General features: G+C 71.9%; 49 protein-coding genes (1 of these 49 cut by a window edge). 25 read left to right on the top strand and 24 right to left on the bottom strand.

Going from position 1 to position 57,069, the window contains the following annotated elements:
- Positions 1-1,529 carry the 5' portion of a tetratricopeptide repeat protein gene (locus Vgi01_RS06810; RefSeq protein ID WP_204290478.1) on the bottom strand. The gene continues 139 nt to the left of window position 1, outside the view, so the window shows 1,529 of its 1,668 coding nt (coding positions 1-1,529); its start codon is at positions 1,527-1,529; its stop codon lies off the left edge, out of view.
- Positions 1,530-1,722: 193 nt separating this feature from the next.
- Between Vgi01_RS06810 and Vgi01_RS06805 the strand changes: the two genes are divergently transcribed.
- Together Vgi01_RS06805 and Vgi01_RS06800 are read left to right on the top strand one after the other, a co-directional pair.
- Positions 1,723-2,754, top strand: a complete 1,032-nt coding sequence (locus Vgi01_RS06805) for an SIS domain-containing protein (protein WP_204290524.1) — start codon at positions 1,723-1,725, stop codon at positions 2,752-2,754.
- Positions 2,755-2,779: 25 nt separating this feature from the next.
- Complete coding sequence (locus Vgi01_RS06800) at positions 2,780-4,318, top strand: sensor histidine kinase (RefSeq protein ID WP_102660711.1); 1,539 nt, start codon at positions 2,780-2,782, stop codon at positions 4,316-4,318.
- Here the strand turns inward: Vgi01_RS06800 and Vgi01_RS06795 are convergent.
- On the bottom strand, positions 4,308-5,702 hold the full coding sequence (locus Vgi01_RS06795; RefSeq protein WP_204290523.1) for a glycosyltransferase family 39 protein: 1,395 nt from the start codon (positions 5,700-5,702) through the stop codon (positions 4,308-4,310). The two genes, Vgi01_RS06800 and Vgi01_RS06795, sit on opposite strands and share 11 nt — an antisense overlap.
- A 443-nt stretch (positions 5,703-6,145) precedes the next feature.
- Between Vgi01_RS06795 and Vgi01_RS06790 the strand changes: the two genes are divergently transcribed.
- From Vgi01_RS06790 to Vgi01_RS06775, 4 genes are read left to right on the top strand one after another with little or no spacing between them, the layout of a single operon-like run.
- Positions 6,146-7,858 carry a nitrite/sulfite reductase gene (locus tag Vgi01_RS06790; protein ID WP_102660710.1) on the top strand — a complete coding sequence of 571 codons (1,713 nt, stop codon included), beginning with the start codon at positions 6,146-6,148 and terminating at the stop codon, positions 7,856-7,858.
- Between the two features lie 13 nt (positions 7,859-7,871).
- Positions 7,872-8,033 carry a hypothetical protein gene (locus Vgi01_RS06785; protein WP_199180354.1) on the top strand — a complete coding sequence of 54 codons (162 nt, stop codon included), beginning with the start codon at positions 7,872-7,874 and terminating at the stop codon, positions 8,031-8,033.
- On the top strand, positions 8,030-8,791 hold the full coding sequence (locus tag Vgi01_RS06780; RefSeq protein WP_204290477.1) for a phosphoadenylyl-sulfate reductase: 762 nt from the start codon (positions 8,030-8,032) through the stop codon (positions 8,789-8,791). Before Vgi01_RS06785 ends, Vgi01_RS06780 begins: the two co-directional genes overlap by 4 nt.
- Positions 8,792-8,844: 53 nt before the next feature.
- On the top strand, positions 8,845-9,618 hold the full coding sequence (locus tag Vgi01_RS06775; protein ID WP_233197071.1) for a sirohydrochlorin chelatase: 774 nt from the start codon (positions 8,845-8,847) through the stop codon (positions 9,616-9,618).
- 104 nt (positions 9,619-9,722) lie between these two features.
- Here the strand turns inward: Vgi01_RS06775 and Vgi01_RS06770 are convergent, their stop codons facing one another.
- Complete coding sequence (locus tag Vgi01_RS06770; protein WP_007072794.1) at positions 9,723-9,980, bottom strand: WhiB family transcriptional regulator; 258 nt, start codon at positions 9,978-9,980, stop codon at positions 9,723-9,725.
- Positions 9,981-10,426: 446 nt separating this feature from the next.
- The gene (locus Vgi01_RS06765) at positions 10,427-11,371 is read right to left on the bottom strand and encodes a diacylglycerol/lipid kinase family protein (protein ID WP_102660708.1); all 945 of its coding nucleotides are present in this window, start codon (positions 11,369-11,371) and stop codon (positions 10,427-10,429) included.
- Between the two features lie 42 nt (positions 11,372-11,413).
- On the opposite strand from Vgi01_RS06765, the gene Vgi01_RS06760 reads away from it, so the two are divergent.
- Positions 11,414-11,803, top strand: coding sequence for a hypothetical protein (locus Vgi01_RS06760; protein ID WP_102660707.1), 390 nt, complete (start codon positions 11,414-11,416; stop codon positions 11,801-11,803).
- A gap of 8 nt (positions 11,804-11,811) precedes the next feature.
- On the opposite strand, the gene Vgi01_RS06755 is transcribed toward Vgi01_RS06760, so the two are convergent.
- Together Vgi01_RS06755 and sodN are read right to left on the bottom strand one after the other, a co-directional pair.
- A complete protein-coding gene (locus Vgi01_RS06755) occupies positions 11,812-12,219 on the bottom strand; it encodes an ATP-binding protein (protein WP_204290476.1) in 408 nt (135 codons plus the stop codon).
- 297 nt (positions 12,220-12,516) lie between these two features.
- Positions 12,517-12,921, bottom strand: a complete 405-nt coding sequence (gene sodN, locus Vgi01_RS06750) for a superoxide dismutase, Ni (RefSeq protein WP_013735721.1) — start codon at positions 12,919-12,921, stop codon at positions 12,517-12,519.
- 75 nt (positions 12,922-12,996) lie between these two features.
- Here sodN and Vgi01_RS06745 point away from each other — a divergent pair, with 75 nt between their 5' ends.
- The 3 genes from Vgi01_RS06745 (at position 12,997) to Vgi01_RS06735 (ending at position 15,694) form a co-directional block, all read left to right on the top strand.
- Entirely contained in the window at positions 12,997-13,338 is a 342-nt protein-coding gene (locus tag Vgi01_RS06745) for a S24/S26 family peptidase (protein WP_239088826.1), read from the top strand.
- Between the two features lie 138 nt (positions 13,339-13,476).
- On the top strand, positions 13,477-14,655 hold the full coding sequence (locus Vgi01_RS06740) for an NAD(P)-dependent malic enzyme (RefSeq protein WP_102660705.1): 1,179 nt from the start codon (positions 13,477-13,479) through the stop codon (positions 14,653-14,655).
- A 76-nt stretch (positions 14,656-14,731) separates the two neighbouring features.
- The gene (locus Vgi01_RS06735; protein ID WP_204290475.1) at positions 14,732-15,694 is read left to right on the top strand and encodes a zinc-binding dehydrogenase; all 963 of its coding nucleotides are present in this window, start codon (positions 14,732-14,734) and stop codon (positions 15,692-15,694) included.
- A gap of 154 nt (positions 15,695-15,848) precedes the next feature.
- On the opposite strand, the gene Vgi01_RS06730 is transcribed toward Vgi01_RS06735, so the two are convergent.
- Together Vgi01_RS06730 and Vgi01_RS06725 are read right to left on the bottom strand one after the other, a co-directional pair.
- Positions 15,849-16,847, bottom strand: coding sequence for an alpha/beta hydrolase family protein (locus Vgi01_RS06730; RefSeq protein ID WP_102660703.1), 999 nt, complete (start codon positions 16,845-16,847; stop codon positions 15,849-15,851).
- Between the two features lie 252 nt (positions 16,848-17,099).
- A complete protein-coding gene (locus tag Vgi01_RS06725; RefSeq protein WP_204290522.1) occupies positions 17,100-17,996 on the bottom strand; it encodes an alpha/beta hydrolase family protein in 897 nt (298 codons plus the stop codon).
- A 124-nt stretch (positions 17,997-18,120) separates the two neighbouring features.
- Between Vgi01_RS06725 and Vgi01_RS06720 the strand changes: the two genes are divergently transcribed.
- The gene (locus Vgi01_RS06720) at positions 18,121-18,291 is read left to right on the top strand and encodes a hypothetical protein (protein WP_199180311.1); all 171 of its coding nucleotides are present in this window, start codon (positions 18,121-18,123) and stop codon (positions 18,289-18,291) included.
- A 60-nt stretch (positions 18,292-18,351) separates the two neighbouring features.
- On the opposite strand, the gene Vgi01_RS06715 is transcribed toward Vgi01_RS06720, so the two are convergent.
- The 7 genes from Vgi01_RS06715 to Vgi01_RS06685 all read right to left on the bottom strand — a co-directional run bounded on the left by Vgi01_RS06715 (position 18,352) and on the right by Vgi01_RS06685 (position 28,510).
- The gene (locus Vgi01_RS06715; RefSeq protein ID WP_204290474.1) at positions 18,352-19,467 is read right to left on the bottom strand and encodes an acetate/propionate family kinase; all 1,116 of its coding nucleotides are present in this window, start codon (positions 19,465-19,467) and stop codon (positions 18,352-18,354) included.
- Complete coding sequence (gene pta / locus Vgi01_RS06710; protein WP_102659971.1) at positions 19,464-21,554, bottom strand: phosphate acetyltransferase; 2,091 nt, start codon at positions 21,552-21,554, stop codon at positions 19,464-19,466. The genes Vgi01_RS06715 and pta overlap by 4 nt, the downstream gene beginning before the upstream one ends.
- Before the next feature lie 67 nt (positions 21,555-21,621).
- Positions 21,622-21,801: a DUF6104 family protein gene (locus tag Vgi01_RS06705; RefSeq protein WP_013735712.1), complete on the bottom strand. Its 180-nt coding sequence runs from the start codon at positions 21,799-21,801 to the stop codon at positions 21,622-21,624.
- A gap of 96 nt (positions 21,802-21,897) precedes the next feature.
- Complete coding sequence (locus Vgi01_RS06700; protein WP_102659970.1) at positions 21,898-25,686, bottom strand: multifunctional oxoglutarate decarboxylase/oxoglutarate dehydrogenase thiamine pyrophosphate-binding subunit/dihydrolipoyllysine-residue succinyltransferase subunit; 3,789 nt, start codon at positions 25,684-25,686, stop codon at positions 21,898-21,900.
- A gap of 282 nt (positions 25,687-25,968) precedes the next feature.
- The gene (locus Vgi01_RS06695) at positions 25,969-26,784 is read right to left on the bottom strand and encodes an ABC transporter permease (RefSeq protein ID WP_102659969.1); all 816 of its coding nucleotides are present in this window, start codon (positions 26,782-26,784) and stop codon (positions 25,969-25,971) included.
- A complete protein-coding gene (locus tag Vgi01_RS06690) occupies positions 26,781-27,716 on the bottom strand; it encodes an ABC transporter ATP-binding protein (protein WP_102659975.1) in 936 nt (311 codons plus the stop codon). The genes Vgi01_RS06695 and Vgi01_RS06690 overlap by 4 nt, the downstream gene beginning before the upstream one ends.
- A gap of 143 nt (positions 27,717-27,859) precedes the next feature.
- The gene (locus Vgi01_RS06685; protein ID WP_102659968.1) at positions 27,860-28,510 is read right to left on the bottom strand and encodes a hotdog fold domain-containing protein; all 651 of its coding nucleotides are present in this window, start codon (positions 28,508-28,510) and stop codon (positions 27,860-27,862) included.
- 185 nt (positions 28,511-28,695) lie between these two features.
- Here Vgi01_RS06685 and Vgi01_RS06680 point away from each other — a divergent pair, with 185 nt between their 5' ends.
- From Vgi01_RS06680 to Vgi01_RS06660, 5 genes are all read left to right on the top strand, one after another.
- Positions 28,696-29,397 carry a response regulator transcription factor gene (locus tag Vgi01_RS06680; protein ID WP_102659974.1) on the top strand — a complete coding sequence of 234 codons (702 nt, stop codon included), beginning with the start codon at positions 28,696-28,698 and terminating at the stop codon, positions 29,395-29,397.
- Positions 29,394-30,947, top strand: coding sequence for a HAMP domain-containing sensor histidine kinase (locus Vgi01_RS06675; RefSeq protein ID WP_102659967.1), 1,554 nt, complete (start codon positions 29,394-29,396; stop codon positions 30,945-30,947). The genes Vgi01_RS06680 and Vgi01_RS06675 overlap by 4 nt, the downstream gene beginning before the upstream one ends.
- A 62-nt stretch (positions 30,948-31,009) precedes the next feature.
- On the top strand, positions 31,010-32,662 hold the full coding sequence (locus Vgi01_RS06670) for a trypsin-like peptidase domain-containing protein (protein ID WP_204290473.1): 1,653 nt from the start codon (positions 31,010-31,012) through the stop codon (positions 32,660-32,662).
- A gap of 180 nt (positions 32,663-32,842) precedes the next feature.
- A complete protein-coding gene (locus Vgi01_RS06665; protein ID WP_102659965.1) occupies positions 32,843-33,517 on the top strand; it encodes a BON domain-containing protein in 675 nt (224 codons plus the stop codon).
- Between the two features lie 112 nt (positions 33,518-33,629).
- Complete coding sequence (locus tag Vgi01_RS06660; protein WP_373306885.1) at positions 33,630-34,736, top strand: glycosyltransferase family 4 protein; 1,107 nt, start codon at positions 33,630-33,632, stop codon at positions 34,734-34,736.
- 9 nt (positions 34,737-34,745) lie between these two features.
- Here the strand turns inward: Vgi01_RS06660 and Vgi01_RS06655 are convergent, their stop codons facing one another.
- Complete coding sequence (locus tag Vgi01_RS06655) at positions 34,746-36,383, bottom strand: serine/threonine-protein kinase (RefSeq protein ID WP_204290472.1); 1,638 nt, start codon at positions 36,381-36,383, stop codon at positions 34,746-34,748.
- A 135-nt stretch (positions 36,384-36,518) separates the two neighbouring features.
- Here Vgi01_RS06655 and Vgi01_RS06650 point away from each other — a divergent pair, with 135 nt between their 5' ends.
- The 4 genes from Vgi01_RS06650 to Vgi01_RS06635 are packed head-to-tail and all read left to right on the top strand — an operon-like array spanning position 36,519 to position 42,318.
- Positions 36,519-37,349, top strand: a complete 831-nt coding sequence (locus tag Vgi01_RS06650; RefSeq protein ID WP_204290471.1) for a patatin-like phospholipase family protein — start codon at positions 36,519-36,521, stop codon at positions 37,347-37,349.
- Positions 37,349-38,365 (top strand): 1-acyl-sn-glycerol-3-phosphate acyltransferase, encoded by a 1,017-nt coding sequence (locus Vgi01_RS06645; protein WP_102659962.1) that lies wholly within the window; start codon positions 37,349-37,351, stop codon positions 38,363-38,365. Before Vgi01_RS06650 ends, Vgi01_RS06645 begins: the two co-directional genes overlap by 1 nt.
- Before the next feature lie 9 nt (positions 38,366-38,374).
- Positions 38,375-38,695 (top strand): divalent-cation tolerance protein CutA, encoded by a 321-nt coding sequence (cutA, locus tag Vgi01_RS06640; RefSeq protein WP_102659961.1) that lies wholly within the window; start codon positions 38,375-38,377, stop codon positions 38,693-38,695.
- A 47-nt stretch (positions 38,696-38,742) separates the two neighbouring features.
- Positions 38,743-42,318: an SCO7613 C-terminal domain-containing membrane protein gene (locus tag Vgi01_RS06635; protein WP_204290470.1), complete on the top strand. Its 3,576-nt coding sequence runs from the start codon at positions 38,743-38,745 to the stop codon at positions 42,316-42,318.
- 65 nt (positions 42,319-42,383) lie between these two features.
- Here Vgi01_RS06635 and Vgi01_RS06630 read toward each other — a convergent pair whose 3' ends face one another.
- Entirely contained in the window at positions 42,384-43,154 is a 771-nt protein-coding gene (locus Vgi01_RS06630; RefSeq protein ID WP_204290469.1) for a hypothetical protein, read from the bottom strand.
- A gap of 116 nt (positions 43,155-43,270) precedes the next feature.
- On the opposite strand from Vgi01_RS06630, the gene Vgi01_RS06625 reads away from it, so the two are divergent.
- Together Vgi01_RS06625 and Vgi01_RS06620 are read left to right on the top strand one after the other, a co-directional pair.
- A complete protein-coding gene (locus Vgi01_RS06625) occupies positions 43,271-43,567 on the top strand; it encodes a 4a-hydroxytetrahydrobiopterin dehydratase (protein ID WP_204290468.1) in 297 nt (98 codons plus the stop codon).
- Positions 43,564-44,712: an FHA domain-containing protein gene (locus Vgi01_RS06620; RefSeq protein ID WP_102659957.1), complete on the top strand. Its 1,149-nt coding sequence runs from the start codon at positions 43,564-43,566 to the stop codon at positions 44,710-44,712. Before Vgi01_RS06625 ends, Vgi01_RS06620 begins: the two co-directional genes overlap by 4 nt.
- A gap of 58 nt (positions 44,713-44,770) precedes the next feature.
- Here Vgi01_RS06620 and rocD read toward each other — a convergent pair whose 3' ends face one another.
- The 4 genes from rocD to Vgi01_RS06600 form a co-directional block, all read right to left on the bottom strand.
- Positions 44,771-45,985 (bottom strand): ornithine--oxo-acid transaminase, encoded by a 1,215-nt coding sequence (gene rocD, locus Vgi01_RS06615; RefSeq protein ID WP_204290467.1) that lies wholly within the window; start codon positions 45,983-45,985, stop codon positions 44,771-44,773.
- On the bottom strand, positions 45,982-46,797 hold the full coding sequence (gene ddaH / locus Vgi01_RS06610) for a dimethylargininase (RefSeq protein WP_204290521.1): 816 nt from the start codon (positions 46,795-46,797) through the stop codon (positions 45,982-45,984). Before ddaH ends, rocD begins: the two co-directional genes overlap by 4 nt.
- A gap of 423 nt (positions 46,798-47,220) precedes the next feature.
- On the bottom strand, positions 47,221-48,255 hold the full coding sequence (locus Vgi01_RS30495) for a DMT family transporter (RefSeq protein ID WP_239088825.1): 1,035 nt from the start codon (positions 48,253-48,255) through the stop codon (positions 47,221-47,223).
- A 207-nt stretch (positions 48,256-48,462) separates the two neighbouring features.
- Positions 48,463-49,155, bottom strand: a complete 693-nt coding sequence (locus Vgi01_RS06600) for an SDR family NAD(P)-dependent oxidoreductase (RefSeq protein WP_102660997.1) — start codon at positions 49,153-49,155, stop codon at positions 48,463-48,465.
- Between the two features lie 232 nt (positions 49,156-49,387).
- On the opposite strand from Vgi01_RS06600, the gene Vgi01_RS06595 reads away from it, so the two are divergent.
- A complete protein-coding gene (locus Vgi01_RS06595; protein ID WP_204290466.1) occupies positions 49,388-50,194 on the top strand; it encodes an Fpg/Nei family DNA glycosylase in 807 nt (268 codons plus the stop codon).
- 53 nt (positions 50,195-50,247) lie between these two features.
- On the opposite strand, the gene Vgi01_RS06590 is transcribed toward Vgi01_RS06595, so the two are convergent.
- From Vgi01_RS06590 to Vgi01_RS06580, 3 genes are all read right to left on the bottom strand, one after another.
- Positions 50,248-51,117, bottom strand: coding sequence for an aminoglycoside phosphotransferase family protein (locus tag Vgi01_RS06590; protein WP_233197106.1), 870 nt, complete (start codon positions 51,115-51,117; stop codon positions 50,248-50,250).
- A gap of 91 nt (positions 51,118-51,208) precedes the next feature.
- Positions 51,209-52,579 (bottom strand): FAD-dependent oxidoreductase, encoded by a 1,371-nt coding sequence (locus tag Vgi01_RS06585; RefSeq protein WP_204290465.1) that lies wholly within the window; start codon positions 52,577-52,579, stop codon positions 51,209-51,211.
- Positions 52,580-52,592: 13 nt separating this feature from the next.
- Entirely contained in the window at positions 52,593-53,741 is a 1,149-nt protein-coding gene (locus Vgi01_RS06580; protein WP_102660998.1) for a carboxylate-amine ligase, read from the bottom strand.
- A gap of 222 nt (positions 53,742-53,963) precedes the next feature.
- On the opposite strand from Vgi01_RS06580, the gene Vgi01_RS06575 reads away from it, so the two are divergent.
- Both Vgi01_RS06575 and Vgi01_RS06570 read left to right on the top strand, forming a co-directional pair.
- Positions 53,964-55,388, top strand: a complete 1,425-nt coding sequence (locus tag Vgi01_RS06575; protein ID WP_204290464.1) for a carbohydrate-binding protein — start codon at positions 53,964-53,966, stop codon at positions 55,386-55,388.
- 152 nt (positions 55,389-55,540) lie between these two features.
- Complete coding sequence (locus Vgi01_RS06570; protein ID WP_204290463.1) at positions 55,541-56,959, top strand: chitinase; 1,419 nt, start codon at positions 55,541-55,543, stop codon at positions 56,957-56,959.
- Positions 56,960-57,069 lie beyond the last annotated feature (110 nt).

Genomic DNA, 57,069 nt, shown 5'->3' with positions numbered 1-57,069 from the left:
GGGGTGGCCAGCGCCAGGTGGGCCAGGGAGACGGTCACCGGTAACGGTCCTGCCCGGTCACTTGCCGCAGCCGCGAGACGTTCGGTGACCACCTGGGCCACGTCGGGTCGGATCGACGGGTCGACCCAGGCGGCCGTCACCAGGGCGAACAGGGCCGCTTCGGCGATCTCCGAGGCCTGGGCCAACTCCACCAGCACCTGCCGGCGGGTCGAGGAGGGCCAGGGCTCGTCGGTGCGATGGTGCAGCAGACCGAGGCAGGTCCACACCTGCACGCACCGTACCCACAGCGCGGGGTCCTGGCCGGAGAGCACCCGTCCGAGCGCGTTCTCCGGGGTCTCGGGCGGATGGGCCAGCAGTCCGAGCAGGTCGGTCAGGTCGAGGGTGGCCAGGGCCACCGCCGTGTCGTACGCGGCCGGTGGGTGCGGCCAGGCCAGGTGCGCCAGTTGGCGCAGCCGACGGGTCGCTTCCGCCGAGGGGGGCGGGGTGCCCGGACGTCCCGTCGACGGTTCGGCGCTGGTGAGGGGCAGGGGTTGGGGGCGTACCGTCGGCGGGGTCAGCTGCCCCAGCCACGGGCGGCCACGGCAGCACTCGGCCAGATCGGCGTGCTCGTGCGAGTCGTCCGGGTTGTCGCGGATGTAGTCGGCCAGCGCGACCAGGTGACGGACGTCGCCGTCGCGCTGGAACCGCAGCCGGTGGGCGGTGTGCACCGCGCAGTCGAAGGACGGGTTGCGCGCCAGGGCCCGCTCGATCCAGCTCAGCGCCTCGTCCAGTCGGCCGTGATCGGCCAACGTGCCGGCGATGTCGGCGTACACCGCCAGGTCGTCCGGGTCGTGGTCGACGGCGCGGCGGAGCGCGGCGAGGCCCTCACGGGTGCGGCCGGCGCTGCGCAGCGCGTACCCGAGCCAGACCTCGCCCATCTTGGACGGTGCCGCGCGTACTCCCCGGCCGGCCCAGCGCACCGCGAGCGGCACCTCGCCCGCGCGCCGGGCCAGCGCGGACGCCGTGCCCAGCAGCAGGGCGTGCTCGGGGTGAATGGTGATCGCGTTGCGGGCGAGCGTCAGGTACGGCGTCAGGGCGGCCCGGTCGGACCGGGGTACCGGGTCCGGGGCGGCGGCGCAGACCTGCATCAGCACCCGAGCCACCTGGTCCGGGCCGATCCGCTCGGCCAACTCGGGGGAGGTGACCCAGGGCACGCCCGCCCAGTCCGTTCCGGGGGCGTGCGCGGCGGCGGCGACCAGCAGGTCGAGCCCTTCGGCCGGGTGGCCGGCCGCAGCCAGCAGGTGTGCCCGGGCGACCACCGCCCCGACGAAGGTGTGATGGTGCAGCGGGAAGAGGTCCAGACCGCCGGAACCGCCGGCCGTGGCCAACCGGGCGAGTGTCTCGTGCACCTCGGGCAGGGTCGGCGCCCGGGCGAGCGCGTTCGCGACATGGTCAGCGGCACGCGTCAGGTCACCGGCTTGCAGGGCCTCTCGGGCCAGTGCCAGTTCCTCCGTCGCCGGCAACGCCCGATCGTCCGTTCCCTCGGCCACGTCGTCCTCTCACTTGTCGGTACCGGTTGGCGGTGCGGCCGGGTCAGCGTAGGTGACGGCATCGACTTTTGGTGATTGGCTGCGCGATCCTGCTCATAAAATTGCATCTGGACGCCTAAAGGTGCAAGACTGAGCAGAAAGCGCGCGGGTATCGCGCAGGGGAGGAGTTTTCGTGACACGCCCAGGAATCGGCATGGCCGCCGACATCGACGAGCAGCCGGCGGGTTACGAGCGACTGCTCTCCGCCGAGTACGCCGCACCCATCGCCCGCGTGGCGGCAGCCATCGCCGAGCGCCGGCCCCGGCACGTGGTCTTCACCGCGCGGGGCACCTCGGACCACGCCGCGCTGTACGGCGCCTACCTGGCCGAGATCCGGCTCGGCCTGCCGGCCGGTCTCGCCTCCCCGAGCGCGATCACCCTCTTCGGCGCCCGGCCGGACCTGTCCGACGCGCTTGTCGTCGGAGTCAGCCAGAGCGGCGGCTCGCCCGACCTGACCGAGGTGCTGCGGGTCGCCCGGGAGGCGGGCGCGCTCACCCTCGCGGTGACCAACGCGCCGGACTCGCCGCTGGCGGCGACCGCCGAACTCGGCGTGGACATCGCGGCCGGGCACGAGCGGGCGGTGGCGGCCACCAAGACGTACACCGCCGAACTGCTCGCCCTGCTGCTGCTGATCGAGGGCATCCGGGCCGGCGACGGCGTGCTGCCCGAGGAGGAGCGCCGGGCCGTGGCCGAGCTGCCCGAGTTGGCCGCCCGCACGCTGGCCGACCCGACTGCCAGCCAGCTCGCGCCGCGCTACCGCTTCGCCGGGCAACTGGTCACCACCGGCCGGGGGTACGCGTACCCCACCGCGCGGGAGGCCGCGCTGAAGCTGATGGAGACCTCCTACCTGCCGGCCCTGGCATTCTCGGGTGCCGACCTGCTGCACGGCCCGCTCGCCATGACCGACCCGGACGTGCCGGTGCTGGCCGTGGTCGGCTCGGGCCCCGGTGGTCAGTCGATGGGCGAGGTGCTGCCCCGACTGGGCGAGCGGCGGGCCGACGTGGTCGTGGTCGGCTCCGCCGAGGTCGCCGGCGCCACCCGGATCGCGGTGCCCGACGTCGACGAGCGGTACGCCCCGTTGCTGGACATCCTGCCGCTGCAACGGTTGGCCCTGGCCCTGGCGCTGGCCCGGGGTGAGGATCCGGACGCGCCACGAGGGTTGAAGAAGGTCACCGCGACGATGTGACCGCTCGCATGGCACGCTGGTCGGCGTGTCCACGCTGCGCGACCTCGCCGAAGAGCACACCCGTCTGCGCCCGGCCGACATCGACCACCTGCACCGGATAGCGGGTGACTGGCAACTGCTGTCCGACCTCTCCTTCGCCGACCTGCTGCTCTGGGTGCCGGTGGACGGGGAGGGCACCTTCCTCTGCGTCGCCCAGGTCCGCCCGACGACCGCACCCACCGCCTATCAGGACGACCAGGTGGGGCGGATCGTCGGCGGGCCGGAGGTGGCGCACCTGGAGGTCGCCTACGGGCAGGGGCGGATCTGGCGGGAGGGCGACCCGGTCTGGTACGGCGACGTGCCCGCCCGGCACGAGGCGATCCCGGTCCGGCTGCGGGCCGCCGACGGTGAGTCCGGCGAGGTGATCGCCGTGGTGGGCCGCGACACCAACCTCTCCACCGCGCGTACCCCCAGCCAGCTGGAGCTGAACTACCTGACCACCGCCGACGACCTGGCTCAGATGATCGCCGACGGCACCTTCCCGCCGCCCCGGCATCCCGGCGAGACCACCTCGGCGCCACGGGTCGGCGACGGACTGGTCCGGCTGGACGCCGGCGGCAAGGTCACCTACGCCAGCCCGAACGCGCAGTCGGCGTACCGGCGGTTGGGCTACGCCTCCCACCTGGTGGGCGAGGATCTCGCGGCGCTGAACCGCCGGCTGGCAAGCGATCCGCTGGAGGGCACGGAGGCGGCCAACGGCATCCTCGCCGCGCTGCGCGGCGAGGCACCACCCCGGCGGGAGATCGACGCCCGCGGCGCGACCATGCTGACCCGGGCCCTGCCGCTGATGCCCGCGGGAGTGCCGATCGGCGCGCTGGTCCTGGTCCGCGACATCACCGAGGTACGCCGCCGCGACCGGGCGTTGATCACCAAGGACGCGACCATCCGGGAGATCCATCACCGGGTGAAGAACAACCTGCAGACCGTCGCGGCCCTGCTGCGCCTGCAGGCCCGTCGGGTCGGCATGCCCGAGGCCAGGGTCGCGCTCGAGGAGTCGGTACGCCGGGTGGCGTCGATCGCCCTGGTGCACGAGACCCTCTCCATGTCCAGCGACGAGGCGGTCGAGTTCGACGGGATCGTGGACCGGGTGGCCAGCGCGGCGACCGAGGTGGCGGCGACCGAGGTGTCGGTCGGCATGCGGCGCGAGGGCAGTTTCGGCGTACTCCCCGCCGAGATCGCCACGTCACTGGTGATGGTCCTCAACGAACTGCTGCTCAACGCCGTCGAGCACGGTTTTCCGTCGGCCGACGAGGGTGGGCCGGAGCCGGTGCCGCAGGAACCACTGGCGCCGCCGCAGGTCGTGGTCACCGCGCACCGGCTGCGCAAGACGCTGCACGTCACGGTCGCCGACAACGGTCGGGGACTGCCGGCCGGGTTCGACTCCGAGGGGGGCGCCAAGCTCGGACTGCAGATCGTCCGGGCGCTTGTCACCGGCGAACTCCGCGGCAGCATCGAGTTGCGTCCCGGTGCCGAGGGCGGCACCGAGGCCGTCCTCACGCTCCCCCTGGCCCGGGCTAGCGGGTGAGCAACGCGACGGTGAGGCCGGGGCGGGGCCAGATCCGCTCGACGCTGTAGGCGGCGCGCAGCGCGTCGCCCTTGGCACCGGGGACGGTGTCCAGCGGTCCGTCGCCCCGGCCGGCGACGACCAGCCAGACCCGGCGTACGTCGGCCAGGCAGTCGGCGGGGCGGTCGCACTCGGCGGCCCACAGGTCGCCCCGGTGCTGCTGCCCCTCGGCCAGCAGCGCGTCGCGAGGTGTCTGTTCGTGCAGGTGGTAGCGCACGCCGAGGTCGAGGAAGAGCCAACTGTCGCGGGGGTGGTAGACCACCGCGTCGCCGGCACGCTGGCCGGCGGCGATGATCTGTGCCGCGCCGTGGTAGTCGACGGTGGCGGTACGCGGCCACTCGTGCGTACGGCGTAGCGCGACGTGGTCCGGCAGGCCGAGCAGGCCGGCCAGGCTCACCACGACGAGCGCGACCCGCAGCCGCGCCGAGGCCAACGCGGCACCGGCCAGCAGACAGCCGAACGGCACCACGAAGATCAGGTAGCGGGGCACCCACAGCGGGACGACAAGTCCGGCGGCGAACAGCAGCAGCACCGGCAGCAGCAGGCAGGCCACCGGGAGCGACGCGCGTCGACCGAGTCGTCCGGCACCGAGTACCGCGAGCGCCACCAACAGGCCGCCCACCGCCGCGGTCTGCGCCAGCCCGCCGGGAAGCGCGGCCAGGTCGCCGAGCCGGGCGGTGTCGACCCAGTCGAGTTGCCGTTCCCGCTGTTCCCGGGCGCGCAGGGCCAGCGGCGTGACCAGCACCGCCGTCGGCACCAGTGCGAGCAGGAAGGGCCCGAGCGGCCCGAGCCGGCCCACCAGCCCCTGACCGGAGCGGCGCGACTCCGGCCGGTGGGTGAAGACCACGACGGCGTGCGCGACGACAAGCGTCAACGCGATCAGGTGGGTCAGCCCGAGGGCGGCCGTCGCGACGGCGTACGCCACCCACCGACCCCGGCCGGGTCGGCGCAGGGCGTCGACCAGCAGCAGCGTGCTCAACACGGCGAGGGCGGAGGCCAGGGCGTACGGTCGGGCCTCCTGCCCGTACCGGGCGGTGGCGGGCAGCACCGCGAAGAGCAGACCGGAGAGGATGCCGACGCGGGTGTTCCACAGCCGTTTACCGAGTACGGCGGTCAGGCCGGCGGCCGCCGTCATCGCCAACGCGGACGGCAGCCGTAGCGCGGCCACCGTGTCGCCCGCGACCAGCAGCCAGTAGTGCATGAACAGGTAGTACGGCCCGGTCGCGGCGTCGATGGTGCCGGCGAGGCGGAGCAGGCCGGCCACTCCGCGGGTGGCGGCGCTCCAGGTCGCCAGCTCGTCCCGCCACGGCTGGGCGGCGTCCAGCCCGACCAGTGTGACGATCATGGTGAGGGCCGACGGCACCAGCCACACCGGCAGCGCACGCAGCCGCCACCCGGTGAGCCGTACGCCCGTCCCGGCGGTCGGAATCGACCTACCGGACAAATCACCCATGACGTGAGCCTGCCACACGGTCGAGCCCGCCGATGGCGGCAGCGATCGCCCGTGATGTGGGATCTCGCACGCACTCATTGGCTGGCCTGTCGGCGGTGTGGCAGCATGAGCCTCATGACTGCCGCCGTGGTACGCCGTCTCGTGGCTCGCCGCCACGTTGACTACGGCCGCGTGCGCAGCGCCATCTGTCCGGCCCACTGACGACGCCCGACCATTCTGCCTCGGGTACGCAGCGCGCCGGCCGCCCAAGACACCGTTGTCCACGGCCCCACCGGGAGCCGGTCGCTACGTCCGCGTACCCAGACGAGGCACCGCAGACAACGGAGGACGCCGCGATGGCGGTCAGCGACATTCCGGCCCGCACGGGGAATCTATCGGCGCGCCCGCCCCGGGCACCGCGCCGTGCCCGCGGTGAGGGTCAGTGGGCACTCGGGCACCGCGAGCCGCTCAACCCCAACGAGCGGATCAAGAAGGACGACGACCCGCTGAACGTGCGGGACCGCATCGAGAACATCTACGCCCATCGTGGCTTCGCCTCCATCGACCCGCAGGATCTGCGTGGCCGCTTCCGCTGGTGGGGTCTCTACACTCAGCGTAAGGCAGGAATCGACGGTGGTCGTACCGCCGTGTTGGAACCGCACGAGCTGGAAGACGAATACTTCATGCTCAGGGTGCGGGTCGACGGCGGCCAACTCGACCTGGCGCAGCTGCGGACGATCGCCGAGATCTCCCGGGAGTTCGCCCGGGACACCGCCGACATCACCGACCGGCAGAACATCCAGTACCACTGGATCCGGGTCGAGGACATGCCGGAGATCTGGCGGCGGTTGGAGTCGGTAGGCCTCCAGACCACCGAGGCGTGCGGTGACTGCCCCCGCATCGTGCTCGGCAGCCCGGTCGCCGGGGTGGCCGAGACGGAACTGGTCGACCCGACCCCCGCGATCGACGAGATCGTCGCGCGGTACGTGGGCGACAAGCAGTACTCCAACCTGCCGCGCAAGTTCAAGTCGTCGATCTCCTGGCTGGTGGACACCCCGTACGAGGCCAACGACATCGCCTTCCTCGGCGTCGATCACCCCGAGCACGGCCCCGGCTTCGACGTGTGGGTCGGCGGTGGGCTGTCCACCAACCCGATGCTGGCCCAACGGCTCGGCGTGTGGGTGCCGCTGGGCGAGGTGCCGGACGTCTGGGCCGGCGTGGTCGGCATCTTCCGCGACTACGGCTACCGCCGGCTGCGCCACCGTGCCCGGCTGAAGTTCCTCGTCGCCGACTGGGGCGTGACGAAGTTCCGCGAGGTGCTGGAGAAGGAGTACCTGGGCCGGACGCTGCTCGACGGGCCCGCCCCCGAACTGCCGGACAAGCCGGTCGACCACATCGGTGTGCACCGGCAGCGGGACGGCCGCAACTACGTCGGTGCCGCCCCGGTGGTCGGTCGGGTCTCCGGTACCCAGCTCGCCCAACTGGCCGACGTGGTGCAGGCGCACGGCAGTGACCGGGTGCGGCTGACGCCGTACCAGAAGCTGCTGGTGCTCGACGTGCCGCCGGAGCGGACGGAGTCCCTGGTCGCGGGCCTGCGGGAGATCGGGCTGGAGGCCCGACCCTCGGCCTGGCGGCGCGGCACCATGGCCTGCACCGGCATCGAGTACTGCAAGCTGGCCATCGTCGAGACCAAGGCGCGCGGCGAGGAGCTGGTGGCCCGGCTGGAGCAGCAGCTGCGCGACTTCGACGCGGACATCTCCATCCACATCAACGGCTGCCCGAACGCCTGCGCCCGCACCCAGGTCGCCGACATCGGCCTCAAGGGGCAGCTGGTCACCGGGCCGGACGGCCGCCAGGTCGAGGGCTTCCAGGTGCACCTGGGCGGCGGGCTGGGCATGGCCGAGGGACAGACCGCCGGCTTCGGCCGCAAGCTGCGCGGATTGAAGACGACCGCCGACGAGCTTCCCGAGTACGTCGAGCGGCTGGCCCGGCGCTATCTGGCGGGCCGCACCGAGGGCGAGACCTTCGCCAACTGGGTGATCAGGGTCGACGAGGAGCAACTGCGATGAGCGAGGTGACGCGATGAGCAGCGAGACCCGTGCCGCACCGTTGTACTGCCCGTACTGCGGTGAGGAGGACCTGCGACCGAGCGAGACCGGGCACGGCGCCTGGGAGTGCCACGCCTGCGCCCGGGTCTTCACCGTCCGGTTCACCGGCCTGCTCTCCCGGGCGGTGCAGCGATGAGCGCGTTGGTTTCCGCCGCCGGCCTGGGGCTGGTCGGCACCGCACCCACTGCGACCGGCGCGGGGCAACGCAGCCCCGAGCAACTGCGGGAGTTGGCCGAACGCGCCGGACGGGAGTTGGAGGGCGCGCCCGCGCTGGAGATCGCCCGGTGGGCCGCGGAGACCTTCGGCGACCGGTTCTGCGTGACCAGTTCGATGGCCGACGCGGTGCTGGCCCACCTGGTGTCCCGGGTGGCACCGGGGGTGGACGTGGTCTTCCTGGACACCGGTCTGCACTTCCCGGAGACCCTCGCCGTCCGGGACGCGGTCGCCCGCAAGCTGCCGGTCAACGTCCGCTCCATCCGGCCCCGGCTCACCGTCGGCCAGCAGGACGGCGAGTACGGGCCACGACTGTTCAACAAGTCGCCGGACGAGTGCTGCCAGCTGCGCAAGGTGGAACCGCTGGAGCGGGCGCTGGCCGGGTACGACGCCTGGGCCGCCGGGCTGCGGCGGGACGAGTCGCCGACCCGGGCCAACACGCCGGTGGTGACCTTCGACGCCCGTCGGGGCAAGGTCAAGGTCAACCCGATCGCAGCCTGGAGCCAGGCGGACGTCGACGCGTACATCGCCCGGTGGAACGTGCCGGTCAACGAGCTGTTCCGGCGCGGCTACGGCTCCATCGGCTGCTGGCCGTGCACCCGGCGGACGAAGGCCGGCGAGGATGCGCGTGCCGGCCGCTGGGCGATGTTCGAGAAGACCGAGTGCGGGCTGCACCTCTGACCGACGAGGCACCATCCGCCGATCCGGCCCGGTCCGGCGACCGGGCCGGTGGCGTGGCCGCGTCCGACCACCGGACCGACGAGCCGGTGGTCCTGGTCGCGCACGGCAGTCGTGATCCTCGGGCGGCCGAGGCGATCAGGGGCCTGGCCCGGGCGGTCGCGGTCGCCCGGCCGGGCCAGCAGGTGCTCGCGAGCTGGCTCGACCACACCGAGCCCGATCCGACCACGGTCCTGCGTGATCTGGCTGCCGCCGGGCACTCCCGGGTGATCCTGGTGCCGCTGCTGCTCACCGCCGCGTACCACAGGCGGGTGGACATCCCGGCTGCGGTGGCCGCCGCGCACGAGTCCGGTACGCCGATCCGGGTGGGCATCACCGAGGTGCTCGGCCCGGTGGGTGACGAGGTGGACCCGGCACTGCTGGCCGCGTTGCGACACCGGCTGGCCGAGGCGGATCCGGGCCGGTTCGACGCGCTGGTGCTGGCTGCGGCCGGCACCAGGGATCCGGCGGCGCGGGCATCCGTGGGTCGGGTGGCCCGGGCCCTCGGCGCGATGCTCGGCATGCCGACCCGTGTCTCGTACGCCTCTGCGGCACCCCCGGCGGTCGACGTGGCGGTGCGGCGGCTGCGGGCCGCAGGCGCGCGAAGGGTGGCCGTGGCCGCGTACTTCCTGGCCCCCGGGCTGTTTCACGACGCCGTGACGACCGCCGCCCGAGCCGCCGGTGCCGTCGCGGTGGCGGCCCCTCTGAGCACCGCCCCGGACCTGGTGAACCTCATCCTGCACCGTCTCTCCCACGCCTTTGTTGATCGTGAGATTGGTGGCAGTCGCTGATCTGTGAGCTGCCGCTGAACCTGGGCATGGGGTGGGGGAGAGCAGGGAACAGCAGGACGCCCCGGCGGGCTTGGGGCCGGCCGGGGCGTCCTGGGTGTGGTCGGTCAGGCGGAGTGAGCGCGCAGCACCCGGAGGCCACCGCGCCGCTTGACAGCGCGCCGCTCCTCCTCGCTCATCCCGCCCCAGACGCCAGCGTCCTGACCGGACTCCAGCGCCCACTGCAGGCACTGGTCGGTCACGGAGCAGCGCCGGCAGACGGCCTTGGCCTGCTCGACCTGCAGGAGAGCCGGACCGGACGTCCCGATCGGGAAGAACAGCTCCGGGTCCTCGTCGCGGCAGACAGCATGGTGACGCCAGTCCATGGCGGCAACACTCCTCATTCTGGGTGGGTGGCAGATGTTGCTGTTGGTGCTTTTCTTATATGCATCCGCAATGTCGATGGTGACGGTTTGCAACCATCAATTCGGCAATGCGTGAGCAGGCTTGCTAGCTCCGGGACCTGCTGGAACGACTCAACTTGTTGAGTGTGTCCAAGGCGCGTCCCGGTAACTCAAGTTCGCTTGTGAATACTTTCACGAACTTACGCAATGTCAAGGGTGGCGCTCGGAAAAACTCCGCGCGGTGAGCAAGCCCACAACCCTTTTGTCCGGGTAATGGATCACTCCAGGCACCCGGGTTTACCACAGTCGAGAATCAATATAGTACAGTCCGCCGGACAATGCTGACATTTCCGGCATCATCCGGGGTGTCGCGGTCGTCACGCGCTGGGGGGCGCCGCGGCCAACTTGTACCCGGTGGGACCGGAGACCTAACAGATTACTCTGAGTGCGGCGGGAACGGAGGTGAATCTGACTTTTTCCCGCTCGCCAAGATAGTCCCCGTCGAGCTGGAACGCCTGCGGACGGCTCGCGACCAGCGTGAACTCCGCTACGTCATGGCGTCGTACAACTTGGCGACCGTGCGGATTGGGCGTGGCGGAGAGGAATTGCCTCACGGTGCGTGTTGTGCTGGCGACGCCAAGCTGACGAAGGGCCAGCACGTCCAACCCGAGATCGAACGACGCCTCCGGGTTCGGGTTGGCCTCCCGATCCCCGACGAACGTCCAGGGGGCGGTGTTCTGCACGATGATGCTCGCCAGGTCACCCTCTGTCGTCTCACCCGGCTGCTCCAGCCGGATCGCCGGGTGTCGCCGTTCGGCACCGAGCAGGAACTGTGCGGTGAAGGCGCGGAAGTAGAGCCCCGGCGAGGGGACGCGGCCACGGCGACGGGCCTCCTCCACGCGGTGGATGACCGCAGCGTCAAGCCCGAGCCCCGCGCAGAACGTGAAGTAGCGGTCGTCGGCGCGGCCGAGGCCGATCGTGCGACGTCGACCCAGCCGCAGCCCTTCCATGATCATGCTGGCGCCCTCGGCCCACTCCTTGGGTAGGCCCAGCGCCCGGGCGAAGACGTTCGTCGAGCCGCCCGGCACGGTCGCCAGCGCGGGCAGCCGCTCGGCGGTGGGTGGCTGCCCGGCGACGCTGGTCGCCGTCATCAGCCCGTTGACCACCTCGTTGACCGTCCCGTCGCCACCGAGTGTGACCACGACGTCGACGCCCTCCACCGCGGCCTCTCTGGCCAGATTGGTGGCATGGCCACGCCGGCGGGTGTACCGCACGGAGAGGTCGACTTCGCTGCGCAGCGCCCGGACCAGTACGTCCCGCGCGCGCTCGCTGGTGGTGGTGGCCTTCGGATTGACCAGCAGGACGGCCCGCATGGGCCGCACTGTACCGCGCGACGGCACGGGTATCGTGACCGCGTGACCATCGACTCCAACCCGACCCCCGTCACGCTCCGTTGGGCGGTCCGGCTGCTACGTGTCGAGGCGGTCGCCGTCGGGCTGGTCGCCGCGTGGCTGATCGTGGCTGACCTCACGGCCAGTACCACCGACCTGACGTCGGCGCTGTTGGTCACGGCCTTCGCCATCGGTGCCGCGGTCGCGCTCTGGGCGTTGGGAAACGCGCTGGTGCGCCATCGGGCCGGCGCCCGTGCTCCCGCCATCGTGCTTCAGCTGATGCTGCTGCCGATCGGCTGGTTCATGATCCAAGGTGGGCTGGGCTGGCTCGGGGTGCCGCTGATCGCGCTCGGGCTCGGCGTCACCTGGCTGCTGGTGAGCCCGCCCACGACCCGTGCCCTCGGATTCGAGTGAACCGGCCGTCACCAGCCTGACGCACGGCGGGTGAGCAACGAGATGGTGGCGCGGCCGTCGGTCGCGGTCGCCGACGCCGACGTGGTGAGCGCGGTGAGCACCTTCCACGCGAACGAGGACTCGGCCGGGAGCCGGGCCTCCCGCACGGTGGGCACGGTCACCTCGACGGTCAGCGCGTCCTCGGTGACCGCGAAGCGGCAGTCGAGTTCGGCCCCCCGGGGCGCGATCGCCAGCAGCATGGCGCACGCCTCGTCGACGGCGATGCGCAGATCCTCGATCTCGTCGAGCGCGAAGTGCAGGCGGGCCGCGAGGCCGGCGGTGGCGGTGCGGAGCACGCCGAGGTACCCGCCGTCGGCGGGCACGGTGAGGTGCACGATGTCGTCGTCGGTCGTCGGTTGGCCGGTCAGTTGAGTCACCACTCATCCCCCCGGTCGGGGACTCTACCCGCTGAGTCGGTCATCCGGTCGACTCGCATCGCTGTTGCCGACCGGCGGGCACCGAAATCAGCGGTCACGCACCTGGTCGCGGCGGCCGCACGCGCCGTCAACGGCGGCATACACCTGGTGCCGAAACGACGGAACCGGGCGACACGGCAACGCACTCCCGGTGCCGGAGCGACGGAATCCGGGCGGCGCGGCGGGGTGTGCCCTGCGCCGGGACGACGACGGCCGGCCCGCCCCGGAAGGGGTGGACCGGCCGTCGAGGGCGGGCACTCAGGCCTGCTTGGTCTCCCAGAAGATCTTGGAGATCTCGTCGATCTTCTGGAGCAGTTCGTCGGCCTTGGCCGGGTCGGTGGCACCCTTGGCGCCGGCGGCCCCGGCCAGCTTGGTGGCCTCGTTGAACAGCTGGTGCAGGTGAGGGTACTTCTCGAAGTGCGGCGGCTTGAAGTAGTCGGTCCACAGCACCCAGAGGTGGTGCTTGACCAGGTCAGCCCGCTGCTCCTTGATCAGGATGGCGCGGGTCCGGAACTCCGGGTCGGTGTTGGCCTGGTACTTCTCACAGATCATTTTCACCGACTCGGCCTCGATCCGAGCCTGGGCGGGGTCATAGACACCGCAGGGCAGGTCGCAGTGCGCGCTGGCGGTCAAGCGAGGCGCGAGGATGCGGGCAAGTCGCATCAGGATCCTCCATAGGACGTTTGCGATGATCCAAGACGACATTACTCCTGGACGAGGTCCCCGAGAGCGGTGGAGGTGAAACCGGTGTCCGTGCTGCGGTTGCGATGGCCACTGTCGCCCGTACTCGTGACCGGTCCCTCCATGTCGCCGACGCTGCGTCACGGCGACGCGGTGCTGGTCCGCCGCGGTGGTCGGGAGATCCGCCCCGGCGACGTGGTGATCGCCGTCTTCCGCAGCCGACCTGACCTGCTGGTGGTCAAGCGCGCGGTCCGTCCGACCGACGGCGGATGGTGGTTGCACGGCGACAACGACCTGGTCACCGACGACTCCCGGGCGTACGGGGTCGCCGACGTGCTCGGCCGGGTGGTGGCCCGGTACTGGCCCCGCCCCGGGCGGGTACCGCCTCGACCGTTATGACCCTGCCCACATACTGGGCCACTCGACCCCACTATGCTCGGAAGCGCCCGGGTGACCCCCCGCACCACGTGCCGCCGCTCGTCGCCTCACCGTGTGCCCCGACCGGCTGGCCTCTGCTCGACAGACCCTGGAGTCACCATGCCTACGTCCACCGTGGACCCTGCTGATCCCGTCTTCCAACTGCACCGGGGCGGCAAGATGGCCGTCGTCTCGACCGTCCCGCTGACCAGCCGTGACGACCTCTCCCTCGCGTACACCCCGGGCGTGGCCCGGGTCTGTGAGGCCATCGCCGCGGAACCGGCGCTCGCCCACGACTACACCTGGGCGTCGAACACCGTCGCGGTCGTCACCGACGGCACGGCCGTACTCGGCCTCGGCGACATCGGCCCGCGCGCCGCGCTGCCGGTGATGGAGGGCAAGGCCGTGCTGTTCAAGCAGTTCGGCGGGGTCGACGCGGTACCGGTCTGCCTGGACACGCAGGACGTCGACGAGATCGTGGCGGTGGTCAAGGCGCTCGCGCCCTCGTTCGGCGGGATCAACCTGGAGGACATCAGCGCCCCCCGCTGCTTCGAGGTGGAACGCCGACTCGACGAGGCGCTGGACATCCCCGTCTTCCACGACGACCAGCACGGCACCGCGATCGTCGTGCTGGCCGCGCTGCGTAACGCGGCCACGCTGCTCGACCGCAAGCTCGGCGACCTGCGGGTGGCGGTCAGTGGGGCCGGCGCGGCCGGGGTGGCGGTGACCAAGATGCTGGTGGCCGGGGGAGTGGACCCCGACCAGGTGGTGGTCTGCGACTCCAAGGGGATCATCTCCGCGTACCGCACCGGGCTGACCGGCACCAAGGCGGAGTTGGCCGAGCTGACGAACGCCGACGGGCGGCAGGGCGACATCGCCGAGGCGCTGCGCGACGCCGACGTGCTGATCGGCGTCTCCGGCGGGCAGATCCCCGAGCACGCGGTGGCCGCGATGGCACCCGGGGGAATCGTCTTCGCGCTGGCCAACCCCACCCCGGAGGTACACCCCGAGGTGGCCGCGCGGCACGTCGCGGTGGTCGCCACCGGCCGCAGCGACTTCCCGAACCAGATCAACAACGTGCTGGCCTTTCCGGGTGTGTTCCGGGGTGCGCTGTCGGCACGGGCCACCCGGATCACCGACGCGATGAAGGTCGCCGCGGCCGACGCCATCGCCTCGGTGGTGGCCGAGTCACTGACCCCGGAGGCGATCGTGCCCTCTCCGCTGGACCCGCGCGTCGCCCCCGCCGTCGCCGAGGCGGTCGCCGAAGCCGCCCGTCGCGACGGCGTCGCCCGCGCCTGAGGTGTAAGGAAGGGGCCCTTCTTAACGCCTCGTGCATAGGAAGGGCCCCTTCTTAACGGGCGCTCAGCTTGTTACCGTGCGGATCATGCGTGCCGCCTTCGCCTCCCGATTCGACGACGCCGACCCGCTCGCCGCGCTCACCGTCGGTGAGCAGCCCGAGCCGAGCCTGCCCGACGACAGCTGGGTGACCCTGCGCGTCACGGCCAGCTCGCTCAACCACCACGACCTGTGGTCGTTGCGCGGCGTCGGGTTGCGCGCCGAACAGCTACCGATGATCCTCGGCTGCGACGCGGTGGGCATCGACCCGGATGGCAACGAGATGGTCGTGTACCCGATCGTGCCGACCCCCGGTGACCCGCGCGGCATCTCCATCCTCTCCGAGCACTTCCCGGGCACCCTCGCCGAGCGGGTGGCCGTACCCCGGTCGAATCTGCTGCCGCTGCCGGCGGGGCTGGCGGCGACCGACGCGGCGTGCCTGCCGACGGCCTGGCTGACCGCGTGGCGGATGCTCACCACCAAGGGCCGCGTCGACGAGGCCGAGGCCGTGCTGGTCCAGGGCGCCGGGGGCGGCGTGGCTACCGCGGCGGTCGCGCTCGCCGCCGCGATGGGCAAACGGGTGTACGCGACCAGCCGCGACGCGGCCAAACGGGAGCGGATCGCCGAGCTGGGTGCGACGGCCTTCGAGCCGGGTGCGCGACTGCCCGAACGGGTCGACGTGGTGGTGGAAACCGTCGGGGCGGCCACCTTCGACCACTCGCTCAAGTCCGCCGCCCCCGGGGCGCGGATCGTCGTCTGCGGCGCGACCGCCGGCCACGAGCCGAAGGTCAACCTGCGCCGGGTCTTCGCCATGCAGCTGGAGATCCTGGGCACCTCCATGGGCACCCCCGCCGACCTGGCCGACCTGCTCGCCTTCTGCGCCGAGCGGAACGTGCGGCCGGTGGTGGACAGCGTGGTGCCGTTCAGCCGGGTCGCCGACGCCTTCGCCCGCCTGCACTCCGGAGAGGTGTTCGGCAAAATCGTCATCGACCACGGAGCGTGACTCCGACTGGTGCGTCCTGGCGTCCTGGCGTTCCTGTGCGGGCCGGCGTGCCCGTGCGTGCCGGTGTGCTGGAGTGTCGGTCTGGTGGCCTGCTGGTGCGGGCCGGTGTGCTGCTGTGCGGTGTTCGGTGGTCAGGCGGGGGTCCGCCCTCCGGTCACAGGTGGTTGTCGAGGGTGGCGACGTCGTCGCGGGCGGCGGCTCTGGCGATGCGCTCCTTCGCGTCGGCGTCGCCGTAGAGCGTCCAGCGCAGGAACTCGGTGGTGGTGTCGGCGACGACCCGTAGCGAGGTGCTGTTGCCCAGCAGGGCACGACCGTGGTCGCCGTTGGGCAGGCTCAGCATCGCCTTCGGCCAGGGCACCTTGTCGTACACCGCCTTGCCCGCCGCGTACTCGACCACCTCGTCCGCCTCACCGTGCACGAACAGCTGCGGTGCCGCCGCACCCGCGAAGGCGGTGCCGACCCCCAGCGCGGTGCCGGCGAAGACGATCCCGGCGGCCAGCCGCTCGTCCCGCCTGGTGGTGAACAGCCCGATCGTGGTCACCCCGCCCGCGGAATGCCCCGCGGCAGCCACCCGGTCGGTGGCCAACCGGCCGCGCAGCACGTCGCCGTCGCGGGTGTCCAGGGCGAGCACCTGGCTCAGCGCGTACGACACATCGGCCGGCTGGTTGAGCACGTCGAGCACGTTGGGCTGGCCCGACCCGGAGGTGTGCGGGAACATCGGCGCGGCCACCACGAAACCGGCCGCCGCCCAACGGGTCAGCAGCGCCTGGTAGTCCTTGGGCTGACCGCCCAGCCCGTGGCTGAACATGATCACCGGGAACCGCCCGTCGGCCGCCCGAGCCGACTCCGTCGGCTTCCCACCCGCCCGGCCCGCCGCCGGGTACCAGACGGTGATCGGAAGCGGCCGGTCGCCGTCCCGGTTGCGCTTCAGCTGTCGTACGCCGACGGCGAAGCTGTCAGCCGGCGCGTTACCGGCAGGGATCGCCGGAGCCGACGCGCTGGCCGAGGGCGCTGCCGTGGCCGTCGGCGTGTCCGTGGCACTCGTGGCTGTCGTGCCTGCCCGCGGGGCCGACTCGGGATCAGCGGAGCACCCCACCACCCCAGCCGCAACCAGTGCACCCACAAGCAGAACCGAAACCCCACGACGCACCATGCCCCCGATTCTGCCTCCCCTCCCACCCCCACCCTCCCCTCCCACCCCCACCCTCTCCTCCCACCCCCTCCCCACACCCCGCCCCCGCCGCGCGCCCCGCTCCTCGTGGCGCGATCTTGCACTTCTGGTCGCCGGTACGCACCTTTCGTGCGCTATGCGGCGACGCAAAGTGCAAGATCGCGGGGCGGGGGCGGGCGGGCGCGGGGGCGGGCGGGCGGGGTGAGGGTGGGCGCGGTGAGGGCCGGGGTGGGGTTAGGAGGGGTGGCGGGTTTCCAGGGTGGTGATGGTGGGGGGATGGGCGTGGGTGGGGAGGCGGCGGGCGGCCTGTTGGTCGCCGTAGAGGGTCCAGCGGAGGAAGTCGGTGGTGGCACCGAGGACCTGGGTGAAGCCGGGACGGCCGGGGATGAGGTACTCGCCGTGTCCCTGGCCGAGCAGGCTCAGGAAGCTGGACGGTCCGGTCGTACGGCGGTAGGCGGCACGGCCGACGCTGAGGGGTACCACGGGGTCGGCGGTACCGTGCACGAAGAGCATCGGTGCGGGTGGCTCCGCGAAACCGCCCGCCATCCCGCCACCGGCGATCACGATGCCGGCACGCAACCGGGCGGGGCGGCCGCTGGTGAACATGCCCGAGGTGGTGAAGCCACCCGCTGAGTGGCCGGCCGCGGCGATCCGCTGCACGTCGAGGTGGCCGGCGAGCGGATCGGCGGGCCGGCGGTCTAGCCGGACCAGGTGCCGGATCACCCGCCATCCGTCGGCGGGCTGGTGGCGTACGTCGGCACGGGAGAACGCGGCGGCACCTCGCCGGGTGTGCGGGTACGCCGGGGCGGCCACCACGAAACCGGCGGCGGCCCACCGGGCGGTCAGGCCGGCGTGCAGTTCGGGCAGGCTGGCCAGGCCGTGGCTGTAGAGCACCACCGGGAACCGTCCCTCGGCGATCCGGGTGCCCTGGGTCGGGTACCAGAGGGTCACCGGCAGCGGCCGTGCCGAGTCGGGGTCGACGACGAACGTCCGGACGCCGACCGCGTACGGCACCTGTGGGGCAGCGCCGCTCGGTGCCGGCTGTCCGGGCGGGTCACCGGGGGAGGCGCAACCTGTCAGCCACGCCAGCAGCAAGGCCACCGCCGACGCGGCGAATCGCCGTCTGATCATGCCCACGACATCACGGTAGATCCCGCGAACACCCGCCTGGGTCCGGTTGCCCGGTGCCGTACGCGAGCCGTTCGGCCGACCGGCCAGGGCCGTCCGACCGGTCCGGCTTCGCTAAGGTTCCGGCATGGCTGAGAACTACACCGACCCCAGCGGCAACACCCAGGCATTTCGCGCCTTTGCCGCCAACACCGCCGACACACCGGCCGAGTCGTCCTCCCGCACCGGCCTGATCGTCGGGGTGGCCGTGCTCGCGGTGCTGCTGCTCGCCGTCGCCGCCTGGATCGCCCTCAGCTGACCCGCAGGCCGCCGCGTCCTTCTAAGGACGCGGCCGGTGACCAACGCGACCGGGTGCGGGTCAGGCGGCGCCGACGACTGCGCGGGCCGCTCGGGCGATTTCCCGCTCCTCGTCGGTGCCGATCACGCAGACCGCGACCTCGGCACCGTCCGGCGAGATGATGCGGTCACCGCTGCCGGTGTTGCGTTGCGCGTCGACGGTGATGCCCAGTCGGGTGAGTCCGGCCAGTGCGGCGGCCCGTACCGGGGCGGCGTGTTCACCGACGCCAGCGGTGAAGGTGACCGCGTCCACCCGCCCGAGCAGCGCGTAGTACGCCCCGACATAGCCGGTGATCCGGCGGCAGTAGACGTCGAAGGCGAGCGCTGCCGCCTCGTCTCCGTCCGCCCGTCGGGCCAGCACCTCGCGCATGTCGTTGACGCCGGTCAACCCGAGCAGGCCGCTGCGGTGGTTGAGCAGGTCGTCGATCTCGTCGACCCCCAGGCCACCCTCCCGGCGCAGGTGGAACACGATTGTCGGATCCAGGTCGCCGCTGCGGGTGCCCATCACCAGACCTTCCAGCGGGGACATGCCCATCGAGGTGGCGACGCTGCGCCCGCCGGCGATCGCGCACGCGCTGGCCCCGTTGCCCAGGTGCAGGCTGATCGTGTTGACCTCGGCGTACGGGCGGTCCAGCAGTTCGGCGGTGCGCCGGGAGACGTACGAGTGCGAGGTGCCGTGGAAGCCGTACCGGCGTACGCCGTACCGCTGCGCGGTGTCACGGTCGATCGCGTAGGTGGCGGCGGACTCGGGCAGCGTGTGGTGGAACGCCGTGTCGAAGACGGCGACCTGCGGCACCTGCGGCAGTGCCGCGCGCGCCATCTCGATGCCGGCGAGGTTCGCCGGATTGTGCAGCGGGGCCAACGGCACCAGGTCGGCGATGGCGGCCAGCACCGCGTCGTCCACAAGCGCCGGGGCGGTGAAGCGCCGCCCGCCGTGCACCACCCGGTGCCCGACGACGGTGAGCCCACTCAGGTCCAGCCCGGCCAGGATCTGCCGGACCGCGGCGGCATGGTCGGGTGGGCCGCCGTCCGGCTCGCCGACCCGTTCGACGGTGCCCTTGGTAAGGATCTCGTCGTCGTCGTACAGCCGGTATTTGACCGACGACGACCCGCAGTTGAGCACCAGCACCTTGCTCACGACGGCGCCCCGTTGTCGGTAAGCGTGGCGGCCTGGATGGCGGTGATCGCCACGGTGTTCACGATGTCCGGCACGGTAGCCCCTCGGGAGAGATCGTTCACCGGCCGGCGCAGACCCTGCATCACCGGCCCGACGGCCACCGCCCCGGCCGAGCGCTGCACCGCCTTGTACGTGTTGTTGCCGGTGTTGAGGTCCGGGAAGATGAAGACGGTGGCCCGGCCGGCGACCGTGCTCTCGGGCAGCTTCGTCGCCGCCACGGCCGGGTCGATCGCGGCGTCGTACTGGATCGGTCCCTCCACGGCCAGGTCGGGCCGGCGCTCGCGGACCAGCGCGGTGGCCTCCGCGACCTTCTCCACGTCGGCACCCGCGCCGGAACTGCCTGTCGAGTACGACAACATCGCCACCCGGGGTTCGAGGCCGAACCGGGCCGCCGTGTCGGCCGACGAGATCGCGATGTCGGCGAGCTGGGCGGCGTCCGGGTCGCGGTTGACCGCGCAGTCGCCGTAGACCAGCACCCGGTCGGCCAGCAGCATGAAGAAGACGCTGGAGGCGACGGAGACGTCCGGCATGGTCTTCACGATCTCGAACGCGGGCCGGATGGTCGCCGCCGTGGTGTGGGTGGCGCCGGAGACCATGCCGTCGGCGTAGCCGGCCCACACCATCATGGTGCCGAAGTAGTTCGGCTGGGCCACGATGTCGTACGCCAACTCCACGGTGACGCCCCGATGGGCGCGCAGCTTCGCGTACGCCTCGGCGAACTCGTCGCGCCACTGGCTGTCGGCCGGATCCACCACCCGTGCCGTGCCGATGTCCACGCCCACCTCGCGGGCGCGACGGGCGACCTCGTCGGGGCGGCCGAGCAGGGTCAGGTCGGCCACCCCGCGCCGCAGCAGGATCTCCGTGGCGCGCAGGATCCGCTCGTCGGTCCCCTCGGGCAGGACCACGTGTCGGCGGCGACTGCGCGCCCGGTCGATCAGGTCGTACTCGAACATCAGCGGGGTGACCCGGGTGGAGCGGCTGACCCGCAACCGGCTGGCCAGCTCGGTGGTGTCCACGTGCGCCTCGAAGGCACCGAGCGCGGCCTCCACCTTGCGCGGGTTCGCGGCGCTGGGTCGGCCCTCGATGCGGCTCGACGCGGCCACCGTGTGGAAGCTGTCGGTGGGCACCGAGAGCACCGCGAGGCGGGCGTTGAGCGCCTCCACCAGCTGCATCGCCCGGGGATCGGGGGCCACGCCGAGGGTGAGCACCAGCCCGGCCAGCGACACCTGACCGGCCACGTGCGCCGCGCTCGCGGCGACCAGAAGATCGTCGCGGTCACCCGGCATGATCAGCAGAGCGCCCTCGGTCAGGTGTTCCAGCACGGTCGGCACGTGCGCCGCGCCGACCACGTAGTCGAGCACGTCGCGGGCGAGCGCGGTGTCGTCGCCGGCCAGTCGGGTGGCGCCGAGCGCCGCCGCCACCTCGGCCACCGTCGGCGCAGAGACGCTTGGCACCTCGGGAATCGCGTACGCGGGCACCGGCAGCCGGGGCAGCCGCATGCTGCCCGGCACCCGGTTGGCGAGCACGGCGAGCACTGTCGCGCCGAGGTCGACCACGTCGTGGTACGCCCCGCGGCTGGCCGCGGTGATCGCCGCCGGCTGCTGCCCGAACCCGTCGACCACGGGCACCACGACACTGCCGAACTCGGTGGCCAGGCGGGCGTTGAACGCCAGCTCGCGCGGCCCGGCACCGTCACCGGCGTCGGCGAAGTCGCTGCCCACCACGACCATGGCCGGGAACCGTCGCTCCACCTCCCGGTACCGTTCGACGATCCGGGTGATCAGTTCTTCCCGACGGCCGTCGGCGACGAGTGCGGTCGCCTCGGCGTACGTGGTGCCGGAGAGGTCGGCCACCGGCAGCCCGACCCGGTACCGCTCGCTGAGCAGGGCGAGGATCGGGTCCGGCCGGTCCGACGCGACCAGGGGACGGAACACGCCGATCTGACCGACCTGGCGGGACAACAGTTCGGCCAGGCCGAGGGCGATGGTCGACTTTCCCCCGCCCGAGCCGACGCTTGTCAGGTACACGCTTCGGGCCACGGAACTCACGCTACAAGATCCAGGTGGCTCCCGCCCGGGTCCTCGTACCCGGGCGGTCGGGCCCTCCGACGGTGTGTCAGTCGTCGTCTTCGTCGTCGAGTCGGGCCAGCCAGGTGGCGAAGCGCTCGATCGGCGTCTCGAACTCCGGGTTCAGGTCGACGAAGTCCCGCAGCCGCTCGCCGAGCCACTCCAGGCTGACCTGCTCCTCGCCGCGCCGTTCGACAAGCTCCTCGATGCCCCGGTCGGTGAAGTACATCCGCCTACTCGCTTTCCCGCACCGGTGTCGTACCGGTGAAAGTCGGCCGGTCCCGTCCCACCCTCGCAGGGTGGGACGGGACCGGGATGAATCTCGTCAGGGTCGGGGAAGTGCCGCTTCGAGGAGCGCCACCTGCTCGACCTCGTGCATCTTCGCCGAGCCGACAGCCGGGGCGGCGGCGGCGGGGCGGGAGATGCGGCGCAGCCGTACGCCGTCGAGGTGCTCCAGCAGGTTGAGCGCCACGAACGACCAGGCGCCCTGGTTGGCCGGCTCCTCCTGAACCCAGGCGAAGTCCTCGGCGTTCGGGTACTGGGCGAGCGCCGCCCGGATCTCCTCCACCGGCATCGGGTAGAGCTGCTCCAGACGGATGATCGCGGTGTCGGTGACGCCGCGCTCCTGCCGGGCCTGGAACAGGTCGTAGTAGACCTTGCCCGAGCAGAGCAGCACCCGCTTGACCTGCTCCGGCGCCGGAGCGGCCTGGTCGGCCAGCACCGGGGCGAAGGTGCCGGTGGTGAAGTCGTTCACCGAGGAGACGCAGAGCTTGTGCCGCAGCAGGGACTTCGGCGTGAACACCACGAGCGGCTTGCGCTTGGGCGACAACGCCTGGCGACGCAGCAGGTGGAAGTAGTTCGCCGGGGTGGTCGGGATGGCCACCCGCATGTTGTCCTCGGCGCAGAGCTGGAGGAACCGCTCCGGGCGACCGGAGGTGTGGTCCGGGCCCTGTCCCTCGTGGCCGTGCGGCAGCAGCAGGGTCACCGCGGAGCGCTGACCCCACTTCACCTCACCGGAGGAGATGAACTCGTCGATCACCGACTGGGCGCCGTTGACGAAGTCGCCGAACTGCGCCTCCCAGCAGACCAGGGCGTTGAGGTTCTCCACCGAGTAGCCGTACTCGAAGCCCATCGCGGCGTACTCGGACAGCAGCGAGTCGTGCACGAAGAACCGGGACCGCTCGCCGTCGCCGGTGAGCGACTGCAACGGCAGGTAGTCGTCGCCGGTCTCGGCGTCGACGATGGAGGCGTGCCGCTGCACGAAGGTGCCGCGACGCGAGTCCTGCCCGGCCAGCCGGACGGTGACCCCGTCGTGCAGCAGGGAACCGAAGGCGATGATCTCGCCGAAGCCCCAGTCGATGTTGCCCTCGACGGCCATCTTGGCCCGCCGGTCGAGCAGCTGCTGGATCCGCTTGTGCGGCGTGAAGCCTTCGGGCAGGTTGACGTGCGCCTCACCGATGGCCTTTATCACCGACGTGTCGGTGGCCGTGTCCACCTGCGGCTCCGGCTCGTCCTCGCGGGGCGGCCGGCTGAGCTGGCGCGGGGCGGTGGCCGCGTCGCGGGTGGCCTTGAAGACCCGCTCCAGCTGGGACTGGTAGTCGCGCAGCAGCTCCTCCGCGTCCTCCACGGTGATGTCTCCGCGGCCGATCAGCTCCTCGGTGTAGAGCTTGCGGACCGAGCGCTTCGAATCAATGATCTTGTACATCTGGGGGTTGGACATCGAGGGGTCGTCACCCTCGTTGTGCCCGCGCCGCCGGTAGCAGACCATGTCGATCACGACGTCCTTGTTGAACGTCTGCCGGTACTCGAAGGCCAGTCGGGCGACCCGGACCACGGCCTCGGGGTCGTCGCCGTTGACGTGGAAGATCGGCGCCTGGATCATTCGGGCCACGTCGGTGCTGTAGAGGCTGGAGCGGCTGTACTCCGGCGCGGTGGTAAAGCCCACCTGGTTGTTGACCACCACGTGGACCGTTCCGCCGGTGCGGTAGCCGCGCAGCTGGGAGAGGTTGAGCGTCTCGGCCACCACACCCTGACCGGCGAAGGCGGCGTCACCGTGCACCGCCAGCGGCAGCACGGTGTAGCCCTCCAGCTTGAGGTCGATGCGGTCCTGCTTGGCCCGGACGATGCCCTCCAGCACCGGGTCCACCGCCTCCAGGTGCGACGGGTTCGCCACCACCGAGACCTTGACCGAGTGGTCGCCTCCGGGGGTGGTGAACTTGCCGCTCTGGCCGAGGTGGTACTTCACGTCGCCGGAGCCCTGCGTGGAACGCGGGTCCAGGTGCCCCTCGAACTCCGAGAAGATCTTCTCGTACGGCTTGCCGACGATGTTGGCCAGCACGTTGAGCCGGCCCCGGTGGGCCATGCCGATGACGACCTCGTCCAGCCCGCCCTCGGCGGCGGACTCCAGGATCTCGCCGAGCAGCGGGATCAGCGACTCGCCGCCCTCCAGCGAGAAGCGCTTCTGGCCGACGTACTTGGTCTGCAGGAAGGTCTCGAAGGCCTCGGCCGCGTTGAGCCGGTTGAGCACGTGCTTCTGCTCGTCGGCCGGCGGCTTCTCGTACTTGCGCTCGACCCGCTCCTGGATCCAGCGGCGCTCGGCCGGGTCCTGGATGTGCATGTACTCGATGCCGACCCGCCGGCAGTACGAGTCCCGCAGCACGCCCAGGATCGAGCGCAGCTTCATCCGCTGCTTGCCGGCGAAGCCGTTGACCGGGAAGGTGCGGTCCAGGTCCCACAGGGTCAGCCCGTGCTGGAGCACGTCCAGATCCGGGTGCTTGCGGATCTTGAACTCCAGCGGGTCGGTGTCGGCCATCAGGTGACCGCGGACCCGGTAGGAGTGGATCAGCTCGTGCACCCGAGCGGTCTTGTTGATCTGGCCTTCGCTGTCGACCGCGACGTCGCGCATCCAGCGCACCGGCTCGTACGGGATGCGCAGCGAGGTGAAGATCTGGTCGTAGAAGCCGTGCTCGCCGAGGAGCAGCTCGTGCATGACCTTGAGGAACTCGCCGGACTGCGCGCCCTGGATGATCCGGTGGTCGTACGTGCTGGTCAGCGTGATGACCTTGCTGACCGCCAGCTCGGCCAGGGTGGCCTCGCTCATGCCCTGGTACGGCGCCGGGTACTCCATCGCGCCGACCCCGATGATCGCGCTCTGGCCCTGCATCAGGCGCGGCATCGAGTGCACGGTGCCGATGCCGCCCGGGTTGGTCAGCGAGATCGTGGTGCCGGAGTAGTCGTCCATGGTCAGCTCGTTGCGGCGGGCGCGCCGGACGACGTCCTCGTACGCCTGCCAGAACTGCCGGAAGTCCATCTGCTCGCAGCCCTTGATGGAGGGGACCACCAGGTTGCGGCTGCCGTCCGGCTTGGCCAGGTCGATGGCGATGCCCAGGTTGACGTGCTCCGGGCTGACCATGGTCGGCTTGCCGTCGACCTGGGCGTAGGAGTTGTTCATCTCCGGGTGCGCGACCAGCGCCCGGACCAGCGCGTACCCGACCAGGTGGGTGAAGCTGACCTTGCCACCGCGGCCCCGGGCCAGGTGGTTGTTGATCACGATCCGGTTGTCGACCAGCAGCTTCGCCGGGACGGCGCGCACGCTGGTCGCGGTCGGCACGGCCAGCGAGGCGTCCATGTTCTGGACGATCTTGGCGGCCACGCCGCGCAACGGGGTGGTCTGCGGGCCGGTGGCGGTCGGCGCGGTCTTCGCCGGGGCGGCCTTGGCCGGTGCCTTCGCCGGCTCGGTCCGGGGCTGGGCCTTGGCCGGCGCAGCCTTCGTCGGCGCGGTGCGTGACTCGGTCTTGGCGGCCGGCTCGGTCTTGGCGGGCTCGGTCCTGGCGGCCGACTCGCTCTTGGCCGGCTCGGTCCTGGTGGTGGTCGCGGCCTTGGCCGGGGCCGATTCCTTGCGGGCAGGCTCGGCGGCGCTCGTCGACCGGCCGGCGCCCTCACCGTCGCCCTGGGCCGCACCCGGCCCGGGCCGGTAGTCGGCGAAGAAGTCGTGCCAGGCCGGGTCGACGCTGCTGGGGTCGGCGAGGTAGCGCTGATACATCTCCTCGACGACCCACTCGTTCGGGCCGAAACCCGCCAGTGGGTTCTCCTGCGAAGTCTGCTGGGTCGACACGGCCGGTAATCGCCTCTTTCACGCGGGTTTGTGTGTCACGCGGTCGTCCGCCGGCGCCGGGACGGGCGCAGAGGACGGTTCCCAGGCTACGCCGTGCCGATCGCCGAGGCATTTCCGCCTCCGCCGGGTGGCCCGATTCACAGAAGATGCTAGAAGTTCAGTTGGCGCCGCGTGTCCAGTTGCTGACGGTAACGGCCTGATGGGCCCGGTTCTCCGGCCGTTCGCCGGTGCACCAGGCCCATCGTGGGACCGCTGAGGCGGGTGGGGCACACCCGCGACCCGTCAGGAGATGTCGCGCCGCCGGGTGAGCAGCAGGCCGACGATTCCGCTGGCCAGCGCGTATCCGACAAGCACCAGCGCGCCCACCCACCAGGGCGGGTACATCTCGCTCTCGCCCGGCGTGATCATGATCTGGGAGGCGGCAGCCGGCCAGATCACCTGCCACTTGAGCACGGCCATGCTGTCCAACCAGCTCGACAGCAGCAGGAAGAGCACGCCGATGACCTGGGTGCCGATCAGGTAGAGCACCGAGGCGGTGATCACCGCGCCCAACTGGTTGGTGATCAGGGTGCCGATGCCGACGCCGAGCACGGTCCAGATGGCGTACGCCATCAGGTTGAGCAGCAGCGCCCGTTGGACCTCCCACTCGCCGAGCAGGGTGCCGTGGTCGTTGAGGGCCAGGAAGGCGGCCCCGGCACCGAGGTCGATCACCGTGGTGACCAGCCAGAACGCGAAACCGAGCAGGCTCGCCGCGATCAGCTTGCTGACGATCACCGCGGAGCGCCGCGGGGTGGCCAGGAAGGTCGTGGTCGCGGTCTGGTGGAAGAACTCGTTGGTGACCATCAGGATGCCGATCAGCATCACGAACAACAGGCCCAGGTACTGGCCGGAGGTGTAGAGGTTGGCCGCCTGGGCCGGGGCGGACGCGGCGTCGCCGACGACCCCCAGCTCCTCGCCGCCGCCGTCGACCGTGGTGTTGAACAGCCAGGCGTTGAGCGGGAAGGCCATCGCGATCGACAGGAGCGCCCCGATGGCCAGCCACCACCAGGTGCTGGTCGTGCGGATCTTGAGCAGTTCGGAGCGGACCAGGTTGCTCATCGAATGCCCGCCTTTCCAGCCGTCAGCTCCAGGAACACGCGTTCCAGGTCGGGTCGTTCGGTGGTCAGCTCGTGCAGCTCGACACCGGCGGTCAACGCCACCCGGCCCACCGTCGGGGCGTCCACCCCGCCGATCATCAGCGCGCCGTGCTCGTCGGTCTCCACCGTGGCCGGCCCCTCGGCCAGTGCCCTGGTCAGCTCCTCCGCCTGCGGGGTGCGCACCCGGACCCGGACGCTCTGCGCCATCGAACCGATGACCTGCTCGACCGGACCCTGCCGGACCAGCTGACCCGCCGCGATGATCACCACGTCGTCGGCGAGCAACTGCATCTCCGACAGCAGGTGGCTGGAGACCAGCACCGTACGACCCTCGGCGGCCAGCGCCTTGAGGAACCCGCGCATCCACCGGATGCCCTCCGGGTCCAGCCCGTTGGCCGGCTCGTCGAGGATCAGCACCCGCGGGTCACCGAGCATCGCCGCGGCGATGCCGAGACGCTGCTTCATGCCGAGTGAGTAGCCCTTGAACTTGCGCTTCGCCGCCGGGGTCAGGCCGACCAGCGCGAGCGCCTCGTCGGCCCGCTGCCGGGGCAGCCCGGCCGCGGCGCAGATCACCCGCAGGTGGTTGATCCCGGTACGGCCCTTGTGCGCGCTGGACGCCTCCAGCACCGCACCGACGTGCCGCAGCGGCTCGGTCAACTCCGGGTACCGGCGTCCGCCGATCGTCGCGGTACCGGCGGTCGGGGTGACCAGGTTCAGCAGCATGCGCAACGTAGTGGTCTTACCCGCGCCGTTCGGCCCGAGGAAGCCGGTGACCCGGCCCGGCGCAACTGTGAACGACAGGTTGTTGACCGCCAGCACATTGCGGTACTGCTTGGTCAGGCCGGAAACCACGATCTGCGCGTCATTGGTGGGGCGTGACTGCCCGTCGGACATCATTCTCCTCCCGTGGCGCCGAGATGCGCCGTTGCACAGCGTGACGGTAGCGGTCAACCAAATCAATCGGGCGCACTCCGGAGATCGCCATCCGCCCCAGGCAGGAGTCGCCTCCTCCCCAGGGACGACGGGATCGACCGTTCCTACTGGCGGCCGATCCAGGTGGCGCGGGCGTGGCCGAGCCGGGCACCGTCCGGTCCGTACAGGCTGGTGCGCACCAACGCCTTACGCCCCACGGCTTCCACCACCGCGCCGGTCACCACACACTCGTCGCCGGGCCGGGGCAGCGCCTCGACGTGGGCCGCGATCCGACCCAACACGTACGGTCGACCGGCCTCGATCACCGCCCAGCCGCCGGGGCAGTCCAGCGCGGCCCAGACCGTGGCGACGCTCACCTGCGCGGGCACCTGGAACGGTGCCGCGGTCCGGCCGTCGGGCAACCGTCCGGGGAAGATCCGGAGCCCGTCGAGGCGCTGCGGCCCGCAGACGTAGCAGCCGGGAAACGGGTGGTCCGTCAGGCCGGGGTACGCCGCCGAGGCGGCCCGTGCGGTCGCCGGATCGACCGGCGGCACCACGTCGTCGAGATCCTCCGCCGGACGGAGCTGGGCGATCACCTCCCCGGCCGGGTCGTGCACCTGGTCGTCGGTCAACGTCAGCGGGGTGTCCAGCGGTGGCGGTCGGCGCAACGTCACCTCGACCGGGCGCTGCCCGCCGTACGCCGTGGCGAAGACGCCCGCACTCCAGCCGCCGTTGCCCGTGCCGGGCGGCCCGTTGAACCGCGCCTCGATGATCATCGGATTCCTCCCGCCGTACCGGCCGGTGGTCGGCCACCCCGGCAGCCTCGCACGACCCTCGCCGGGGTGGCGGAGGTGGGCCATTGACCGATCGCGAGGGCTGTCCCTGGCAGCCTGAACGGTGCACAGGCTTTTTTCAGGTACCGCCCAGCGTGGGCGCAGCGATGACGCGGATGATGGGCGACATGGCGGCTACCCAGACCGAGGCGCGACTGCTCGTCGTCGAGGACGACCCCAACATCCTCGAACTGCTCTCCGCGAGCCTGCGCTTCGCGGGTTTCGACGTGGCCACCGCCACCAGCGGCAGCGCGGCGCTCAGCGCGGCCCGTGACCACCGGCCCGACCTGGTGGTGCTCGACGTGATGCTGCCCGATCTCGACGGGTTCGAAGTGATCCGGATGATGCGCGAGGGCGGCACCCGTACGCCGGTGGTCTTCCTCACCGCCCGGGACGCCACCGACGACAAGATCCGTGGCCTGACCCTGGGCGGCGACGACTACGTCACCAAGCCGTTCAGCCTGGAGGAGCTGACCGCCCGGATCCGGGCGGTGCTGCGCCGCACCAGCACCGGTGAGCAGGCACCGGCCCGGCTCACCTTCGCCGACCTCGAACTGGACGAGGAGACCCACGAGGTCTACCGCGCCGGCCAGCGGGTCCAGCTCTCGCCGACCGAGTTCAAGCTGCTGCGCTACCTGATGCTCAACGCCAACCGGGTGCTGTCCAAGGCGCAGATCCTCGACCACGTGTGGAACTACGACTTCCGGGGTGACGACAACATCGTCGAGTCGTACATCTCGTACCTGCGGCGCAAGGTCGACAACGTCGAGCCCCGGCTGATCCACACGCTGCGTGGGGTCGGCTACGTGCTGCGCAAGCCGGCGGCGTGAACGCGCTCCAGCAGGGCAAGAGTCGGCTGCGCGCGGTACCGCTGCGGGTCAAACTGGTCGCAGCCGTCCTCGCTCTGGTCGCCGCCGCGCTGCTGGTGATCAGTTCGTTGACCACCTTCTTCCTGCGCAGCTACCTGGTCGGCGAGGTGGATTCGGAGCTGGCGACCGCTGCCCGCAACATCGAGCAGGTGGCGGCCCTGGAACGGCCCAGCGCCCAGATCCCCACCGACTATCTGCTCGCGGCGACCGACCCGCGCACCGGCGTGACCGACTGGGTCTACTTCGACGATCGGCGTTTCAGCAGCGCCGACCTGCCCCGTTTTCCCGACGACGCGGCGGGATTCGACCACCTGGCCGGTGAGCCCCGTACCGCCCGGGCCCAGGGCAGCGAGGTGCGCTGGCGGGTCCACTACACCCAACTGGCCAACGGGCAACGGGTCGCCATCGCCCAGCACCTCATCGACGTCGATCGGGCGGTCACCCGGCTGGTCTGGATAGACGTACTGGTCGGTGGGGCGGTGCTGGTGCTGCTCGCCTCGATCGGCGCGGCGATCGTCCGGACCAGCCTCAAGCCGCTGGTGGAGATCGAACGCACCGCCGCCGCCATCGCCGGTGGTGACCTCAGCCGCCGGGTGCCCGACCCGGAGCACGGGCAGCCCTGCCCCACCTCCGAGCTGGGCCGGCTCTCCCGGGCGTTGAACGCGATGCTCAGCCAGATCGAGATGGCCTTCACCGCCCGTGCCGCCTCAGAACGCGCCGCCCGCTCGGCCGAGGTCGCGGCCCGGGACGCCGCCGAGGCGGCTCGCGCCTCCGAGGCCCGGGCCCGCCGATCCGAGGAACGGATGCGGCAGTTCGTCGCGGACGCCTCACACGAGTTGCGTACGCCACTGACCACCATCCGCGGCTTCGCCGAGCTGTACCGGCAGGGTGCCGCGCGCGCCCCCGAGCAGACCGCTGATCTGCTGCGCCGCATCGAGGACGAGGCCGCCCGGATGGGCCTGCTTGTCGAAGACCTGCTGTTGCTGGCCCGGCTGGACCGCGAGCGTCCGCTCTCCCTCGCCCCGGTCGAGCTGCCCGTGCTGGCCGCCGACTCGGTGGCGGCGGCCCGGGCGATGGCGCCGGATCGGCGGATCGAGCTGGACATCGCGCCCGGCTCGGGGCCGTTGGTGGTCCGCGGCGACGACGCACGGCTGCGGCAGGTGATCGGCAACCTGATGACAAACGCGCTGCGGCACACCCCGCCGGAGGCGTCCGTGACGCTGCGCCTGCGTTCCGAACCGGGCAACCTGGCGGTGATCGAAGTCGCCGACACCGGCCCGGGACTCACCCCGGACCAGGCGGAGCGGGTCTTCGAGCGCTTCTACCGGGCGGACGCCTCGCGGACCAGGCGGATGGGCGGAACCACCGGCACCGGGCTCGGTCTGGCCATCGTCGCCGCGCTGGTGACAGTGCACCAGGGGACCGTGGAGGTGACCGACACGCCGGGCGGAGGTGCTACCTTCCGGGTCCGACTGCCGCTCGCCCCGGACATCGACGGCGAGCCCGAGTGACTTTCAGCGAACGCTCAGGCCAGGCTAAGGCGGAACGCAGAGCGATGGGAGAAGGTGGGGACATGACCGAGTACGAGTCCGACCCGCGCCGGCCGGCCCCCACCGACGCCGAGCCGTCGCACCCCGAGCTGCCCCGCGCCGAATACGCGCGGTCCGACTCCCCGACCATTCCCGTGGCCGGCAGCAGTGCCGATTCCAACGCCGAGTCGCCGACCATCCCGGTGCGGGCCGTCGAGACGTCTCCCGCCGGCGGTCAGGACGCCGAGCCGACCATGGTGGGCCTGCCCGTCGCCGGCTCGCCCCCGCCGCCGCAGTCCGAGCCGTCCAGCCCGGCCCCCGGTCAGCCCGCACAGGCTCCCGGTCAGCCCGCGCCGCAGGCTGCCGGTCAGCCCGCGCCGCAGGGACAGCCGGTCGGCGGCCAGCATCCCTGGGGTCCGGCCGGCTCGCAGCCGTACCAGCCCGGGTCGCCTTATCCGGCTTCGCCCTGGTACCCGGGCCAGTCCGGCTGGGCCGGCCCGTCGCAGCAGACCGCGCCGGGTGGGCACCCCGGATACCCCGGACAGCCGGGTACGCAGTCGGCTGGTTACCCCGGACAGCCGGGCGCGCAGTCGGCTGGATACCCCGGTCAGCTGCCGCCGTGGGCGGCACCGCAGCAGTCCATCGCCGGGCCTCGGCCGGGCCGGATCGCCAAGTTCGTCGGCGCCGGCGTCGCGGTGTTCGCGCTGATGCTCGGCAGCGGTATCGCCGGCGGAACGCTCGCCCTGGCGCTGAGCGACGGCGGCACGATCACCCGCAGCTTCTCCGCCGCTCCCGTGATCGACGGCGCTGATCTGCCGCGCATCGCCGCGTCGGTGCAGGACAGTGTCGTGTCGATCACCACCGGCAGCGGCGAGGGCTCCGGCGTGGTGCTCACCGCCGACGGGTACGTGCTGACCAACAACCACGTGATCGCCGGGGGCGGTGACACCGTACGGGTGATCTTCGCCAACGGCACCAACGCCCAGGCCGACGTCATCGGCACCGACCCGCGTACCGACCTGGCGGTGTTGAAGGCCAACGGGGTGAGCGACCTCAAGGCCGCCACCTTCGGCGACAGCGACGCGATGCAGGTCGGCGACCAGGTGCTCGCCCTGGGCAGCCCGCTCGGCCTCCAGGGTTCGGTGACCGCCGGCATCCTCAGCGCCCGGGACCGCACCATCCAGGCCGGCAACGGTGACCGGTTGCCCGGTCAGGCGGTCAGCTCGATCTCCGGGCTGCTCCAGACCGACGCGCCGATCAACCCCGGCAACTCGGGCGGTGCCCTGGTCAACACCCGCGGCGAGGTGATCGGCATCAACACCGCGATCGCCACCGCCGGGCAGGGCAACACCGGCAACATCGGCGTCGGTTTCGCCATCCCGAGCAACAAGGCGAAGGACATTGCAGACAAGCTTCAGCGACGTGAGAAGATCAGTCACCCGTCGCTCGGGGTGAGCGTGACCGGCACCAGCGAAGGCGGGGCGCTGATCAACGCTGTCACGCCGGGCAGCGCGGCCGAGCGGGCCGGGCTGGAACGCGGTGACGTGATCACCCGCTTCGGCGACAAGGTGATCAATGACTCGAACGACCTCGTCGGTGCCGTACAGGCCGGCAAGGTCGGTGATCAGGTCGAGGTGACCTTCCAACGGAATGGTGCCGAGTCGACGGCAACCGTGACGCTCGCCGAAGCGTCATAAGTCACAGACCTGCCTCCCTACCGGGCGGCGGGTGGCGCGGCCAAGGGGGTTGGTCGCGGCACCCGCCGCCCTTTCTTCTGCCCTCACCCGAATCTCTGCCTTCACCCGAACCGGGTGAACCCGGCTCACCCGGGGTGCGGGCAGCCTCGGCGGAGAAGACCGCAGAGCCATGGGGGTGACATGACCGCCACCGCGTCCGCCGTGCGGACCGACGACCAGATCCAGCGGGACGTCCTCGACGAACTCAGCTGGGACCCGCGGGTCCTCTCGACCGACATCGGCGTCACCGTGCACGACGGCGTGGTGACCCTGACCGGCCAGGTGGACGGGGCCGCGCGCAGGTGGGCAGCGGTACGCGGCGCGCAGCGCGTCCGGGGCGTACGGGCGGTCGCCGACGACATCGAGGTGATCCCGGTCGGACCGGTCCCCGTCACCGACGGCGCGCTGGCCATCGCGGCCGGCCGGGCGCTGGAGTGGAACAGCTTCGTGCCGGCACAGCGGCTGGACCTCACCGTCGCCAACGGCTGGATCATGCTGCGCGGCGAGGTGGAGTTCGGCTGGCAGCGGCGTACCGCCGAACGGGAGCTACGTCGCATCCGGGGCGTACGCGGGGTGACCAACCTGGTCGAGGTCCGGCCTCCCGCCCGCCCGGACGCCGACCGGACCCGCCGCGACGTGCAGCGGGCACTGCTGCGCGGGATCGGCACCGAACGGGTGACTGTCGAGGTGCATGGCGACACGGTGACCCTGAGCGGGGTGGTGCGTTCCTGGTGGGAACGGGACCAGGCGGACCGGGTGGCCTGGTCGGCCGAGGGCGTCTGCGCGGTACGCAACGAGCTGCTGGTGGGCGGCTGAGCACCTGTCGTAGCCGGTTTGCCGCCACCCGGGGGCGGGAAACCGCTTCGACCCCCCGGCCCGCGGAATACGGCGGACCGGGCCGACGCCACAGACCGACGGGGGAGGACTCGTGGCCCACAACCACGGTGCGGGCGAGCACCAGCTGCGGATAGCAATGGTGGTGCCGCCCTGGCTGTCGGTGCCGCCACCCGGCTACGGCGGGTTGGAACAGGTGGTGGCCGGCCTGGTGGACGCGCTTGTCGACCGGGGACACGAGGTGACGTTGATGGGTGCCGGCGACGAACACGGCACCACTGGGGACTTCCTGGCCACCCTGGACGAGTTGCAGTACGACCGGCTCGGCGAGTCGCTGCCCGAACTGGCCCATCTGGCCCGGGTGAACCATCTGCTCAGCGCGGCCGACTTCGACCTGGTCCACGACCACAGCACGATCGGTCCCCTGGTCGCGGGGCGGCGCGACGTACCCACGCTGGCGACCGTGCACGGCAACCCGGTGGGGGAGTACGGCACCGTGCTCAGTGACACCGACCGGGGCGTCGGTCTGGTGGCCATCTCGCATGCCCAACGTCGGCTGAACCCGCGCCTGCCCTGGGTCGGTACGGTGCACAACGCGATGGATGTCGGCGACTTCCCGCGCAAGCAGCGACCCAGTCACGGGTCGGTGCTGTGGCTGGCCCGGTTCAGCCCGGACAAGGGGCCGGAACTGGCCATCGAGGCGTGCCGGGCGGCGGGGCTGCCGCTGGTGCTGGCCGGCAAGTGCAACGAGCCCGCCGAGCGGCGCTACTACCACGAGGTCATCGTGCCGATGCTCGGACCGGACGTCACCGTCGTGCTCGACGCGGACCGGGACGCCGTACTGCGGCTGCTGGTGGAGGCCCGGTGTCTCATCATGCCGATCCAGTGGGAGGAGCCGTTCGGCATCGTGATGCTGGAGGCGATGGCCACCGGTACGCCGGTGGTGGCGTTGAATCGGGGCGCGGTGCCGGAACTGGTCCAGCCGGGCGTGACCGGGCTGATCTGCGAACGACCCGAGGAGCTGCCGGCGGCACTTGGCGAAGCACCGCACCTCGATCCGGCGGACTGCGTGGCGCACGTCGCGCGGACCTTCTCCATCGAGCGGATGGCGGCCGGCTACGAGGAGGTGTACCGCCGCTTCCTGGTGGCGGCGACACCGCGGTCGGCGATGCGGGAACCAGCGCGGGTCACCCCGGGCTGAACAGCCCGGTCAGACCCGCGCCGCACTCAGCGCGGTGATCGCCGCGTCCAACTGCCGGGCGTACGCCGGACTCAGCCCTTCCTCCCGGAGCCGGGTGGCCACCTTCTCGCGCAGCCGGGCCACCCCGGGGCCGAGTTCACTCTCGCCGAGGCTGACCGCACGGGTCAGATTGCGTACCTCGTTGCGCAGGTCGAGGCCGACGTCCTCGCGGATGCCGCCGTCGGCGAGCCCGGCCCCGATCAGGTCTTCGAGCCGGCTCGCCGCCTCGACAAGCGTGTCCCCGCTGCTCGGCGTGGGCGGTGCCACCGTCGGCGGCGGTGGTGCGGCGGAACTCGCCGGCGGTGACGGTGACGGCTGCGGCTCGGCGCTCTCGGTGGGCGTGGTGGTCGGCTCGGGGGACTCGGTCGGCTCGGTGGTCGGCAGCGCGGCGGGTGGATCGCTGTCCTTCGGCCACAACGCCGGCACCACAAGCGCCGCCCCGACGAGCAGTACCAGGACCGCCAGGACCGGACGCAGCCACGACCGACCGTCGCTCGGCTCGTCGCCACCGCGAGTAGCCGGGCCGTCGTGCGTGGCCGGGCCGTCGTGCGTGGTGGAGCCGCCCGCTGGTACGCCGACGACCGGCGCCCCGATGGCCGCGGCCGCGGCCGACGCGTGGCCGGCCGCCTGACCGGACCCGGCAGCCCCGTGGGTGGATCCGGCAGCCGGCTGGGCGAACCCGGCTGCCGCCTGGGCGGAGCCGCCGGTCGGCGGTGGCGTGACCGCGGGCAGTGTGACAGTCGGGGCGAGCATCGTGATCGCCTGCGGATCGGCGGGCAGCATCTGCTCGCGCAGCACGGTGGCGACCTGGCGGGCCGTGGGCCGGTCGGCCGGGTCGCGGGACAGGCAGCGCAGACAGATCTGGGCCACCACCGGCGGTAGCCCGGGCACCTCGGTGAGCGTGGGTGGCGGTCGGTCGGCCAGCGCCGCGCTCAGTTCCTCCCAGGTCTCCGCCGGGTACGGCACCCGGCCGGTCAACGTCTCGTGCAGCAGCACACCTAGCGAGTAGACGTCGGTGGCAGGTTGCGCCGGTGCCCCGTCGAGCCGCTCCGGGGCGACGTAGGCCGGGGTGCCGAAGGTGGCGCCGTCCTCGTCCTCGTCGGGGGCGCCGATGCGGGTCGCGATGCCGAAGTCGAGGACCTTCGCCCCGACCTGGGTCATCATCACGTTGGCCGTGGTGACGTCCCGGTGCACGATGCCGAGCCGGTGCGCGGCGGCGAGCGCGTCGGCGACCTGCGCGGCGACCTCGACCGCCTCCGGCCAGGGCAGCGGACCCTCGGTGAGTCGGAACTCCAACTCCTCACCGGAGAGCAGCTCCATCACCACGAACGAGGTGATGGTGCCGTCCGGCGACACGGTCTCGCCGTAGTCGTGGACCGAGGTCACATGTGGATGGACGAGCTGCGCGGCGGCTCGCGCCTCCTCCCGGACCATGTCGCGGAACCGGGCGTCGGCGGCAAGCGACGGGGCGAGCACCTTCAGCGCCACCACCCGGTCGAGAACCTCGTCGTGGGCCCGCCAGATGACCGACATGCCACCGGCGCCGATCTGGTCGATCAGCCGGTATCGGGTGGCCAGCAACCGACCGGGCTGCAGTGCTGGCTTCACGTTTTGCACCTGCCTCGTAGCGGGGAGCGGTATCAGGTTGCGCGAATGTTGCTGCGCTGTCAACGGTCTTGGACCGGCACCGGCTGACGTACCAGGGTGAACGGGGTGCGGTGCGGGCGTGCCAGGATGAACGGCATGGCGCGGGGACCGGTGGCGTTCGTGCTCGGCGGCGGGGGAGTGCTGGGCGCGGTCGAGGTGGGCATGTTGCGGGCGCTGTTCCGGGCGCGGATTCGGCCGGACCTGGTGCTGGGTACGTCGATCGGTGCGGTGAACGGTGCCCTGGTCGCCGCCGACCCGTCCGAGGCGGTCACCGACCGGCTGGTCCGGCTCTGGGCCTCGCCGGAGGCCAGCGAGGTGTACGGCGACTCGGTCGCCCGGCAGCTGCGCCGCTTCGCCGCCCGTACCCACCTGCACTCGCCCCGACCGTTGCGCAAGCTGCTGGAGAACGAGCTGGGCGCGGAGACCACCTTCGCCGACCTGAAGGTGCCGTTCCGGTGCTGCGCGGCGAACATCGAGCGGGCCGCCGAGCACTGGTTCGTCAGCGGGCCCGTGGTGCCCGCCGTGCTCGCGTCGGCCTCGGTGCCCGGGTTGCTGCCGCCGGCACGCATCGGTGACCAGCACTACGTCGACGGCGGGATCGTCAACTCGATCCCGATCGGCGAGGCGGTCGCGGCCGGGGCCAGCCGCATCTTCGTACTCCAGGTGGGCCGGATCGAGCGGGCGCTGACCCCGCCCCGGCGGCCCTGGGAGATCGCCCAGGTCGCGTTCGAGATCGCCCGCCGGCACCGGTTCGCCCGGGAGATGGCCGCCCTGCCCGACGGGGTGGAGGTGCACGTGCTGCCGACCGGCGGCCTGGAGCCGCGCGACGACACCCCGTGGGCGTACCGGGACATGGCGGCGGTGGGCCGGCGGATCAGCCGCGCCTACGCGGCGTCCCGGCACTACCTGGCGAACCTGGAGCGCTGATGCCGCTTCCGCCCCGGTGGCTGCGCCGGTTGTTGCTGGCACCCGGCGCGGTGCTGCTGGCCGTGCTGCTGGTGGTCACGGTGCCGTTCTGGGCCCTGCTCGCGCTGGCCGTCTCGCCGTTCGTGCCCGGGCGGCTACGCCCGCTGCGCCTGCTCTGGATCGGCTGCTTCTACCTGCTCTGGGACGCGGCGGCGCTGATCTGTCTGTTCGCGCTCTGGGTGGCCAGCGGTTTCGGCGCCCGGGTGAACTCGCCGGCCTTCCAACGCGCCCACTACGTGCTGGCGGGCTGGTTCCTGCGGGTGTTCTTCTGGCAGGCCCGGTGGACGCTGCGGCTGAGCATCGAGGTGGTCGGCACCGACCCGGACACCGCCCTGCCGGGCCGTCCCGAGCTGGTCGTCAGCCGGCACGCCGGGCCGGGTGACTCGTTCATCCTGATCCACGCCCTGGTGAACTGGTTCCAGCGGGAGCCGCGCATCGTCCTCAAGGACACCCTGCAGTGGGATCCGGCGATCGACGTGCTGCTCAACCGGCTACCGAGCCGGTTCATCGCACCCGGACAGGACGGTCGGGGGACGATCAGCGAGCAGGTCGGGCATCTGGCCACCGGGCTGGACGACGACGACGTCTTGGTGATCTTTCCCGAGGGCGGCAACTTCACCCCGAGGCGTCGGCTGCGGGCCATCGAACGGCTGCGGGACCGGGGACACCACCGGATGGCGGTGAAGGCGGAGGCCATGCGGCACGTGCTCGCCCCGCAGCCCGGCGGGCTGTTGGCGGCGCTGGACGCCGCACCGGACGCGGGGGTCATCTTCGTGGCGCACACCGGGCTGGACAAGATGCTCACCGTCGCCGACGTGTGGCGGGAACTGCCGATGGACAAGCAGTTGGTGATGCGCTTCTGGTCGGTGCCGCCGGAGGAGATCCCGGCCGGGCGACAACAGCGAATCGACTGGTTGTACGACTGGTGGAGTCGGATAGACGCGTGGATCGCCGACAACCGCGACGGTGCCGCGTAGGGTTCGTAAATGGACCAGATCAGCGTGGTGACGACGGTGGTCGACGCGCGTTCGGTCGCGGACCTGCTGGCTGCCGCTGCGGTGGCCGGACGGCAGGCGGCCTGCGCGCAGGTGGGCGGCCAGGTGCAGAGCACCTACTGGTGGCGGGGCGGGGTGGAGACCAGCACCGAATGGTCGGTGCAGTTCAAGACCGCACCGGACCGGGTCAACGCCCTGGTGGAGCAGATACGTGCCAGCCACCCGTACGAGGTGCCGGAGATTCTGGTCAGTCAGGTGTACTGCGGTCACCCTGAGTACGCCGCCTGGGTGTTCGAGCACACCCGTCCCTGAGTACCCGGACTCTGGTGCGGCGGGACGCGCGGGTCAAGGATGACTGCGTGACTGGCTACCCCTGCCCGGCGTGTGGTGCGTCGGCGAACCTCGCCTCGGGCTGCTCCGGATGCGGCCGGCCGCCGTACCCGGCCGCCGCCGAGGTGATCCAACTCGACCGTGAGATCGTCGAACTCGGCGCTGCGACGCGACAGGCACGGGCGACGTACGAAGGGCTGGCCGGTCGGCTGCTGACGGCGCAGCGACGCCGCGCCGAATTGGCCGCCGCGATCCGCACCGAGTTCCCGACGCCGGCCCCTCCGGCCAGCGTGGCCGGGGCGGTGCCGCCCACTGCGGTGCCGGCCGGGCCAGGCGGGGCGCTGCCGGTCGGGCCGGGCGGGATGTCGCCGGTCGGGTCAGGTGGGGCGGGGTCGGGCGGGTGGCCCGGCATGACGCCTGTCGACCCGGCGCGGCCCGGTGGGGCAGAGGCCTCGACCCGTACCGTGCAGGGGTTGCTGTTCGTCCTGGGTGGACTGCTGCTGGGCACCGCGGCGACGGTGTTCACGGCGGTGGCCTGGGCGTCGGTGGGAGTCACCGGCCGGGCGCTGATCCTGCTGGCGCTCACCCTGCTGCTGCTGGCCGTGCCGCTGGTGGCGCGCTGGCGTGGGCTGCGGGGCACCGCCGAGACGTTCGCCGGGGTCGGGCTGCTGCTGGTGGTGCTCGACGGGTACGCCGCCTGGTCGGTGGACCTGTTCGGGGTGACCGCCTGGCCGGGCAGCCTGTACGCGGCAGTGGTCGCGGCCGTCAGCGCCGCCCTGGCCGCCGGGTACGCCCGGCTCAGCCGACTGACCCTGCCGTGGTTCGCCGCCCTGCTGGCCGGGCAGCCGGTGCTGCCGCTGGCCGTCGCCGAGGCCCGGCTCGGGCCGGCCGGGCTGTCGGTGGTCTTCGTCGGGGTGGCGCTTGCCGACCTGGCGGTGCTTGTCGCGCTGCGGCGGCCGAGGGACGTCGCGGGCGAGGGGGCCACGACGACCTCGGCGCTACGGATCGCCGGCCAGGTGACCGCCGGTGCCGGGTACGCCGTGGCGCTGCTGCTCGCCGCGGGTTGTGCGTTGGTGCCGCTGCTCGTCGGCCGGGCCGGTGGGGTGGCGGTGCTGGCCGGCGTACCGATGCTGCTGGTGTCGCTGGCCCTGTTCGGTGCGGCGCTGCTGCTCGGTGGTGCGGTTGCGCGGGCGGTGACGGCCGGCGCGCTGGTGCCGGTGCTCGCCCTGGCGCTGATCCGCCCGGTCGGGGAACTGCGCGGGTCGGTGGTGCTGGTGGCGGCGGCCCTGGTGGTGGCGCTGCTGGCCGGTGCGGTGCGACTGCTTCCGGCAGGTTGGCAGCCCGGTCCCCGGATCGGTGCCGTGCTGGTGGCCGGTGCCACGGCGACGCTGACCACGTTGTGGGCGCTGGTGCTGGCGGGCGCGACGGTGGGCCGCTCGTTGCCGCCGTGGCGGGGGGCCACGGCCGGGCCGGACCACCCCTGGGGCTGGCAGTTGCCTGTCGCGTTGGCGTTGACCGTGGCCGCGCTCGCCTGGCTGCTGCCTCGGGTGGCCCAGCCGACGATCGCGCTGGTCGGGGTCGCCGCCACGACGCTCGCCCTGCCGGCAGCCTGGGCTACGCCGTGGCCGGTCGTGGTCGCTCTCGACCTGCTTGTCGCCGTGGCGCTGCTGGCGGTGTCGGTGGCCCGCCCGGTGGGCCGGGCGACGGTGCTGGCCTCGGCACTGGCCGGTGCCGCGCTGCTCGGGCACGGGCTGCTGGTCGGCCTGGCCGGCCCGGCCGGGGCCGGTGCGGCGTGCGCGGTGGTGCTGGTCGCCGGCCTCGCCGTGGCCACCGTGGGTCGCCGGGGCGGGCCCGAACAACGCATGGTGGCCGGGTTCGCGCTGCTCGCAGCGGTGCTCGTGGTGCCGGCCGGTGCGGCGATCGCGCTGATCGGCGCCGGCGCGCCGCCCTGGTGGCAGTCCCGGGCGGCACTGGCCGCCCTCGTACTGCCGGCGGTCGCGCTGGTCACCCTCCGGACACACTGGACCGACCTGCGGGCGTACGCCTCGACCGGGTTCGCCGTGGCGGCGGCCCTGACCGGTCTCGGGTCGGTCGCCGTACCGGGTGACGAACCGTTGACCCTCTACGCGGCCGGTACGGCGCTGCTTGTCGCGCTGGCCGGGTTCCGGTCCCGTCCCTCGGTGGCATTGTCGGTGGCGGGTGTCGGGCTGGCCGCCGTGGCGGTGCTGGCCGCCGTCCCGGTGGCGCTGACCGCGCTGGTGACCCCGTACGGGCCGCCGGCCGCCATCTGGTCCGGCGCACCGGCGGTGCAGTCGGTGGCGGGCGCGGTGCCGGTGGGAGTTGCCCTGTCGGTGCTGGCCCTGGCGGCGGTACTGGCGACGTGGCCGACCGGTCGGGCCGGCGGGTGGCGTCTGGCGGCGGCGGTGCTGCCGTTCGTGGCGCTCGCCGGGCCGGTGCTGCTGGTGGCCGCTCGGGCACCCTGGCCGGTGGTGCCGGCAGCAGCGCTGCTCGGTGGCGTCGCCCTGCTGCTGGTCATCGCGGTGCGGCCGGTGGGCGCCCCGTTCGTGGCGGTCGGCGTGCCGGTGGGGCTGGTGCTGATCGGGGCGGGACTGCTCAACCTCCAGGCCACCCGGGCCGGGACGCTCGCCGGGCTGGGTCTGCTGGTGGTGGCGGCGACCGTGGTCGGGGTGGCGGCCCGGCGACACCTGGTGCGGCTGGCCGGTTGGCTGGTCGCGGTCGCGGCGGCGACCGGTCTCGCCATCACCGCCGCGCTGGCCGCCGGGCAGCCGCTGCGGGTGGCGGCCTTCGCGGTGCTCGGCGTGGCCGCCGTCGCCCTCGCCCTGGCCGCGATCGTGCCCACCCGCCGCGCCACCGACCAGACCCTGGGCATGCCGGCTGAGAGCGCAGGCATGCCGGCCGGGAGTGGTGCCGCCCGCGCGGCGCTGACGGGTCGGACGCTGGACGCCGCCGCGCAGGCGGTGGCACTGGTCGGGCTCCTGCTCACCATCGGTGCGGCCCGGCACGCCGCCACGGTCTGCGTGCTCTGGGCCGTCGCGGTCGGGCTGCGGCTGCTGCGCCGGGGCGAGTCGACCGCGCGGCGGTGGGTCTTCGCCGCGATCTCCGCCGGCAGCGTCCTGCTCGCCATCTGGCTGCTGCTGGGGGTCGGTGGGGTGACGGTGCTGGAGGCGTACACCGTGCCGTTCGCGGTGGTGGCGCTCGCTGCGGGCACTGTGGCGTTGCGTACCCGGCCGGGGCTGACCAGTTGGCTCGCGCTCGGCCCCGGTCTGGCCGCGGTGCTGCTGCCCAGCCTGGCCGCCGTGCTGTTCGGCGCGGACCCGCAGCCGTGGCGACGGTTGCTGCTCGGCGCTGCCGCGCTCGCCGTGACACTGCTCGGGGCGGTCCGACGCTGGCAGGCGCCGGTGGTGCTCGGTGGGTTGACGCTGGCCGCGCTCGCCGTGCACGAGCTGGTGCGCAGCTGGGACGTGCTGCCCCGGTGGGCGTACCTGGGCGCCGCCGGACTGGCCCTGATCGCCCTCGCCACCACCTACGAACGCCGTCGCCGCGACCTGCTTCGCCTCCGCGCCACGGTCAGCCGAATGAGCTGAGTGGCCGATCTTGGTACGAAAGCGCCCCTCCAAGGGCACTTTCGTACCAAGATCGGGCGGCAGGGTCAGTTGAGTTGGGAGAGTTGCTCGGTCAGGTCCTTCGGGGCGTCCATCACCTCAGCGGCGGCGGGCGGAGTGATATCCGGCGTGGCGCCGAAATCGCCGAAGGCGACCGTGACGGCGCCGAGGCTCATGTCGACGTCGCTCAGGCGCAGGGTCAGTTCGGTCAGTCGCCCCTCGGCATCAATCTGCGCTTTGAAGGGCAGCGACCGGAGCGTTTCGGCCGTGGATTCCGGCAGCTCGGTCAGCGCGACGGACGAGGTGTGGGTGAGGTCGAGCGTGCCCGAAAAGTGTCCGGGCGCCTCGCGTCGTACCTCGACGATCTGTCCCACAAGCTTGCCAATCTCTCCCGGATCGCCATTCGGCATGATGTCCAGGCCGATGGTCGTCAGGACATCCGCTGAGGGCATCCGCAGCCAGCGGCCATCCCACAGGTCATCGAAGCGAAGGAACACGCTGTCGTTCACGGCGGTCATCGCCCATCGGGTCACTTTGCCGTCGGCGGTCACCTCGGCGGTGACGGCGAAGTCGCCGGCCGCGGGGTCCACCACTGCGGTGGCGGTGAAGAGCAGCGACAGACTGGTCCTGCCCATGGTCATCGTCGAGGTGGTCTGTCTGGTCAGCTCGGCTGCGGCGACCAGTACCGCGCGTGGGTCGGGCGGCAGGCTGGTGACCGTCGCAGCCGGAGGTGCCGGCGCAGCGGGAGCACAACCGGACAGGCAGAGGGGCACCAGCGCGAGTGCCGTACACACGGTCGCCAGCGTACGGTTGCGCATGATGTGTCTCCATGTCCGGCAGCGACCATCGCCCTGATCCGGCGGTCAGTGTAGGGGTGAGGGCCAGCGGAGTTGTTGGTCGGTGTGGTGCTGGCGGTCAACGGTAGGGTCTGGCCATGGCAGAGGTGCTCACCGCTGAGGCGGTACGAGACGAGCTGGGTGGGCTGGCGGGGTGGTCGCAGGACCCGGCCGGGATCACCCGTACCGTGGAGCTGGCCAGTTTTCCGGAAGCCATCGGGCTGGTCGACCGGGTCGCCGCCACGGCCGAGGAGTTGGATCACCACCCGGACATCGACATCCGTTGGCGCACCGTGACCTTCCGCTGCGTCACCCACTCGGCGGGCGGCGTCACCCGGCGGGACATCGAGCTGGCTCGGCGGATCGACGAGATCGTGGGAGGCACCACCCGATGAGGTTCGAGATCAGCAAGGTGCTGGACGCCATCGAGGGGCGGGTCTGCACCGATCCGCAGTTGGCCCGCGCGGTGGTCGACCTGGCCGAGATCATCCGTTACCAGGACCTCGACGGCGGACGTCCGGCCAGCACGCTGCGCCTCGGCATGGTCATCGACGCGCTGGCGCGCAGCCTGGAGGAGGACAACGTTCCGGTCTACGCGGTGGTGCACCGGGGGGTGCTCTCCGACGCCGACCTGACCTCCAACGAGCGGATGGTGGTCCGCCGCTGGGCCGACGACGGCCTGGTCGAGGTGCTCGACAACCCCGGTGACCGGATGCTTGAGGTGGCCGACCTGCTCGGCCTGCCGGTGCTCAGCCGGGTGCGCTTCGACGGCCTGCGCGGACGGTTCCCCTGGCTGGTCGAGCAGCCCGGTCGGGTGGTCGCCCCGGTGCCGGGTGCCGGCGGACCTGTGTTCATCGCCCACGTCGGTGGCGGCCACACGCCGGTGGCCGGGCCGCCGTCGCCGGCTGCGGCGCAGCTGCTCGCCCGCGAATGGCGGTGCTCGGAGTCGGGCTGCAACCTGTTCGGGGGAGGTGGTGGCGGTGGCGCCTTCGCCGACCTGGCCCGGGTGGACCGGGCGCCGACCGGTCAGCCGCCACCGTCGCTGCGCAACGGCGTGCCGACCTGCCCCCGGCACGGCAGCCGGCTGCGCGACGCCGGCCCCCGGTCGCGCAGCGAGGTCCTCGCGGTACGCGTCGGTGGCCTGATCCGGCGTCGATTCACGCTCACCGAGGAGCAGTCGGTGCTGGTCGGCCGGGCACCGGAGGGCAGCGGCGGCATCATGCTCGGGCAGTGGCTCAACGACGAGGCCCGCCGCTGGATCAGCCGCAGCCACCTGCGGCTGGAGCTGCGTGGCAGCGACGTGATGGTCACCGACGTGAGTACCAACGGCTCCGGCATCCGACCGGCCGGGTCGCTGGCCGAGGCGGACCGCATCCCGCTGGCCCCGCAACAGTCCCGGGTGCTGGCCGGCGGCGACATGGTGGAGCTGTACCCGGGGGTGCAGATCGGCCGGCCGACCGACCTGCCGTCGGGTGCGCCGTACAACCCCGACTCGGTGATGTCCGAGGCTCCGACGATGGCGATGCGGCTGCCCCGCTGAATCCGAAGCCGTGACGCGGGTGGGTGCCCGGGATCTGGCACCCACCCGCGTTGGCTGGTCAGCCGGCCAGCACCGCCGCCAGCTGCGCGACCGCGTGGTCGATCTCCTCGGCGGTGATCGTCAGCGGCGGGGCGAGCCGGATCGTCGAGCCGTGGGTGTCCTTGGCCAGCACGCCACGCTCCATCAGACGTTCGCACGCCTCCCGGCCGCTCATCAGCGCCGGGTCGATGTCCAGTCCGGCCCACAGACCCCGACCGCGTACGGCGACCAGGCCCTTGCCGATCAGGGCGTGCAGGCCGGCGTGCAGCCGCTCGCCCAACTCGGTCGAGCGGCGCTGGAACTCGCCGGTGGCCAGCAACCGGACCACCTCGGTGGCCACCGCGCAGGCGAGCGGGTTGCCGCCGAAGGTCGAGCCGTGCTGGCCGGGCCGCAGCACGCCCAGCACGTCGGTGTCGGCCGCCACCGCGGAGACCGGCACGATGCCGCCGCCGAGCGCCTTGCCCAGCAGGTACATGTCCGGTACGACGCCCTCCAGCTCGCAGGCGAACGTGGCCCCGGTACGCCCCAGCCCCGACTGGATCTCGTCGGCGATGAACAGCACGTTGCGCTCGGTGCAGAGCTGACGCACCCCCGGCAGGTAGCCGGTCGGCGGCACCACCACACCCTGCTCGCCCTGGATCGGCTCCAGCAGCACCGCGACGGTTGTCTCGTCGACCGCATCGGCCAACGCGGTCAGGTCGCCGTACGGGACGATCTTGAAACCCGGGGTGTACGGCCCGAAGTCCGCGCGGGCGTCGTCGTCGGTGGAGAAGCTCACGATGGTGGTCGTACGCCCGTGGAAGTTGCCATCCGCGACCACGATTGTGGCCTGACCGGCCGGTACGCCCTTGACCTGGTATCCCCACTTGCGGGCCACCTTGATGCCGGTCTCCACGGCCTCGGCCCCGGTGTTCATCGGCAGCACCAGGTCCTTGCCGCACAACGCGGCCAGCTCCCGGCAGAAGTCGGCAAACTGGTCGTGGATGAACGCCCGGCTGGTCAACGTCAGCTTGTCGAGCTGGGCGTGTGCGGCGGCGATCAGCGCCGGGTGACGGTGGCCGAAGTTCAGCGCGGAGTAGCCGGCCAGGCAGTCCAGGTAGCGCCGGCCGTCCACGTCGGTGACCCAGGCACCCTCGGCGGAGGAGATCACCACCGGCAGCGGGTGGTAGTTGTGCGCGGTGTGACGCTCCGCGTCCTGCACCGCGGCGGGGGTCCGCAGCATGTCCTCGATCATCGGCTTGCCTTTCCCTGACGGAGTCGCAACGTGCAGCACTTCGGGCCACCGCCGGCCTTGCGCAGCTCGGACAGGTCGACGCCGATGGTCTGGTAGCCCCGCTCGCGCAGCTTCGCGGCCAGGTCGGTGGCCTGCTCGGGCAGGACCACGTGCCGGCCGTCACTCACCGCGTTGAGGCCGAGGACCTCGGCGTCGGCCATGGTGGCGTGCACCGCGTCCGGGAAGAGCCGGCGCAGTACGGCCTGGCTGCCGGGGGAGAACGCCTCCGGCAGGTACGCCACGGTCCGCTCGTCGAGCACGGTCAACGCGGTGTCCAGGTGGTAGAAGCGCGGGTCGACCAACTGCATCGTGATCACCGGGTAACCGAAGACCTCCTGCAACTGGGCGTGCGAGGCGTGCGCGGTACGGAATCCGGTGCCGGCGAGCAGGTAGTCGCCGGCCAGCAGGATGTCGCCCTCGCCCTCGTTGACGTGCTTCGGGTCGTACATCTCGAAGCCGGCTGCCTCGAACCAGGCACGGTAGGCGGGCGCCTCGTCGGCGCGCTGCGGGTCGCGGAACTGCACCGCCATCGCCTTACCGTCGATCACGGTGCCGCCGTTGGCGGCGAAGACCATGTCCGGCAGACCCGGCACCGGAGTGATCTCCTCGACGGTGTGCCCCAGGTCCCGGTACACCTTGCGCAGCCGCTCCCACTGCCGGACGGCGAGATCCGTGTCGACGGGGGCGGTCGGATCCATCCACGGGTTGATCGCGTAGTCGACGGCGAAGTACGTCGGCCGGCACATCAGAAAGTGCTGGCGGGTGGCGTCCATCGTCATTGTCCTGCTCCCAGGGTCTCCGCGCGCCCTGACCACCGGCGGCCCACGGGCTGGCGCGTGCCTCAACGGTATGCGCCCCCGACCTGCAGAATCCACCGCAGACCCTTGCAGAGGGCAGCAGATCATTGCGTCTGAGGACCTGCCGACGACTGATCGTTGCGCCGAACACGTGATCGACTTCCAGCGGGGTTGGCGGTGGCGCTGTTTCGGCGTAGTGGGGGTGTCGGGATGGGTGGGAGACCGCCGTTTCGGCGAAACGGTGGCTGGACGGGCTGCGAACACACATCAGGGGCGGCGAATCGCCGCCCCTGACGAAATGTGTGTGCCCGGCTGGTGAACCACCAGAGCTGGTCGGGCTGCGGCCGGTTCCTCACCGGCCGGGCGCCGGTGAACCACCGGCGCGGCGAAATGTGCCCACTAGAACCGATCCACAAACTGTGAATCAAGCCACTCGCGCAGCCTGGCCACCGTGTCACCGTCGGTGTTCGGCCACTCGTACTGCCCGGTCATGGCCAGCACGCCGAGCACCACCGCGCCGAGGCCGAAGGCGATCCCGAGCAGGGCGTCGGGCTTGCCGGCGACGTGTCGCCGCCGAGTGGCGATCAGGCCGAGCACGGCGAACACCGCGCCGAGGGCACCGATGCCGATGCCGTACCCGGCAAGCGTCCCGGTCAGCACGAACAGCAGGCCGGCGACCCCGACGATCAGGCCGACGGTGGCCAGCAGGCTGGGCCGCGGCCGTCGACCGGCAACCACCTGCGCCTCGTCCGACGCCTCCCGGCCATCGGTGCGCTCGACGCTGCCGTCCCGCTCACCACCGAGCGCCGGGTCACGCTCCGGGGTGCGCTCCAGATCGTCGGTACGGGTCCGGTCGGTCACGCTGCTGCCGGCGATCACACCGGTGGTGGTCACGCCGTTTCGGGTGGTCACGCCGTTTCGGCTGGTTGCTTCGGTGGGGGTGGTCACGTCGTTTCGGGTGGTCGTGCTGGTGGGGGTAGCGGCGGTGTCGTTTCGGGTGGTCGTGCTGGTGGGGGTGGTGCGGCCGGTGGGCGGTACGGGGGTGGTGGCGCGGGCTCGGCGGGAGCCGTCGACGCCGGACCGGGCCGTGGCGGCTCGGGCAGCGGCCCGCTCGGTGGCCGGCCGATCGGTGCTGTCCACGGGGGCAGCTCCAGCGACGCCGCCGGTGGCCGCTCGGTCGGACGCCCGCTCGGCGGTTCCTGACCGGTCGGCGGCGGCCGGGTTGGTTGCCCGGGTGGCGGCTGTGTCGGCTGGGCGCTCGGCGGTTGCCGGGTTGGTTGGGCGCTCGGCGGTGGGGGTCGCTGAGCTGCTGCGGTAGGCCCCGTCGTTGCGGTCGGTGGGCCGGGTGTCGGTGGCGACCGTGGCACCGCGTTCGGCGTCCTCGTCGAGGGTCGTCGCCGGTTCCGTCCGGCGGGACAGCGAAGGAAATCTCATGGCTTCACCTCCTGATCATGCGTGGCAGGCCCCCACCCCCCGACCACCCCACGCGCTAACACCCCACACGTACCCAGCGACTCTTCAGGCAACACGCACTCGCGGCAGATCTTGGTACGAAACGGCCCTTCTGAGGGCGCTTTCGTACCAAGATCTGCCGCGAGAGAGAGGGGAGAGGAGGGGAGAGGGGGGAGAGCAGCGCAGGGGTCAGCGGCGGGGGCGGGTGAAGGGGGAGAGGGCGGAGGTGAGCAGGGCCATGCGGCGGGGGCGGGAGACGAGCACCGGGCGGTCGCGTACGCACCGCACGAGGACCTCGACCGCCTGGTCGACCGAGATCATCATCGGTCGTACCGGTCCCTTCGCCATTTTGGTGTCCACGAAGCCGAACCGGACGGTGGTCACGCTCACGCCCTGTCCGCGCAGCGCCGCCGACAGCCCCATCAGGTACGACGACAGCCCGGCCTTCGAACCGGCGTAGCCGGGTGCGTCCCGGGAGACCAGCCGGTCGGCGAGGCTGGACAGCCCGATGAGATGGCCGTCGCCGGCCGCCGCCATCCTCGGTACGACCGTGGACGCCGTGCGTACCGCGCCCATCAGGTTGACCTCGAAGGTCCGGGTCTGCGCGTCCAGGTCGGCCAGGTCGACGGGCTCGCCGATGCCGGCGGCGTACACGCAGAGGTCCACCCCACCCAGTTCGTCGATCGCCTTGCCGAGCACCTCCGGATAGTCCGGTGCGGTCACGTCGACTGTGTGATGGGTGTACGTGGGGACGGCGATGGGGTTGTCCCGGCGGGACAACCCGGCGACCCGCCAGCCGTCGGCCAGCAGTCGACGGGTGAACGCCAACCCGATCCCGTCGCTGTTGCCGACCACCACCGCGCGCCGCATCCGATCCGTCATGACCCACCGTCCTTCTTCGCACCGGCGTGGCATCGCCGTCTCCGGCGTCCCGAGGCGCAATTGAACCAGACGTTCGGGCATGATCCTTACCAGCGAGTAGTAGCAGGCCGCCGCCGAGCACCTTCTCCGACTGCCGGCATCCAGCAAGGGCCGGCGTGCTCCGGGTCGATTCGGAACCCGCACCCACTCCTGTCCGGTGAGTCGGGCAAGAGGCTGGCTACGCTTGGTGGTCGTGCCAGAGGGACACACGATTCATCGCCTGGCAGCTCGGCACGCCGAGTTGTTCGTCGGGGACAAGGTGCTCGCCGCCAGCCCGCAGGGCCGGTTCGCCGAGGGCGCCGCGCTGCTGTCCGGGTCCGTCCTGGAGCAGACCGAGGCGTACGGCAAGCACCTGCTGCACCACTACGCCGGTGAGCGGATCCTGCACGTGCACCTCGGCCTGTACGGAAAGGTCACCGACGGTGACGGTGAGCCACCGGAGCCGGTGGGGCAGATCCGGCTGCGGCTGGCCACCGACCGGCACTGGCTCGACCTGCGCGGGCCGACCGCCTGCGAACTGCTCACGCCGCCCGAGGCGGCGGCGCTGCGGGCCCGCCTCGGCCCGGATCCGTTGCGCGCCGACGCCGACCCGCAGCAGGCGTACGCCCGGATCTCCCGCAGTTCGACGCCGCTGGCGGCGCTGTTGCTGGACCAGTCGGTGGTGGCCGGTACCGGGTTGATCTTCGTGACCGAGGCGCTGTTCCGCGCCGGACTGCCGCCGACGCTGCCCGGCCGGGAGCTGACCCGCGCCGGCTGGGAGGCGCTCTGGGCCGACCTGGTGGAGCTGATGACGCTCGCCGTCGGTACCGGCCGGATCGACACCGTCCGCGCCGAACACCTGCCCGAGGCGATGGGTCGCCCGGCCCGCGTCGACCGGCACGGCGGTGAGGTGTACGTCTACCGCCGTCCCGACCAGCCGTGCCACGTCTGCGCCACCCCGATCAGCCGAGGCACCATCACCGCCCGCAACCTCTACTGGTGCCCCACCTGCCAGGTGTAAGGAAGGGCACCTTGTTAACGCCTGCTGCATAGCAGGGTGCCCCTGTTAACGCCTCATTCGAGCCAGCGGACCACCTCGAGGTGGTCGGTGAAGACCCGGCCGCCGTCGATGCTCCAGGCCATCGTCTGGCCGATCGTCCAACCGCGTACCCGCTCACGGTCCAGACCCAGTTCGGCGCTGAGCCTGTCCAGTCGGCGGCGCACGGCCGCCCGCGAATGGCCCAGTTCCGTGCCGCGCACCATCGGCACCACCGAGAACTCCCGTTCGCCGACCAGCGGCTTCGGATCGATCACCAGCCATGGTTCGCGCTCGGCCCGCAACACGTTGGCGGCGTGCAGGTCCTGGTTGACAAGTACCTGCTCGCCCTGGCTGCCGGCCAACCCGGTGAGCAGGTCGAGAGCGGCGTCGAGCAGCCGCCGCTCGTACGGCCGTCCGGCGCGCTCCCACGTGATCGGCAGCCGAGCCGTCCAGCCGGCGGCTGCCTCCGCCAACGACATGAACGGCTGACCGGCCGGCACCCAGAGGCGGGGGAGCAGCGCCACCACGGCGTCGAGCGCTTCGTCGAGCGGTAGCGCGTGCAGCGGGGTTCCGGGGTCACAGCGTTCCACCAGCAGGGCCCGCAACTCGGGGTCGTGGGCGAGCAGCCGGATGGCGCCGTCGCCGTTCCAGCGGCGTAGCGCGGTCGCCTCGTGCTCGCTCTCCGCGTCGGGAAACTGCAACTTGAGCACTGCCCGGGTGCCGTCGGGCAGGTCCACCGGCACCGCCAGCGAAGCGAAGGCGTACCCGAAGGGCTGCCCGACCCGCAGCGACCAGCGCCGGGCACATGCGGCCAACCGGCCGGGCAGTTCGGCCAACCATTCCGAGCCGCCCGGCATGCCGTGCAACCAGGTCAACCCGTCGGGAATCCGCAGCGCGCCGGTCACTGGCTCATCCTGGCCGATTCCGACCTGCCGTCACACCCCGACCAGCCCGCGCCCGGCCACCGGCGCCAGGCGGTAGCCGCACAAGAAACGCTCAGCGGGCGAGTGCGTCGACCGCCTTGCGGGCGGCGACCAGCACCGGGTCCCAGGCCGGGGAGTACGGCGGGGCGTAGCCGAGGTCCAGGGCGGTCATGTCGTCCACCGTCATCCGGTTCCACAACGCCACGGCCAGTGTGTCGATCCGCTTCGCCGCCTCGGACCAGCCGACGATCTGTGCCCCGAGCAGCCGGCCACTGGGCCGTTCGGCGATCAGCTTGACCGTCATCGGGCGGGCGCCCGGGTAGTAGCCGGCCCGGTTGGTCGACTTGGCGATCACCGAGACGAACTCGAAGCCGGCGGCCAGCGCGTCCCGCTCGCGCAAGCCGGTACGCCCCACCTCCAGGTCGCAGACCTTGGTGACGGCGGTGCCGATCACTCCGGCGAAGGTGGCGTACCCGCCGCCGATGTTGATGCCGGCGACCCTGCCCTGCTTGTTGGCATGGGTGCCGAGCGGCACGTGCACCGGCATTCCGCTGACCCGGTGCAGGGTCTCCACGCAGTCCCCGCCGGCCCACACCCCGGGCACCCCGGCGACCCGCATCTGACGGTTCACCCGCAGGCCACCTGTCGTACCGATGGGCAGGCCGGCGGCTTCGGCGAGCGCGGTGTTCGGGCGTACGCCGAGCCCGAGGACGACCACGTCGGTCGGGATCGAGCCCGCGTCGGTCTGCACGGCGTCGACCCGGCCGTCGTGCTCGGACAGCCCGGTGACCTGCACGCCGGCACGGATGTCCACGCCCAGCCCGCGCATCGCGTCGGTGACCAGCCGGGCCATGTCCGGGTCGACCGTGGACATCGGCTGTTCGGCCCGCTCGACAAGGGTGACGGACAGGCCGCGCAGCACCAACGCCTCGGCCATCTCCACCCCGATGTAGCCGCCGCCGACCACCACCGCCCGCTGCGGCGGCGGGTCGGCGTCCAACCAGCTGCGCAGCGCCGATCCGTCGTCGAGCGTCTGCACCCCGAACACCCCGGCGACGTCGGTACGCGCCCAGTCCGGCGTGGTCGGCACCGCTCCGGTGGCGTACATCAGGATGTCGAAGGGCTCGCGGACCTCGCCGCCGCCCGCCAGGTCCACCGCGGTCACCTCGCGGCGGTCCAGGTCGATCGCGACCACCTCGTGCCGCAGGCGTACGTCGATGTCGAACTTCTCCCGGTGCGTCGCCGGGTCCCGCGCGATCAGCTGATCGCGGTCGGGCACCAGACCACTTATCCAGTACGGGATCCCACACGCCGAGTACGACGTGAAGTGTCCCCGCTCGAACGCGACGATCTCCAGGTCGTCCCGCCCCCGGCTGCGCCGGGCCTGGGCGGCTGCCGCCATCCCGGCGGCGTCACCGCCGATGACGATCATTCGTTCCGCCACGGCAACCCTCCTGTCACGCCGGGGGCTCGCCCCGGGTCTGTCGCGCCACCTGCGCCACCACATCCTGCAACCGTCCGGTACGGGCGTACGCCATTCGTTGCCGCGCCGCGCCGGTGCCGTGCTCGCGCAGCCCTTCCAGCAGCCCGGTCACCTCGGCGAGGTCGTCGTGCCGTTCGAGGGCCGGGCCGAGCCGCCCGATGAGCTGGTGCAGCAGGTCCCATGCCGGTCGCAGTTCGCCGCTGGTCGGGTCGACCGCCGAACCCTCCAGCCCGTCGTGGGCGGCCCGCCAGTGCGCGCCGACCAGCAGATGATGGTCGGTGGGCAGGGGTGGCCGACCGGCGGCAATGTCGTCCAACGCGGTCGCCACCAGACCGCGGACCAGGGCGGCGACCAGCACCGCGTCGTCCACCGTCGGGCAGACGTCACCGATGCGCAGCTCCACCGTCGGGTACTTGGCCGACAGCCGGGCGTACCAGTAGAGCATTCCCTCGTCGAGCATCACGCCGCTGGAGATCAGCTGACGGATCAGCCGTCGGTAGTGCTCGTGCGAGGCCAGGTACGGCGTCGGCGCCACCGACGGCCACCGCTCCCACTCGATCGACCGCCAGCTGGCGTAGCCGGTGTCCTCGCTTCGGCTGAACGGCGAGTTGGCGGTGATCGCGTGCAGGATCGGCAGCCAGGGGCGTACGTGGTTGAGCACCTGCACGCCGGTGTCGGGGTCGGGCACCCCGACGTGCACGTGCATCCCGTTGTTGCCCGGCCCGGGCACGAGCAGGCGGTACCGCTCCACCATCCGGTCGAAGCGGGGCTTGTCGACCACCGGCGGCACGGGACCGTCGACCGGTCCGGTGCCGATCGCGAGCAGCTGTGCCCCGGCCCGTTCGGCGGCGTCGGCGAGGGCGGCGCGCAGCAGACCGAGGGAGTGCCGGATGGAGGAGAGCTCCACCCCGGGTGGGCTGCCGATCTCGATCTGGCTGGTCTGGAACTCGCGCTCCACCTGCCCGCGCAACTCCGGCGGTACCTGTTCCATCACCTCGTCGACGGCGGGCACCGCCGCCCCGGTCTCCGGGTCGACGAGCAGGAACTCCTCCTCGACACCCACCGTGAGCAGGTCGTTCTGTTCCGCCGCAGGGTGCGGAGCCACCGCAGGCTGCCTGGCCATCGCCACCACCGTCCCGCCTCAGCCGGGCGGTCGGGTCCGCACCGGGTCGCGGCGGCAATTACCCGCAGTACGGGTTCCCGGAAACGCTGTCCGCGCGTGGCGTACGACTCGACCGGTCCGGGGTGGTCGCCGGACACAGATCGACATTGACAACTGTCCGGGTGGGACGTACAACTCCCTCAGAGAGCGCTCTCTCGTCCGTCCCGTAGAGAGGCAACGCCCATGACACCCACCCCGGCGGCCGCTGCCGCCCCGCCCGCCAGACGCCGGCTGCCGCTGGCGTTGGCCCTGCTCGTCACCGCCACCACCGGCCTGGCCGGGCTCACCGCGACCGCCGACGCTGCCGTACCACCGACCCCGTCCGGCTGGAACCTGGTCTGGAGCGACGACTTCACCGGCGCTGCCGGCACGCTCCCGTCCGGCAGCAACTGGATCATCGACACCGGCACCAGCTATCCGGGTGGCCCGCCGAACTGGGGCACCGGCGAGATCCAGACGTACACCAACAGCACCGCGAACGTCAGCCACGACGGTGCCGGCAACCTGCGGATCACGCCGCTGCGCGACGGCGCCGGCAACTGGACCTCGGCCCGCATCGAGACCGTGCGCAGCAACTTCAAGGCCCCCGCCGGTGGGGTGCTTGCCATCGAGGGCCGCATCCAGATGCCGAACGTCACAGGTGCCGCCGCTTCCGGCTACTGGCCGGCGTTCTGGGCGCTCGGCTCGCCGTACCGGGGCAACTACCAGAACTGGCCCGGTATCGGCGAGTTCGACGTGATGGAGAACGTCAACGGGCTCAACACGGTGTGGGGCGTGCTGCACTGCGGCGTCGCACCCGGCGGGCCGTGCGACGAGTTCAACGGCATCGGCGCGTCCCGGGCCTGCCCGGGCAGCACCTGCCAGTCGGCGTTCCACACCTACCGCTTCGAGTGGGACGCCTCGATCAGCCCGCAGCAGCTGCGCTGGTACGTCGACGGGCAGCTCTACCACACGGTCAGCCAGACCCGCGTCGGTGAGCCGTACTGGTCGCAGATGACCAGCCACGCCGGCTACTTCCTGCTGCTCAACGTCGCGATGGGCGGGGCCTTCCCGAACGGGGTGGCCGGCAGCGCCACGCCCACCTCGGCGACCGTGCCGGGTCGGCCGATGCTCGTCGACTACGTGGCCGTCTACACCCGAGGTGGCGGCAGCAACCCGCCGCCGACCACTCCGCCGCCGACGACGCCTCCGCCGAGTGGCGTGCGCGACGCGTACGCGACCATCCAGGCCGAGTCGTTCAACGCCCAGAACGGCGTGCTCGTGGAGGCGTGCTCCGAGGGCGGGCAGAACATCGCCGCGCTGCGCAACGGCGACTGGGTCCGCTACGACAACGTCGAGTTCGGCTCCAGTGGACCGCGTGACTTCGTGGCCCGGGTCGCCTCCGGTGCGGCGGGCGGCGTCAGTGGCCTGGTCGAGGTGCGGCTGGACAGTCCGACCGGTACGCCGATCGGCAGCTTCGCCATCGCCAACACCGGCGGCTGGCAGAGCTGGCGGTCGGTGCCGGGCAACGTGTCGTCGGTGACCGGGCGGCGCACCGTCTACCTCACCTTCAGCAGCGGCCAGCCCAACGACTTCGTCAACGTCAACTGGTTCCACTTCCGCCGCTGAGGTGTAAGGAAGGGCCCCCTGTTAACGCCTCCGGTAGAGCAGGGGGCCCCTGTTAACAACCCTGTGCCAGCTCTGGACAGAAATAGTTAACACTCCTAATAATAGGCGTCAGGTTGACGTCGATGGATGTCATATCCGGTCGGGAGGCAGGCATGAAACGGTCCAGAGCCCTGGTGTTGTCGGTGGTCGGCGCATTGGCGGCGGCCCTGGGGGCGGTGTGGCTCGCCCCGGCCGCGTACGCCGCCTCGGTCACCGCGAGCTTCGTCAAGACGTCCGACTGGGGGACCGGCTGGGAGGGCAAGTACACGATCACCAACGGCGGCACCGCCACCGTCAACGGCTGGAGCCTCGGCTTCGACCTGCCCGCCGGCACCACGGTCGGCACCTACTGGGACGCGCTGCTGACCTCCAGTGGCCAGCGGCACACCTTCACGAACCGGTCGTGGAACGGCACCATCGCCCCCGGCGCGTCGGTCTCCTTCGGCTTCCTGGGCAGTGGCTCCGGCGTACCGTCGAAGTGCCGTCTGAACGGCGCGGCCTGCACCGGCGGGACCACCCCGACCACGGCGCCGCCCACCACGCCGCCTCCGACGGGCCCACCCCCGACGACCCCGCCTCCGACCACGCCGCCCCCGACGAGCCCGCCCCCGACCAGTCCGCCGCCGGTGACCGGGCTGCCGAAGCACATCCTGACCGGCTACTGGCACAACTTCGACAACCCGGCGGTCGAGCTGCGACTGCGTGACGTGCCCGCAGAGTACGACCTGGTCGCGGTCGCCTTCGCGGACGCCACCGGCACGCCGGGCGCGGTCGGCTTCGCCATCGACCCGGGCCTGTCCGCCTCGCTGGGCGGCTACACCGACGCCGACTTCTCCGCCGACGTACGCACCCTGCAGAGCCGGGGCAAGAAGGTGATCATCTCGGTCGGTGGGGAGACCGGCCGGGTGGTGGTCAACAGCTCGGCGTCCGCGGTGGCCTTCGCCGACAGCGTGTACGCGCTGATCCAGCGGTACGGCTTCGACGGTGTCGACATCGACCTGGAGAACGGCCTTGACCCGATCTACATGGCGCAGGCGTTGCGCTCGTTGCGGGCCAAGGTGGGTAGCTCACTGATCATCGCGATGGCGCCGCAGACCATCGACATGCAGAACCCGGCCACCAGCTACTTCAAGCTCGCGCTGGACATCAAGGACATCCTGACCGTGGTGAACACCCAGTTCTACAACTCCGGGGCGATGCTCGGCTGCGACAACAACGCCGCGTACGCCCAGGGGACTGTCAACTTCATCGTCGCGTTGGCCTGCATCCAACTGGAGGCGGGACTGCGGCCCGACCAGGTCGGGCTCGGCCTGCCGGCCGGTCCCGGGGCGGCCGGTGGCGGCATAGTCGCGCCCAGCGTGGTCAACGCCGCCCTGGACTGCCTGACCCGGGGCACGAACTGCGGCAGCTTCCGTCCCCCGCGCACCTACCCCGCCCTACGCGGCGCCATGACCTGGTCCATCAACTGGGACGTCACCCACAACACCCCCTTCGCCCGCACCGTCTCCCCCCACCTCCGCACCCTCCCCTGACCACCCCACCCGCTCCCCACCCGCCCCCGCCCCGCTCCCCGCGATCTTGCACTTTCGGTCGCCGCTACGAGGCTTAAGTCCGGTATGCCCGGGCAAGAAGTGCAAGATCG

This window comes from Micromonospora gifhornensis (assembly GCF_016863515.1).
GTDB lineage: Bacteria > Actinomycetota > Actinomycetes > Mycobacteriales > Micromonosporaceae > Micromonospora > Micromonospora gifhornensis.
The sequence above is the reverse complement of the archived record's forward strand: the minus strand, read 5'-3'. Positions and strand labels throughout refer to the sequence as shown.

Bases quoted from the DNA above. Each gene is read 5' to 3' on its own strand.
- Vgi01_RS06805 (WP_204290524.1), top strand. From the start codon at position 1,723: ATGGCCGCCGACATCGACGAGCAGCCGGCGGGTTACGAGCGACTGCTC.
- Vgi01_RS06795 (WP_204290523.1), bottom strand. From the start codon at position 5,702: ATGATCGTCACACTGGTCGGGCTGGACGCCGCCCAGCCGTGGCGGGAC.
- Vgi01_RS06790 (WP_102660710.1), top strand. From the start codon at position 6,146: ATGGCGGTCAGCGACATTCCGGCCCGCACGGGGAATCTATCGGCGCGC.
- Vgi01_RS06785 (WP_199180354.1), top strand. From the start codon at position 7,872: ATGAGCAGCGAGACCCGTGCCGCACCGTTGTACTGCCCGTACTGCGGT.
- Vgi01_RS06780 (WP_204290477.1), top strand. From the start codon at position 8,030: ATGAGCGCGTTGGTTTCCGCCGCCGGCCTGGGGCTGGTCGGCACCGCA.
- Vgi01_RS06770 (WP_007072794.1), bottom strand. From the start codon at position 9,980: ATGGACTGGCGTCACCATGCTGTCTGCCGCGACGAGGACCCGGAGCTG.
- Vgi01_RS06765 (WP_102660708.1), bottom strand. From the start codon at position 11,371: ATGCGGGCCGTCCTGCTGGTCAATCCGAAGGCCACCACCACCAGCGAG.
- sodN (WP_013735721.1), bottom strand. From the start codon at position 12,921: ATGCGACTTGCCCGCATCCTCGCGCCTCGCTTGACCGCCAGCGCGCAC.
- Vgi01_RS06740 (WP_102660705.1), top strand. From the start codon at position 13,477: ATGCCTACGTCCACCGTGGACCCTGCTGATCCCGTCTTCCAACTGCAC.
- Vgi01_RS06730 (WP_102660703.1), bottom strand. From the start codon at position 16,847: ATGGTGCGTCGTGGGGTTTCGGTTCTGCTTGTGGGTGCACTGGTTGCG.
- Vgi01_RS06725 (WP_204290522.1), bottom strand. From the start codon at position 17,996: ATGATCAGACGGCGATTCGCCGCGTCGGCGGTGGCCTTGCTGCTGGCG.
- Vgi01_RS06720 (WP_199180311.1), top strand. From the start codon at position 18,121: ATGGCTGAGAACTACACCGACCCCAGCGGCAACACCCAGGCATTTCGC.
- Vgi01_RS06705 (WP_013735712.1), bottom strand. From the start codon at position 21,801: ATGTACTTCACCGACCGGGGCATCGAGGAGCTTGTCGAACGGCGCGGC.
- Vgi01_RS06695 (WP_102659969.1), bottom strand. From the start codon at position 26,784: ATGAGCAACCTGGTCCGCTCCGAACTGCTCAAGATCCGCACGACCAGC.
- Vgi01_RS06690 (WP_102659975.1), bottom strand. From the start codon at position 27,716: ATGTCCGACGGGCAGTCACGCCCCACCAATGACGCGCAGATCGTGGTT.
- Vgi01_RS06685 (WP_102659968.1), bottom strand. From the start codon at position 28,510: ATGATCATCGAGGCGCGGTTCAACGGGCCGCCCGGCACGGGCAACGGC.
- Vgi01_RS06680 (WP_102659974.1), top strand. From the start codon at position 28,696: ATGGCGGCTACCCAGACCGAGGCGCGACTGCTCGTCGTCGAGGACGAC.
- Vgi01_RS06670 (WP_204290473.1), top strand. From the start codon at position 31,010: ATGACCGAGTACGAGTCCGACCCGCGCCGGCCGGCCCCCACCGACGCC.
- Vgi01_RS06665 (WP_102659965.1), top strand. From the start codon at position 32,843: ATGACCGCCACCGCGTCCGCCGTGCGGACCGACGACCAGATCCAGCGG.
- Vgi01_RS06650 (WP_204290471.1), top strand. From the start codon at position 36,519: ATGGCGCGGGGACCGGTGGCGTTCGTGCTCGGCGGCGGGGGAGTGCTG.
- Vgi01_RS06645 (WP_102659962.1), top strand. From the start codon at position 37,349: ATGCCGCTTCCGCCCCGGTGGCTGCGCCGGTTGTTGCTGGCACCCGGC.
- cutA (WP_102659961.1), top strand. From the start codon at position 38,375: ATGGACCAGATCAGCGTGGTGACGACGGTGGTCGACGCGCGTTCGGTC.
- Vgi01_RS06630 (WP_204290469.1), bottom strand. From the start codon at position 43,154: ATGCGCAACCGTACGCTGGCGACCGTGTGTACGGCACTCGCGCTGGTG.
- Vgi01_RS06625 (WP_204290468.1), top strand. From the start codon at position 43,271: ATGGCAGAGGTGCTCACCGCTGAGGCGGTACGAGACGAGCTGGGTGGG.
- Vgi01_RS06620 (WP_102659957.1), top strand. From the start codon at position 43,564: ATGAGGTTCGAGATCAGCAAGGTGCTGGACGCCATCGAGGGGCGGGTC.
- rocD (WP_204290467.1), bottom strand. From the start codon at position 45,985: ATGATCGAGGACATGCTGCGGACCCCCGCCGCGGTGCAGGACGCGGAG.
- ddaH (WP_204290521.1), bottom strand. From the start codon at position 46,797: ATGGACGCCACCCGCCAGCACTTTCTGATGTGCCGGCCGACGTACTTC.
- Vgi01_RS30495 (WP_239088825.1), bottom strand. From the start codon at position 48,255: ATGAGATTTCCTTCGCTGTCCCGCCGGACGGAACCGGCGACGACCCTC.
- Vgi01_RS06600 (WP_102660997.1), bottom strand. From the start codon at position 49,155: ATGACGGATCGGATGCGGCGCGCGGTGGTGGTCGGCAACAGCGACGGG.
- Vgi01_RS06580 (WP_102660998.1), bottom strand. From the start codon at position 53,741: ATGGCCAGGCAGCCTGCGGTGGCTCCGCACCCTGCGGCGGAACAGAAC.
- Vgi01_RS06575 (WP_204290464.1), top strand. From the start codon at position 53,964: ATGACACCCACCCCGGCGGCCGCTGCCGCCCCGCCCGCCAGACGCCGG.
- Vgi01_RS06570 (WP_204290463.1), top strand. From the start codon at position 55,541: ATGAAACGGTCCAGAGCCCTGGTGTTGTCGGTGGTCGGCGCATTGGCG.